General features: G+C 59.0%; 32 protein-coding genes. 22 read left to right on the forward strand and 10 right to left on the reverse strand.

Annotated features, from left to right (window positions below; genetic code table 11):
- Window positions 1–236: 236 nt before the first annotated feature.
- The gene (locus PH605_RS22890; RefSeq protein WP_223215599.1) at window positions 237–662 is read right to left on the reverse strand and encodes a hypothetical protein; all 426 of its coding nucleotides are present in this window, start codon (window positions 660–662) and stop codon (window positions 237–239) included.
- 139 nt (window positions 663–801) lie between these two features.
- Here PH605_RS22890 and PH605_RS22895 point away from each other — a divergent pair, with 139 nt between their 5' ends.
- From PH605_RS22895 to PH605_RS22920, 6 genes are all read left to right on the forward strand, one after another.
- Window positions 802–2,661 carry a PHA/PHB synthase family protein gene (locus tag PH605_RS22895; RefSeq protein WP_142846340.1) on the forward strand — a complete coding sequence of 620 codons (1,860 nt, stop codon included), beginning with the start codon at window positions 802–804 and terminating at the stop codon, window positions 2,659–2,661.
- Between the two features lie 32 nt (window positions 2,662–2,693).
- Entirely contained in the window at window positions 2,694–3,413 is a 720-nt protein-coding gene (sfsA, locus tag PH605_RS22900) for a DNA/RNA nuclease SfsA (protein WP_142846342.1), read from the forward strand.
- Window positions 3,414–3,444: 31 nt separating this feature from the next.
- On the forward strand, window positions 3,445–4,284 hold the full coding sequence (gene map / locus PH605_RS22905; protein ID WP_142846344.1) for a type I methionyl aminopeptidase: 840 nt from the start codon (window positions 3,445–3,447) through the stop codon (window positions 4,282–4,284).
- 14 nt (window positions 4,285–4,298) lie between these two features.
- Entirely contained in the window at window positions 4,299–5,132 is an 834-nt protein-coding gene (radC, locus tag PH605_RS22910; RefSeq protein WP_065654999.1) for a RadC family protein, read from the forward strand.
- 137 nt (window positions 5,133–5,269) lie between these two features.
- Complete coding sequence (locus tag PH605_RS22915) at window positions 5,270–5,692, forward strand: TadE/TadG family type IV pilus assembly protein (RefSeq protein ID WP_003524819.1); 423 nt, start codon at window positions 5,270–5,272, stop codon at window positions 5,690–5,692.
- Window position 5,693: 1 nt separating this feature from the next.
- Window positions 5,694–7,433, forward strand: a complete 1,740-nt coding sequence (locus PH605_RS22920) for a TadG family pilus assembly protein (RefSeq protein WP_142846346.1) — start codon at window positions 5,694–5,696, stop codon at window positions 7,431–7,433.
- A gap of 169 nt (window positions 7,434–7,602) precedes the next feature.
- Here PH605_RS22920 and PH605_RS22925 read toward each other — a convergent pair whose 3' ends face one another.
- From PH605_RS22925 to rpiA, 4 genes are all read right to left on the reverse strand, one after another.
- Window positions 7,603–8,979 (reverse strand): class II 3-deoxy-7-phosphoheptulonate synthase, encoded by a 1,377-nt coding sequence (locus tag PH605_RS22925; RefSeq protein ID WP_142846348.1) that lies wholly within the window; start codon window positions 8,977–8,979, stop codon window positions 7,603–7,605.
- Window positions 8,980–9,227: 248 nt separating this feature from the next.
- Entirely contained in the window at window positions 9,228–10,616 is a 1,389-nt protein-coding gene (gene gor, locus PH605_RS22930) for a glutathione-disulfide reductase (protein ID WP_125145661.1), read from the reverse strand.
- A 147-nt stretch (window positions 10,617–10,763) separates the two neighbouring features.
- The gene (locus tag PH605_RS22935; RefSeq protein ID WP_003524811.1) at window positions 10,764–11,333 is read right to left on the reverse strand and encodes a DUF2059 domain-containing protein; all 570 of its coding nucleotides are present in this window, start codon (window positions 11,331–11,333) and stop codon (window positions 10,764–10,766) included.
- Between the two features lie 16 nt (window positions 11,334–11,349).
- A complete protein-coding gene (gene rpiA, locus PH605_RS22940) occupies window positions 11,350–12,045 on the reverse strand; it encodes a ribose-5-phosphate isomerase RpiA (RefSeq protein ID WP_125145660.1) in 696 nt (231 codons plus the stop codon).
- A gap of 190 nt (window positions 12,046–12,235) precedes the next feature.
- On the opposite strand from rpiA, the gene PH605_RS22945 reads away from it, so the two are divergent.
- A complete protein-coding gene (locus PH605_RS22945) occupies window positions 12,236–12,937 on the forward strand; it encodes a phosphoglycolate phosphatase (protein WP_065654994.1) in 702 nt (233 codons plus the stop codon).
- Between the two features lie 312 nt (window positions 12,938–13,249).
- Here the strand turns inward: PH605_RS22945 and PH605_RS22950 are convergent, their stop codons facing one another.
- A complete protein-coding gene (locus PH605_RS22950) occupies window positions 13,250–15,109 on the reverse strand; it encodes a L,D-transpeptidase family protein (RefSeq protein WP_161988002.1) in 1,860 nt (619 codons plus the stop codon).
- 500 nt (window positions 15,110–15,609) lie between these two features.
- On the opposite strand from PH605_RS22950, the gene fumC reads away from it, so the two are divergent.
- The gene (gene fumC / locus PH605_RS22955; protein WP_142846352.1) at window positions 15,610–17,001 is read left to right on the forward strand and encodes a class II fumarate hydratase; all 1,392 of its coding nucleotides are present in this window, start codon (window positions 15,610–15,612) and stop codon (window positions 16,999–17,001) included.
- A gap of 313 nt (window positions 17,002–17,314) precedes the next feature.
- Here fumC and PH605_RS22960 read toward each other — a convergent pair whose 3' ends face one another.
- From PH605_RS22960 to PH605_RS22975, 4 genes are all read right to left on the reverse strand, one after another.
- Complete coding sequence (locus PH605_RS22960; protein ID WP_003524803.1) at window positions 17,315–18,943, reverse strand: CTP synthase; 1,629 nt, start codon at window positions 18,941–18,943, stop codon at window positions 17,315–17,317.
- A 161-nt stretch (window positions 18,944–19,104) separates the two neighbouring features.
- On the reverse strand, window positions 19,105–19,560 hold the full coding sequence (gene secG / locus PH605_RS22965; RefSeq protein ID WP_003524802.1) for a preprotein translocase subunit SecG: 456 nt from the start codon (window positions 19,558–19,560) through the stop codon (window positions 19,105–19,107).
- A 116-nt stretch (window positions 19,561–19,676) separates the two neighbouring features.
- Window positions 19,677–20,447 carry a triose-phosphate isomerase gene (gene tpiA / locus PH605_RS22970; protein WP_142846354.1) on the reverse strand — a complete coding sequence of 257 codons (771 nt, stop codon included), beginning with the start codon at window positions 20,445–20,447 and terminating at the stop codon, window positions 19,677–19,679.
- 212 nt (window positions 20,448–20,659) lie between these two features.
- A complete protein-coding gene (locus PH605_RS22975) occupies window positions 20,660–21,541 on the reverse strand; it encodes an alpha/beta fold hydrolase (RefSeq protein WP_065654990.1) in 882 nt (293 codons plus the stop codon).
- Window positions 21,542–21,767: 226 nt separating this feature from the next.
- On the opposite strand from PH605_RS22975, the gene parE reads away from it, so the two are divergent.
- The 14 genes from parE to PH605_RS23040 all read left to right on the forward strand — a co-directional run bounded on the left by parE (window position 21,768) and on the right by PH605_RS23040 (window position 45,979).
- Window positions 21,768–23,870, forward strand: coding sequence for a DNA topoisomerase IV subunit B (gene parE, locus PH605_RS22980; protein WP_142846356.1), 2,103 nt, complete (start codon window positions 21,768–21,770; stop codon window positions 23,868–23,870).
- A 958-nt stretch (window positions 23,871–24,828) separates the two neighbouring features.
- On the forward strand, window positions 24,829–26,820 hold the full coding sequence (locus PH605_RS22985) for a ShlB/FhaC/HecB family hemolysin secretion/activation protein (protein ID WP_237680959.1): 1,992 nt from the start codon (window positions 24,829–24,831) through the stop codon (window positions 26,818–26,820).
- A 102-nt stretch (window positions 26,821–26,922) separates the two neighbouring features.
- Window positions 26,923–27,486: an invasion associated locus B family protein gene (locus PH605_RS22990; RefSeq protein ID WP_237680960.1), complete on the forward strand. Its 564-nt coding sequence runs from the start codon at window positions 26,923–26,925 to the stop codon at window positions 27,484–27,486.
- A 38-nt stretch (window positions 27,487–27,524) separates the two neighbouring features.
- Window positions 27,525–28,439: a ChaN family lipoprotein gene (locus tag PH605_RS22995; protein ID WP_237680961.1), complete on the forward strand. Its 915-nt coding sequence runs from the start codon at window positions 27,525–27,527 to the stop codon at window positions 28,437–28,439.
- Window positions 28,440–28,444: 5 nt separating this feature from the next.
- On the forward strand, window positions 28,445–30,436 hold the full coding sequence (locus tag PH605_RS23000; RefSeq protein ID WP_237680962.1) for a filamentous hemagglutinin N-terminal domain-containing protein: 1,992 nt from the start codon (window positions 28,445–28,447) through the stop codon (window positions 30,434–30,436).
- Window positions 30,437–30,561: 125 nt separating this feature from the next.
- Window positions 30,562–31,401, forward strand: a complete 840-nt coding sequence (locus PH605_RS23005; RefSeq protein ID WP_237680963.1) for a tetratricopeptide repeat protein — start codon at window positions 30,562–30,564, stop codon at window positions 31,399–31,401.
- Window positions 31,402–31,429: 28 nt separating this feature from the next.
- Window positions 31,430–31,972 (forward strand): hypothetical protein, encoded by a 543-nt coding sequence (locus PH605_RS23010; RefSeq protein WP_142846358.1) that lies wholly within the window; start codon window positions 31,430–31,432, stop codon window positions 31,970–31,972.
- A 30-nt stretch (window positions 31,973–32,002) separates the two neighbouring features.
- Window positions 32,003–32,476, forward strand: a complete 474-nt coding sequence (locus tag PH605_RS23015; RefSeq protein WP_142846360.1) for a hypothetical protein — start codon at window positions 32,003–32,005, stop codon at window positions 32,474–32,476.
- A gap of 14 nt (window positions 32,477–32,490) precedes the next feature.
- Window positions 32,491–32,772 (forward strand): hypothetical protein, encoded by a 282-nt coding sequence (locus PH605_RS23020; protein WP_233283531.1) that lies wholly within the window; start codon window positions 32,491–32,493, stop codon window positions 32,770–32,772.
- A 61-nt stretch (window positions 32,773–32,833) separates the two neighbouring features.
- Entirely contained in the window at window positions 32,834–41,536 is an 8,703-nt protein-coding gene (locus tag PH605_RS23025) for a two-partner secretion domain-containing protein (RefSeq protein ID WP_237680964.1), read from the forward strand.
- A 385-nt stretch (window positions 41,537–41,921) separates the two neighbouring features.
- Window positions 41,922–44,828, forward strand: coding sequence for a hemagglutinin repeat-containing protein (locus PH605_RS23030; RefSeq protein ID WP_237680965.1), 2,907 nt, complete (start codon window positions 41,922–41,924; stop codon window positions 44,826–44,828).
- Window positions 44,825–45,079 (forward strand): hypothetical protein, encoded by a 255-nt coding sequence (locus PH605_RS23035; RefSeq protein WP_142846362.1) that lies wholly within the window; start codon window positions 44,825–44,827, stop codon window positions 45,077–45,079. Before PH605_RS23030 ends, PH605_RS23035 begins: the two co-directional genes overlap by 4 nt.
- Before the next feature lie 326 nt (window positions 45,080–45,405).
- Window positions 45,406–45,633: a barstar family protein gene (locus PH605_RS25420; protein ID WP_425292611.1), complete on the forward strand. Its 228-nt coding sequence runs from the start codon at window positions 45,406–45,408 to the stop codon at window positions 45,631–45,633.
- Window positions 45,634–45,703: 70 nt separating this feature from the next.
- A complete protein-coding gene (locus tag PH605_RS23040) occupies window positions 45,704–45,979 on the forward strand; it encodes a hypothetical protein (RefSeq protein ID WP_161988001.1) in 276 nt (91 codons plus the stop codon).
- Window positions 45,980–46,087: the final 108 nt, after the last annotated feature.

Consider the following 46,087-nt stretch of genomic DNA (forward strand, 5'->3'; position numbering starts at 1 on the left):
CAACCATGCGAAAGCTTCTGACAATGCTCAACGCCATCATCAGAGACAACAAACCATGGCAAAACGCTTGACATCAAAGACAGTCGCTCATCCCGCTGCCGCGGACTTCTCCCGGCGGGGAGAAGAAACAGGGCGCACCCACTCGCTCCATGGGGAATTCCCCGTTTGGGGTATGTTTCGTCAATCAAAGATAATCTGGTCCGTCGCTGAGACCGCGCAAACTGCGCGGCGTGATCTCACTGCGAGGCGGCTGGCGTCGCAACCGGCTTCTGGTTTTCGGCAAGCGCCCGCAGCTCCGCCACGCGGCGCTTGTATTCGGCTTCCGAAATCTGGCCGTTGCGCCGTGCCGCACCGAGGCGCGAGAGGCTCGATTCCATGGTGGAGGCTTCATCCTCGCCCATCTGGGTGCCAGCGGCCGTCAGCGGCTGCGAGAAGGTCGGATAGGTGCCGGTGTCGCGCTTCTGGCTCACCGCAGTGTCGCTGACCGGGCGCGGGCCGACGATTTCGGCCGTCGGGCGGCGCATATGGGCGGGCGCGACGATCGGCTCCGGAGCCTTGCAGGCGGCAAGTGTGGCGGCGAGCATTGCGCCGGAGAGCGAAAGCACAGCGATTCTTGCCGCATTTTCCGCATATGTTCCCCATGTGCCCATGTGCTTGCCCATCGTCATGTTCCGCCTGTAAGGATATCTGCAGATATCGAATTCGACCACGGTTCGGCCCTTTGCGGCCTCCCCTTGCTGGTGGAACTTGTATTCGTTTTCATGCAGAATGTGCAAACATAAATTTGGCGGAGGATGGTGCATGGCAGGTGTTGACGGCGGGGACACGAAAAAGGGTGGCAAAACGCCCGGCTTCGACGCCAGCTCCGCCGAGGCCTATCTGATCCGCGACCCGGAAACCTTCGCGATCAATATCGCCCGTGCGCTCGAAAATCTCGGCAAGGCCGCATCCGAATGGCTCGCCCCGCGCGAACGCGGTGAGGTTCCCCACACCAGCGCCGATCCGGTAACCGATCTCGTCAAGACGCTCTCCGATGTCGCCGAATACTGGATGGCCGAACCGAAGCGCTCTCTGGAAGCACAAACCCATCTGCTTTCCAGCTATTACGATCTCTGGGCGAAATCGGTGGCGCAGTTTTCCGGCGATGCCGATTCGGCCCCGCAAAAACCCGCCGAAAGCGGCCCTGCGGAACGCAGGAGCAGGCGTTTTGCCGATGCCGACTGGCAGGCTAATCCGTTCTTCGATTTTCTCCTGAAAGCCTACCAGACCACCGTCGGTTTCGCCGACCGGATGGTGACGGAGGCAGACGGGCTGGACGAACATACCCGCACCAAGGCGCTGTTTTACATGCGCCAGGTGACGGAGGCCCTTTCGCCGGCCAATTTCGTCTTCACCAATCCGCAGGTCTTCCGCGAAACGGTCGCCTCCAGCGGCGCCAATCTCGTCAAGGGCATGGCGCAACTGGCGGAGGATGTCGCGGCCGGAAACGGCCACCTGAAACTGCGCCAGACCGATTACAGCAAATTCGTCATCGGCCAGAATATCGCCGTCACGCCGGGCAAGGTGGTGGCGAAAAGCCCGCTCTGCGAAATCATCCATTATGCGCCGACGACGCAGAAGGTCTTCAAACGGCCTTTGCTGATCGTGCCGCCATGGATCAACAAATTCTACATCCTCGATCTCAACCCGCAGAAATCCTTCGTCGGCTGGTGCCTCGAGCAGGGCCACAGCGTCTTCATGGTCTCCTGGATTAACCCGGATGCCCGCCTCGCCGACAAGGGCTGGGATGATTACGTTCGCGAAGGCATCGATTTTGCGCTGGATACCATCGAGGAGCGGACCGGTGAGAAGGACATCAACGCCATCGGCTATTGCGTCGGCGGCACGCTTTTATCCTCGGCGCTGGCGCTGCATGCGCAGCAAGGCGATGAACGCATTCGCAGCGCCACGCTGCTGGCCGCCCAGACCGATTTCATCCATGCCGGCGATCTCAAGGTCTTCATCGACGAAGGCCAGCTGGCGGCGCTCGACAAGCACATGCAGGCGGTCGGTTATCTCGACGGCTCGATCATGGCCACCGTCTTCAACATGCTGCGCGCCTCCGATCTCATCTGGCCCTATGTGGTCGATAATTACCTGCGCGGCGCCGAGCCCCTGCCCTTCGACCTGCTCTACTGGAACTCCGATTCGACGCGGGTGACGGCCGCCAGCCACTCGTTTTATCTGCGCAATTGTTATCTCGAGAACAATCTCGCCCGCGGGCTGATGCGGGTCGCCGGCAAGCGGATCAATCTCGGCGACATCAAAATCCCGGTCTATGACCTCGCCACCCGAGACGACCATATCGCCCCGGCGAAATCGGTCTTCACGGGTGCTGCGCTGTTCGGCGGCCCGGTGGAATTCGTGCTCGGCGCTTCCGGCCACATAGCCGGCGTCATCAATCCGCCGCAGCTTGAAAAATACCAATATTGGACAGGCCCGTCACCGGCCGGAGACTTTGACGGCTGGCAGGCCGCCGCCACCCCGCACAAAGGCTCCTGGTGGGTGCACTGGCAGAACTGGATCGAAAGCCAGAGCGCTGAAAAGGTGACGGCGCGAAAACCGGAAGACGGCAAGCGCCCCGTGCTCGGCGATGCGCCGGGAACCTATGTCCTTTCCTGACCGCGCCCATCATTTCTCATCTTTCAGGCCACATGTTCTTCACGCCCCCGCTTACTCCCGCCACGCTGATCGCCCGCTACAAGCGTTTCCTGTTCGACGCCATTCTGGAGGACGGCACCGCGATCACCGGCTCCTGCCCCAATACCGGCTCCATGCGCGGGCTCACGGCTCCGGGCTCCCGCATATGGCTGTCGGAACATGACAGCCCGACCCGCAAGTACCGGCACATGCTGGAAATGGTCGAGGCCGATGGCACCACGGTCGGCATCAATACCGGCATGCCGAACCGGCTGGCGGAAGAAGCGATCCTGAACGGCCTCATCCCTGAACTTGGCGGCTATTCGACGATCCGGCGCGAACAGAAATACGGCCGCAATTCCCGCATCGATTTCCTGTTGTCCGAGCCCAGCCGGCCGGACGCCTATGTGGAAGTCAAGAACGTGCATTTCATGCGCGAGCAAGGCCTCGCCGAATTTCCCGATACCGCCACCAAACGCGGCGCGAAACATCTGGAGGAACTGGGTGACGCTGCGGAAGCCGGTTACCGTTCGGTGATGCTCTATCTCATCCAGCGCGACGATTGCGACCGGATGCGCATCTGCGACGATCTCGATCCCGTCTATGCGCTGGCGTTTCAGCGTGCGATGGCGCGCGGCGTGGAGGCCTATGCGGTGAAATGCACGGTCTCCCCGGCACAAATTTCGGTCAGCGGAACGGTTAAGATGGACGAATGGCGTCCGGCTGTTTTATGAACAGGGACGTAAAGAGACAGAAAGCACCAAGATGGTCACCTATATCGACGCAGCCTCCGCCCCCCTCAAGAATACCGGCGTCATCCGCCTCTATACCGCTGAGGACTTCGACGGGATGCGCAAGGCGTGCCAGCTGACGGCGCGTTGCCTCGATGAACTCGCCGCAATCGTCAAGCCGGGCGTGACGACTGACGCCATCGACCGTTTCGTCTTCGAATTCGGCGCCGACCACGGCGCGCTGCCGGCAACGCTGAATTATCGCGGCTATACCAAATCTGTCTGCACCTCGATCAACCACGTCGTCTGCCACGGCATTCCGGATGCAAAGCCACTGCGCGACGGCGATATCGTCAATATCGACGTGACCTATGTGCTTGACGGATGGCATGGCGATTCGAGCCGCATGTATCCGGTCGGCCAGATCAAGCGCGCCGCCGAGCGGCTGATGGAAGTGACCTATGAATGCCTGCTGCGCGGCATCGCGGCGGTGAAGCCCGGCGTGCGCACCGGCGCAATCGGCGCGGCGATCCAGGCCTATGCGGAAGCGGAGCGCTGCTCCGTGGTGCGCGATTTCTGCGGCCATGGCGTCGGACGCCTGTTCCACGACACGCCGAACATCCTGCATTACGGCCGCCCGGACGAAGGCCCGGAAATCCGCGAAGGCATGATCTTCACCATCGAGCCGATGATCAATCTCGGCAAACCGCATGTGAAGGTGCTTTCCGACGGCTGGACGGCGGTAACGCGCGACCGGTCGCTCTCCGCCCAATATGAACATGCCGTCGGCGTCACGGCCACGGGCTGCGAAATCTTCACACTGTCGCCCTGCGGCTTCGACCGTCCGGGCCTGCCGCCGCTTCCCCCCGCATAAGGCCAGACCCGCCTATGGCAAAACGCCCCGCCCCGCCTTCCGCCGATCTTTCCAAAACTCCCGGCTTTCAGGCGGGCGAAGGCGATCTGTTCAACGGAGCGGATGAGCGCGGCTTTTTCGCCGAATCGCGAAGCGGCGCGAAAAGGCCGGCAGCCATGGTCGAACAGGAAACGGATGCCGCCCATTATCACGGACATCGCGACCGGCTGCGGGCGCGTTATCGCGATGGCGGCGACGCGGCGCTCGCCGATTACGAATTGTTGGAGCTTCTTCTCTTCCGGCTGATCCCGAGGCGCGATACCAAACCCATCGCCAAGGCCCTGATCGCCCGTTTCGGAACGCTTGGCGGCGTGCTCGGCGCGCCCTTGCCGTTGTTGCAGGAGGTGAAGGGTGTGGGCGAAACCGTGGCGCTCGATCTGAAGCTCGTCGCCTCCGTTTCCCAGCGCATGCTGAAAAGCGAAATCCGCAACAAGCAGGTGCTCGGCTCATGGTCCTCTGTCATCGATTATTGCCACGCCGCCATGGCCCATGAAACGCGCGAACAGTTCCGCGTCCTGTTCCTCGACAAGCGCAACGTCCTGATCGCCGATGAGGTGCAGGGCCAGGGAACCGTGGATCACACGCCGGTCTACCCGCGCGAAGTGGTGCGCCGCGCCCTTGAACTTTCATCTACCGCCTTGATTTTAATACATAATCATCCAAGTGGAGACCCCACCCCTTCGCGCGCGGATATCGAGATGACCAAGACCATCATCGATACGGCAAAGCCGCTCGGCATCACCGTCCACGACCACATCATCATCGGAAAGGACGGCCACGCCAGTTTCAAAGGCCTTCGGTTGATTTGAAGTAGACGCGAAAGTTTAAGAAGAGCTGCAACCCATAGACGCGGCATCAACACAAAATTAACACCTATAAATTAGCATTTCCGAAAATAATAAATCAAGGCATCGAACCTTGATGCCTGAAGGAACGGGGGTGCTTTATGTTTAATGGAGTGCGTTTCTTTCGCGATAGATCTGGCTCGTCTGCTGTCGAGTTCGCCATCGTCGCACCGATATTCTTTCTCGTCCTGCTCACCATGATCGCCTACGGCATTTATCTGATGGCGGCCTATTCGGTGCAGCAGATCGCCGCCGACGCGGCGCGCACAGCGGTTGCCGGCCTCAATACGACCGAACGCCAGCAGCTTGCCCGGGATTTCGTCACCAAAAGCGACCTCAGCTACGCCTTCATGGACAAGAGCCGTTTCACCGTCGATGTCGCGACGGATCCCGCCAATGCCAACCAGTTCACGGTGAAGGTCGAATATGACGCCCGCGATCTGCCGATCTGGAGCCTCTACAGCTACACCCTGCCCGAGCCGGTCATCCGGCGTTTTTCCACCATCCGGATCGGAGGAGCATGACATGCGAGATTTTCATTCCCTGCTTCCCCGCTTCCTCAAGGATAAAACGGGCAACATCGCTATTTCGGCGGGGCTCACCGCACCGCTCTTCATCGGCATATTGGCGCTCGGCGTCGACTACGGTTATCTGACATTGCAAAAACGGCAATTGCAGCAGACCGCCGATCTCGCAGCCATATCGGCAGCAGCCAACGCCGCGGACGCCGAAAAGGCGGTTCAGCAATATTTCGCCCTCAATGGCATGGATCTCGGTGTCAGGACGGCGCAGGGACTTTTGACCGAAAAGGGCCTGCAACCCTTCGACCCGCTGAATGAATTCGCCAACAGCAAGGGTTATGCCGAGGTCATCAAAGGTCATTACGAGCCGGATGCGACAGTCCCGGTCGGCCAGCGTTTCGTCGATAACGCCCTGCCCACCAATGCGATAAAGGTGAACATCGTCGAACAGGGCCAGATATTCTTCGCTTCCGCCTTCACCAAGCCGCCAAAGGTCTCGGCGGTCGGAACGGCCTCGTCCCAAAGGATCGCGGCATTTTCGGTGGGATCGCGCCTCGCCAGCCTCGATGAGGGAATTCTCAACAGCCTGCTCGGCGGTCTGCTCGGCACCACGGTTTCATTGAAACTCATGGATTATCAGGCGCTTCTCGCCGCCGATGTCAATGCGCTCAAGATCGTCGAGGCGCTGGCCATCGATCTCAACCTCACCGCCGGCACCTATAAGGATGTTCTGAAGACGGAAATCAGCTACGGCAAATTCCTCGACGTACTGACGAAAACCGCAGGCTTGCAGCCGGCGGTCGTCAACATTTTGAATACGCTGCAAAAAACCGTCAACAAGAGCAACGTCAAGATCAAGCTTGAGGAAATCCTCAATCTCGGCCCATTCTCGGACAAGCTGATCGGTACGGGCGAAAACCTCAAGGTCACCGCCGGCGTCTTCGATCTCATCAATGCCGCCGCCGTGGCGGGCAATGGCGGTAACCAGCTGGGGCTTAACATCAACGCCAATCTTCTCGGCCTCGCCTCGGTCAAGGCAACGCTCGCCATCGGTGAACCGCCGGTCGAAACGCCGTCGCTCGCCGTTGGCGGCGCGGGCACCATCGTGCGTACTGCACAGACCCGGCTGGCGGTCAACGTCGTGGTGGACGGGCTTCAGGCCATTGCCGGCCTCAAGGTCAATCTCCCGCTTTATGTGGAAGTCGCCCATTCCGAAGCGCGGCTTGCCGATATTCGCTGCACGGGTGGCGGACAGGGCACCGTCGATGTCGAGGTCGTTCCCGGCATTGCCGAAATCGCCCTTGGCAATGTCGATACCACTGCCTTTGCCAATTTCGGCAGGGACCCGCGCGTCACCAAGGCCGCAATCGTGGATTCAGCACTGCTCGCCATCAATGGCAGCGCCCTCATCAACGCCACCAATATGACCAAGAGCAAGCTGACCTTCACGCAGTCCGATATTACCCAGGCCAAGATCAAGAGTGTCTCCACCAAGGACACAGTCACCACTCTTGTCAGTTCACTGCTGAAAAACCTCAACCTGGATATCAGGCTTCTCTTCCTCAACCTGGATTTGGGAGGTCTGGCGGGCATTCAGTCGGCGCTTGCCAACACGCTTGCGGCAGTCACCGCTCCGGTCGATCAGCTGCTCTACAACGTGCTTCTGGTTCTCGGCGTTAAGATCGGCGAAGCCGATGTGCGGGTCACGGATGTCCGCTGCCAGCAGCCGGCGCTGGTGCAATAGAGCATGTCTCCCAAAAGTGTGCAGCGGTTTCGGGACAAAGACATGCGTAAAAACAAAAATATGAAGCGCGTCGCATGAATCAGATTAAACGCGAGGCGCTTAGGTCAGCGCCGCGCACGAAAAAGCCGCCGGAGGGTCTCCCGGCGGCTTTTTTGTTTATGGTGTCAGATCAGGCGTTGGCGATTGCCAGACGCTTCTCATCGCGGCCGCTCTTCATGCGCTCGGACAGCAGGAAGGCCAGTTCCAGCGCCTGATCGGCATTGAGGCGCGGATCGCAATGGGTGTGGTAACGGTCGGACAGCGAATCCGCCGTCACGGCGCGCGCACCGCCCGTGCATTCCGTCACGTCCTTGCCGGTCATCTCGATATGGATGCCACCCGGATGCGTGCCTTCGGCGCGGTGGATCTGGAAGAAGCTTTCCACTTCCGACAGGATGCGCTCGAAAGGACGCGTCTTGTAGTGGTTGAGCGTGATCGTGTTGCCATGCATCGGATCGCAGGACCAGACGACCTTGCGGCCTTCCTTCTTGACGGCGCGAATGAGCTTCGGCAGACTGTCCGCCACCTTGTCGTGGCCGAAACGGCAAATCAGCGTCAGGCGGCCGGCCTCGTTTGCCGGGTTCAGCGCATCGATCAGCTCGATCAGATTGTCAGGCGTCAGCGACGGACCGCATTTCAGGCCGATCGGGTTCTTGATGCCACGGAAATATTCCACATGCGCATGGTCGAGCTGGCGCGTGCGGTCGCCGATCCACAGCATGTGGCCGGATGTGGCATACCAGTCACCGGAGGTGGAATCGACGCGGGTCAGCGCCTCTTCGTAACCGAGCAGCAGGGCTTCATGGCTGGTGAAGAAGTCGGTCTCACGCAGGCTCGGATTATTGTCCGCGCTGATGCCGATCGCCTTCATGAAGTCCATGGTTTCGGAAATCCGGTCGGCCAGCTTGCGGTAACGGTCCGCCTGCGGGCTGTCCTTGATGAAACCGAGCATCCACTGGTGAACGTTTTCGAGGTTGGCGTAACCGCCCATCGCGAAAGCGCGCAGCAGGTTCAGCGTCGCCGCCGACTGGCGGTAGGCGTCGAGCTGGCGCTCCGGGTTCGGAATGCGCGAGGCCTCGTTGAATTCGATGCCGTTGATGATGTCGCCGCGGTAAGACGGCAGCGTCACGCCATCCTGCGCTTCCACGTTGGAAGAGCGCGGCTTGGCGAACTGACCGGCAATGCGGCCGACCTTCACGACGGGCAGCTGCGCGCCATAGGTCAGCACGACGGCCATCTGCAGGAACGCGCGGAAGAAGTCGCGGATGTTGTCCGCGCCATGCTCGAGGAAGCTTTCGGCGCAATCCCCGCCCTGCAGCAGGAAGGCGTTGCCTTCAGCCACATTGGCGAGCTGCTTCTTCAGGCGGCGGGCTTCCCCGGCAAAGACCAGGGGCGGATAGGTCGCAAGCGTGGCTTCCGTTGCCGCAAGTGCTGCCGCATCCGGATATTCGGGAACCTGCTGGATCGGTTTCTGCCGCCAGCTGCCGGGGGTCCAATTCTGTGCCATGTTCTCACCCTTTTCTCGCCCACGCGACGTCGCGCGGCCGCCTCGAAAAATTGAGCGGCTTATAGCTCCAAGCATCGGCTTTGCATAGCCGATCCCCGAGCCATCCGGCTCATTCTGCCCGTTTTGAGCGCTCCAGACGCACAAAAGTCAATTCAAACGATTTAACAACCCCACCGCCAATCGAAAACTTCGCTTTCAAAGGGCGGCAGGCTGATGTGGGCGACGATTATACGACGCCCGTACCGGCGTTACACACGCTCGCCATTCACGACGCGATAGCTCGGCGAATACATCGTCACCAGTTCTTCGGCGGCTGTGGGATGAACCGCCATGGTGCGGTCGAAATCATCCTTGGTGCAGCCGGCTTTCAGCGTGATGCCGAGAAGCTGCGCCATCTCGCCCGCCTCATGGCCGAGAATATGCACGCCCACGACCTTGCGGTCGGCGGCATTGACGATCAGCTTCATGATCGTCTTTTCCTGACGGCCGGAAAGCGTCGCCTTCATCGGCCGGAACTGGGCGCGATAAACCTCCAGTTCCGGATATTTCTTGCCGGCTTCCTCTTCCGAAAGACCGACGGTGCCGATTTCAGGCTGCGAGAACACCGCCGTTGCGATCAGCTCGTGATCCGGCTTGGTCGGGTTGTTCTTGTATTCGGTTTCGATGAAGCACATGGCCTCATGGATTGCCACCGGCGTCAGTTGTACCCGGTCGGTGACGTCGCCCAGCGCGAAGATATTCGGCACATTCGTGCGCGAATAATCGTCGACGATGATCGCACCGCGCGCATCCACCTTCACACCGGCATTTTCCAGCCCCAGGCCCTTGGTATTCGGATCGCGACCAAGCGCCAGCATGACCAGGCCCACATGCAGCGAGGCACCCTGCTTGGTGCGTGCCACGAAACCGCCGGCGCCATCCTTGCTGACTTCCTCGATGATATCTTCCAGAAGGATGCGGATGCCCTTGGCCTCCATCGCTTCATGCAGGCCCCTGCGCATGTCCTGATCGAAGCGCGACAGGATTTCCTTGCCGCGATAGATCAGGGTCGTTTCGACGCCGAGCCCATGGAAGATATTGGCGAATTCGACCGCGATATAACCGCCGCCGGCGATCAGGATCGATTTCGGCAGCTCTTCCAGGTCGAAAGCCTCGTTGGACGAGATCGTCAGCTCATGGCCGGGCAGCGCCTTGTGCTCGTTCGGCGTGCCGCCGACGGCAATCACGATGCGCTCGGCGGTGAAGGTCTCGCCGGTTTTCGTCAGCTTCACGGTATGGGCGTCGACCAGTTCCGCCCGGCTATCGAAAATATCGGCCTTGGCGTTTTCCAGACCCTTGCGGTAGAGCCCTTCGAGACGGGTGATTTCCTTGTCCTTGGCCGCGATGAGCTTCTTCCAGTCGAAGCTGCGCTCGCCGACGCTCCAGCCGAATCCTTCCGAATCCTCGAAATGCTCAGGGAATTGCGAGGCGTAGACGAACAGCTTCTTCGGCACGCAGCCGCGGATGACGCAGGTTCCGCCATAGCGGTATTCCTCGGCGATTGCGACGCGCTTGCCGAGCGAGGCCGCCACGCGGCCGCTGCGCACGCCGCCGGAACCGCCACCGATGACGAAAAGATCGTAGTCATAAGCTGTCATAGTCAAAACCCCTGATCAAAACCGCCGTCCTCAGCCTCGAGACGGGCGGCGGCGCATTCACGGCACATATAGGTGCTGCGACGCACAAATGAAAAGCCCGGTCTTGCGGCCGGGCTTTGAATATTTCTGAATTGTCCGTTCACCCAATCAGGGCTTGGGAGCAGCCGGAGCGCCACCGGTGGCGTTCTGATCGGCCGGAAGCGGCTTCAGATCGGCGCCGGCAACCTTCTGCAGTTCCGACATGCTGGAAGCGTTGAGGTCGCGGTTGATGCCGGCGGCCCAGATATCGGCGGCCTTCATCAGTTCGCGCGTGGCGATCGGGCCGTCCTTCAGAAGCTTCTTGCCGGCTTCGCTGCTGTAGAAGGTGGAAATGGCGTTCAGCTCTTCAACGGTGAAGGCGCGCGCATAGGTGAGCGCTGCTTCGCGCTCCAGATCGGCGCGGCGCGGCGCAAGCTCGAGAGCCTTCGCATCGACAGTCTCGGTGATCGCGTCCTGAACGTTCGGCGAAGCCTGAATGAGTTCGGCCTTCAGACGCTCCGCCAGACCCGGCAGAATGTCGTCGAAACGGTCGGTAACGCCAAGGGAGGTGATCGCCTGCCGTGCGGCAGCGATATGCGCTTCCGAAATTTCCTGAGCGCGTGCGGCAGTACCGAACACGATGCCGGAAATGAGGATCGAAGCAGCGGCAGCTTTGCCCAGTCCCGCTAGTTTGACCATGAAAATCTCGCTCCTGTTATACTGCCTGCATCACGCGGGCGCCTTCAGGACCCGCGATAATGGCAAGCGATGCCAAATTTATGAAAAGTCCGTGCTCGACGACACCGGGAATCGTGTTCAGCTCGCGTGCTAGCGCTTCTGCATCAGGAATACGGCCAAAAGATGCGTCGAGGATAAGGTGTCCGCCATCCGTCATGAAGGCGCCGTCGCCCGACGAACGCATCGCCAGCGTGCCGGAAAGCCCGGAACGCGACGCCAGTTTTTCGATGGCGATACGCGTCGCCACCTGGCCGAACGGGTTGATTTCGATGGGCAGCGGAAAGGCGCCCAGCGTCTCCACCACCTTGCTCTGGTCGGCGATCACGATCATGCGGGCGGATGCCGCCGCAACGATCTTTTCGCGCAGCAGCGCGCCGCCGCCGCCCTTGACGAGACGCAGCGCATGATCGACCTCATCCGCACCGTCGATGGTAAGATCCAGTTCCGGCAATTCATCCAGCGATTTCAGCGGCACGCCAAGCTCGACGCACAGGCGCGCGGTGCGCTCGGATGTCGGCACCCCCTCGACCTTCAGACCGGCGGCAACCTTTTCGGCCAGAAGCCTGACGAATTCCTCGGCCGTCGAACCCGTGCCGATACCGAGCCTCATCCCATCCTGTACGTGGGACAATGCGGCCTCGGCGGCCTTGATCTTCATCTGGCGGGCATCCATGTGCCTGAAACTCCGGTAACTTTGTCGTCGCCGTGCTGTTTACACGGGTCGAAAGCCAAACGAAAGCCTTTTTCAAGCCAACGAACAGAACGTTGTGACGCGGTTGCAAAGACAGGCCTGTTTGCCTAGGCTTGTCGGGAATGAAAGCACCGATACATCAGTTACACGCATTCCCGAGAGGCCAGTTCCCGTGACATCCCGCCCGCTCTCCCCGCTCGCCATTTTCGATCTCGACGGTACGCTGGTCGATACCGCCGCCGATCTGGTCTCGAGCCTCAACCACACCATTGCCGCAGCCGGGCTTGCTCCCGTCACCTATGACGACCTGACCCACCTCGTCGGCCAGGGCGCGCGGGTGATGATCAAGCGCGCCTTCGCGCTTCGCGAGAGGGAACTGCCGGAAGCCGAAATTGAGCCGCTCTATGAGCGCTTCATCACCCATTACCGCGCCGAAATGCCGGGTGAAAGCCGCCCCTATCCCGGCATCGTCAACACGCTGGATGCGCTCTCGGAAGCCGGCATCACGCTTGCCGTCTGCACCAACAAGACCGAAATCCTCGCTGTGCCGCTGCTCGAAAAACTGGGGCTGACGCGATATTTCGCCGCCATCACCTGCGGCGATACGTTCGAATTCCGCAAGCCGGATGCCCGCCATATTCTCGGCACCATCGAAAAGGCCGGCGGCGACGTCCAGCGCTCCATCATGGTCGGCGACAGCATCAACGACATTCTCGCGGCAAAGAACGCCGCCGTGCCGTCGATTGGCGTCACTTTCGGTTATTCGGATGTGCCAATGGTTGAACTCGAACCGGATGTCGTGATCGACGATTTCACTGCGCTGACGCCGGCGCTCTTCGAAGAGCTGGTTGCGAAGGGTGCAGCGGCGGCCTGAGAGGCTGGACCAGACAAGTAAAGCGCCAGGGAACGGCGATTCCGACGTCAATGAGAGCTGAACAACCTCTCTTCCGTCATGCCGGACTAGATCCGGCATCCAGCCACGACGCGTCTGCGTCGTGAGAAGACTCTTTCGCGATCAAGGACTTGATCGCGCTGGACCCCGGATCAAGTCCGGGGTGACGGAGTACGGTGTTGCCGTTGACGCCAAATGTAGCAGGCGGACTCCAGCACCAAACAAATTGGGCAGGCCTTTCCTTCAAACAAAAAAGCGCCGTCTCCGGCGCTTTTTCTCTTGATGCAATCCTGATCAGATCGAAGCGGCACGCGCCTTCGTCGTCACGGCGAACGCCTTCTGCACATAGCTGTCGCGGTCATACACATCGTCGAAGAACTGCACCTTGCCGTCCTTGTCCGGCCAGGCGGTGAAATAGGCCACGTAGACCGGAACCTTCTCCGGCACCTGCACGGCGCGGTTCTTGCCGGATGCGATCTGCTCGCCGACCTTGTCGACGCTGGTGCCGAGAACCGCGGCGGCCATGCGGCGCGGATCGACCAGACGGATACAGCCGTGGCTCAGCGCCCGCATGTCGCGGTTGAAAAAGCTCTTGGCAGGCGTGTCATGCATGTAGATGGCATGCGCATTGGGGAACAGGATTTTCAGGTCGCCCAGCGCATTGTCGCTGCTCGGCGGCTGGCGCACGGAAACGGCATTGGTAGAGCCATACCAGTTGACGCTGGTGGAGGAAACGGCACGACCGCCCACCTGCACTTCGTAGCCCAGCCGGTCGAGATAGGACGGATCGCGGCGCAGCTTCGGCAGCATTTCGTTGACGATGATCGACTGCGGCACGCCCCAATAGGGGTTGAACTCCACGGTCTGAATTTCGTCCTGGAAGAAATAGGTCTGGTTGGCCTTGGAGCCGACGACCACCTTCATGCCGAACTGTTCCACGCCATCATTGTGATAATAGGCCATGAAAGCGGGCTGGTTGATGAAGACATAACGCTGGCCGAGATCGGCCGGCAGCCAGCGCACCTGCTCCATCGCCACCTGCACCTTGGCGATCTTCGCGTCATTGCTTTCGCCGACCATGGCGCGCACGGTGGCGCGGCCGATGACGCCGTCGGGCTTCAGACCGTTCTCGCTCTGGAACGCCTTCACCAGATCGACGAGATCGGGCGTATAATCCGGCGTCTGCTGATAACCAGAAATGATCGCCGCATGCTCCGCCTTGAAGGCGGGCGATGCGCGATGTTCGATAGCCTTGACGACATTGGCCATATCAGCGCTGCTGTTGCCGGGCTTCAGCACCAGATCGGCGGGAACGCGGACGACATGCGCCGCATCGCCCTCACCGCGCAGGCGGGCAAGCTCCGCCTTCAGCGCCAGATATTCGGCGCTCGACGGTTCACGGCTGCGCAGATAGGCGGCGACATCGGGGCTCAGGCCCGCAAGCTTCAGCACCGGTGCGAGGTTCACCGTCTTGCGCTTGAAATCGTGATAGCCGGAGAGCCGGTTCGGATCGACACGGCCACGGGCCGTATCCTGCACATAGGCGAGAACCTTGGCGGAAAGGGCCAGTTCGAACTGCATCTGTGCCCGCTGATAGGCGTCGGACACGGGCGCCGAGGCCGTCTCCACCGGCGTATCGGTCGCAGCCGCACCGGAAGTGTTGCTGATGCTGGCCGTCACATCCTTTGCCGGTGGCGAAATGCTGTAATCGGCTGGATCGAGGCCGCTTTCTCCGACCGTCTCGAGAAAGGCGATGACAGCACTGGCGCGCGCGGTCAGCTCGCCTTCCGAAACCCAGAGCGTCTTGCCGCCTGCGCCGTAATAGGTTTCCAGCGCCTTGGCGATCTCGGGGGTGGCGCTGAATTTCAGATTGGCAAGGCCTTCACCGAAATTCGCCGTGTTCACCGCACGGGCCGTATCCGCCTTGTAGTCGTAATAACGCGGGCCGGAAACACGCGGCAGCGGCTCGGGATCGGAAGCATCGGCACTTTGGCCGGCACTCGATCCGGAGGGCGAGGTGACGATGCCGGCCGGCGGCAACTCACCGCGATCGCGCGCGATCTTGCCAGGGCCGCCGCGCAGGAGGTCCATCAGCGTTACCGCACCGGCGCTGCCGGGAAGAGCGGTGGAAACGGAAAGACCGAGAGCCAGCACCAGTGCTGCCGATGTTTTTCCAGATGTGACTTGCAATTTGATCCTCGTAGCACCCAGCACCGCCAGCGAAAGCGGGCATCAGTTTCATGCCTGTCTAGCCGATCGACGGCCCGTTGAAAAGAAAACGTGAAAAGGCCCACAACCGTGCCGAAATGAACCTTATGATACAGCCAAAGCCGTAAAAACGTAATTTCCAGAATTGGCGAGAATGGTTAAATTTCCATTTATTTCATTCACTTTGCCCTGCCCCGCCACACCTTCCGGGCGCCCCGGAAAGCCCGGTTTTCCGGCCATTTCGCGTCGTAGTAAAAATGACACGCTGGCGCCTTTTTCACCCTGCACCGCGCCTTAAGGCGAAATCGCTTTTGCGCGGCGGGAAATATCTGCCTCCGCTGCATTGCAGCGCTTTCATTGCCGGCGCGATGATTCTATATATCGGCCGCGCAAGGCGGGCGAAGGCGCCGTTTTGGCGGAGGAAAACGAGTAAAAAGGCAAGATTGATGACAGCCACACGGACGGAAACCGATACATTTGGACCCATTGAAGTTCAGGCCGATCGCTATTGGGGCGCGCAGGCGCAGCGCTCGCTCGGCAACTTCAAGATCGGCTGGGAAAAGCAGCCCGCCTCTGTCGTTCGTGCGCTGGGCATCGTCAAGCAGGCAGCCGCCCGCGCCAACATGGCGCTGGCAGGCCTCGACCCCAAGGTCGGCGAGGCCATCATCGCCGCCGCGCAGGAAGTCATCGACGGCAAGCTGACCGAGCATTTCCCGCTCGTCGTCTGGCAGACCGGCTCCGGCACCCAGTCCAACATGAACGCCAATGAGGTGATTTCCAACCGCGCAATCGAGATGCTCGGCGGCGAAATGGGCACCAAGAAGCCCGTCCACCCCAATGACCACGTCAATATGAGCCAGTCCTCGAACGACACCTACCCGACGGCGATGCACATCGCCTGCGTGGAAGAGATCGTTCATCACCTGCTGCCGAGCCTCAAGCACCTGCACAAGGCGCTGGAAGCCAAGGTCAAGCAGTTCGAAAAGATCATCAAAATCGGCCGCACCCACACGCAGGATGCAACGCCGCTGACGCTCGGCCAGGAATTCTCCGGTTATGCCGCGCAGGTCGCCTCCGCCATCGCCAATATCGAAACCACCCTGCCCGCGCTCTCCAAGCTCGCCCAGGGCGGCACGGCCGTCGGCACGGGCCTCAACGCTCCCATCGGCTTTGCCGAAAAGGTCGCCGAGGAAATCTCCAAGATCACCGGCCTGCCCTTCGTGACCGCGCCGAACAAGTTCGAGGCGCTCGCCTCGCACGATTCCATGGTCTTCTCCCATGGCGCGATCAATGCGGCTGCCGCTGCACTCTTCAAGATCGCCAACGACATCCGCTTCCTCGGCTCCGGCCCGCGCGCCGGTCTCGGCGAATTGTCGCTGCCGGAAAACGAACCCGGCTCGTCGATCATGCCGGGCAAGGTCAACCCCACCCAGTCGGAAGCGCTGACGCAGGTGTGCGCCCACATCTTCGGCAACAATGCAGCGCTTTCCTTCGCCGGTTCGCAGGGCCACTTCGAGCTCAACGTCTATAACCCGATGATGGCCTACAACTTCCTGCAGTCAGTCCAGCTTCTGGGTGACGCCGCCGTTTCCTTCACCGACAATTGCGTCGTCGGCATCGAAGCCCGAGAAGACAATATCAAAAAGGGCGTCGAGAACTCGCTGATGCTGGTGACAGCGCTGAACAGCAAGCTCGGCTACGACATCTGCGCCAAGATCGCCAAGACCGCGCACAAGAACGGCACGACGCTGCGCGACGAGGCCGTCGGCGGCGGATACCTCACCAACGAGGAGTTCAACCAGTATGTGCGCCCGGAGAACATGATCGGGCCGAAGTAAGCCTGTTGAATTTTGGTGGAATGCGGAACGGGCCTTCGGGCCCGTTTTTTTTGTTTGAAGTTAGCGGGTCGGACTTAAATGATCGACGCCCCATCTCGAAATGCCATGTTTGTCGCGGCTATCGCATCCACACTCCGTCACCCCGGACTAGATCCGGGGTCCAGCGCGATCAAGTCCTTGATCGCTTTAGACTCGTTCACGGCGCAGACGCGCCGTGGCTGGATGCCGGATCTAGTCCGGCATGACGGAAGAAAGCCATTCGCATAAACAAAAAAGGGCCGCTGTCGCGACCCTCTTCATCTCATTCAAACCGTCAAACCAGCCGGCTCTGCTCCACCGCTGCTTCCACGAAGCTCGCAAACAGCGGATGCGGGTCGAGCGGGCGGCTCTTCAGTTCCGGGTGGTATTGCACGCCGATGAACCACGGGTGATCGGGATATTCCACCGTTTCCGGCAGGACACCATCCGGAGACATGCCCGAGAAGACTAGGCCGCATTCTTCCAGCCGGTCCTTGTAATCCACATTCACCTCATAGCGGTGGCGGTGGCGCTCGGAAATATCCGTGGTGCCGTAGATTTCGGCGATCTTGGTGTCTTTCTTCAGCGCCGCCTTGTAGGCGCCGAGACGCATGGTGCCGCCGAGATCGCCCTTGGAGGAGCGCTTCTCCAGCTCGTTGCCCTTCACCCATTCGGTCATCAGGCCGACGACCGGCTCGGACGTCGGGCCGAATTCGGTGGAGGAGGCATTTTCGATGCCGGCAAGGTGACGGGCCGCTTCCACGACCGCCATCTGCATGCCGAAGCAGATGCCGAAATAGGGCACGTTGCGCTCACGCGCGAACTGCGCCGCCATGATCTTGCCTTCAGAACCGCGCTCGCCGAAACCGCCCGGCACCAGAATGCCGTTGACCTTTTCAAGGTATGGCGTCGGATCTTCCTTTTCGAAGACTTCCGACTCGATCCACTCGAGCTTGACCTTGACGCGGTTGGCAAAGCCGCCGTGATGCAGCGCCTCGATCAGCGACTTATACGCGTCCTTGAGGCCGGTATATTTGCCGACGATCGCAATCGTGACCTCGCCTTCCGGCGTGCGAATGCGGTTGCAGACCTCTTCCCAGGGCTCCAGACGCGGCTTGGGCGCCGGCTCGATGCCGAAGGCGGCCAGCACTTCCGAATCGAGGCCTTCCTTGTGGTAGGCAATCGGAACGTCATAGATGTTCGCCACATCCAGCGCCTGGATCACGGCGGAAGGACGCACGTTGCAGAATAGCGAAAGCTTGCGGCGTTCCGCTTCCGGGATTTCCCGGTCGGCGCGCACCAGCAGGATGTCGGGGTGAATGCCGAGCGCCTGCAGCTCCTTGACGGAATGCTGGGTCGGCTTGGTCTTCAGCTCGCCCGCTGCCGGAATGTACGGCATCAGCGTCAGATGAAGATAGATCGCCGTGCCGCGCGGCAGGTCGTTGCCGAGCTGACGGATCGCTTCCATGAACGGCATCGCCTCGATGTCACCCACCGTGCCGCCGATTTCGCAGATGACGAAGTCGTAATCGTCATTGCCTTCGATCACGAAATCCTTGATCTCGTTGGTGACATGCGGAATGACCTGAACGGTTGCGCCGAGATAGTCGCCGCGCCGTTCCTTGTCGATGATGTTCTTGTAGATGCGACCGGTGGTGATGTTGTCGGTCTTGGTGGCCGAACGCCCCGTGAAGCGCTCGTAATGGCCAAGGTCGAGGTCCGTCTCGGCACCGTCATCCGTCACGAACACTTCGCCGTGCTGTGTCGGGCTCATGGTGCCGGGATCGACGTTCAGATAGGGGTCGAGTTTACGAAGCCGCACCCGATAACCACGGGATTGCAACAAAGCTCCGAGTGCTGCCGCGGCGATGCCCTTGCCTAGAGAGGAGACCACGCCGCCTGTGATGAATACATATCGCGCCATGGGATTCACCGGATACCTTTTTACCTCTGATTCCGCCAGCCCAAATTTCATGCTTTCGAAAATTCGCTGTTGACGAATTTGCGATGGGTCACAGGCCGGAATGCGAACAAAAGAAAACCGGCAGGCTTTTGGCCTGCCGGAGCGTTAAATCAAAACCGGGCTTATTGACCGGTCGGAACTGCGTTCGGATCGGCGGGCTGAGCCGGGGCCGGAGCGGCCGTGCCGGAAGCGGCCGGAGCCGGGGTCGTCTGAGCCGGCGCGGCTGCACCATTGGTCGGAACGCCATTTTCAGCCGGAGCGGGCGTCGACGGCGTCGTCGCCGGGCCGAGCGTATCGAGAATGCCGTTACCCTGGCCCTGCGTGGCCGGAATACGGTTCAGAATATCGGTCGGGCGCGATTCATAGCGCGTCAGGAGACCGAGGCCGAGCGAGGTCGCGAAGAACAACGCGGCAAGGATCGCCGTGGTGCGCGTCAGCGCATTGGCCGTTCCGCGCGCGGACATGAAGCCCGAACCGCCGCCGATACCGAGGCCGCCGCCTTCGGAACGCTGGATCAGGACCACGCCGACAAGCGCCAGCACGATCATGAGGTGAATAACAATCAAAACGGTCTGCATGACAATCCATTCCATGCCCCGCGCGGAGCACTACAAAGAAGGTTTCGCGGCTCTTTACATGAGGCGAAGGCTTATTCCAAGCCCCTTTCCCGCCATCTGTAACAGGAAAACCTGTCTCAGGCCGTCAGTTGCTCGTATGCCGCATAGATGGACAGGAAGTCTGAAGCTTTCAAGCTCGCGCCGCCGATCAGCGCGCCATCCACGTTCTCGACGCCCATCAGTTCCAGCGCATTGGCGGGCTTCACCGAGCCGCCATAGAGGATGCGCATTGTCTTGCCGGCGTCGCCGAAGCGCTTGACGAGTTCGTCGCGCATGAAGGCATGGGCCTCGCGCACATCGTCCACGGTGGGTGTCAGACCCGTGCCGATCGCCCAGACGGGCTCATAGGCGATGACGGTATTTTCGGCCGTCGCCTCATCCGGCAGGGAGCCGGCGAGCTGGCGCTTGAGGATGTCGAGCGTCTGGCCCGCCTTGCGCTCATCCGCGGTCTCGCCAATGCAGACGATGGCGATGAGATCGGCCTGATGGGCGGCCACGGCCTTGGCGCGCACCAGATGATCCGTCTCTGCATGGTCGGTACGGCGCTCGGAATGGCCGACGATGACATGGATGCCGAAGCAGTCGGCGATCATCTCGGCGGAAATATCGCCGGTGTGCGCGCCGGAGGCGTTCTGGTGGCAATCCTGCGCGCCGATCATCAGCGGGCTGTCATCGCACAGCGCCGTTGCCACGTAGAGCAATGTCGAGGGCGGGCAGATCAGCGCATCCACCTTTTCAGACAGTGGGCCCTTGACGCCCTCTGCCATGGCCTTGATCTGATCGAGCGAGGCACGGGTGCCGTTCATCTTCCAGTTTCCGGCAACAAGCGGTCGAACATTCGGCGTCATGCGTATCCCATTCCCTTTGTCTTGAGGCCGCCTGTGGCGGCGCCCCTTCCCTCAGTCGTATCACGGCCCATAATCGCGACAGAAACACTGCCGGAAATCCCAGGATATTCCTTTAAACGGCCCGGGCAATAAATGGTACAAAAAAGCGGCCCGAAGGTTCAAAACGACGGGCAATTTCTAAAAATTTGCCGTTGCTGACCCAAATCGGAGCCTCAGCGGCTCAAAATCCAGTTCAAAACCGCCCGCCAGTCGGTCATGCGCACCGGTGTGCCGTGGCTGCCACTCTCATACCGCGTGAACCGCGCCGGCTCGCCGGCCTTCAGCAAGGAACGGAAGATCGTCGCCTGCTGATCGGCCGAATAGACCTTGTCGGCGCTGCCATGGGTGAACCAGACCGGCTTCTTCGCCCTGGCAAAGGCGCTTTTCGGAAAATCCGGATCGACCGCACCGCCGAGGATCGCCATGCCCTTGAGATTGGCGACGGCAGCCTTGTCACGGCTGATACCGTAGCAGATGAAACTGCCCATGGAGGCACAGGCCAAAATGACAGGCTTGCCGCCCGATTTTTTGGCCGCATCGGCAATCAGCGCCGCAACATCGGCAACGCCGTTTTCATCGAAGGAGCGCACGCTCGGCACATAATAGGTGCCGCCATTGGCCACAGCGAGGTTTTTCAGCCGGTTGAAATTGCCGCCGAACGTATAGTCGTTCATGCCGAGCCGCCGGTCGCCGCCGCGCCCATGAATGAAGATGACCGTGAAGGCCTGCCCGCTTGCCGGCCCGACGCGGCCGACCTCAAGCGCCCTGCCCTCGACGGACATTGTTTCCAGCGCCTGCGCCTTCTTCGGCGTCATATCGACATATTGCCGTTTCACCCGCCGCTCCGGCACCTCGTCGCGGCCATTGATATCGCGCATCTCCTGATAGTCGATGACTTCTGAAGCGCCGCCATCGGCGGTGGAAAGCACCGTCTGGGCGGAAAACAGCTCATCCTTGAACGGCCGCAGCGGGCCCTCGGCGGCAGAGGCTGCGACGGGCATGGCCGCCACAGTCAGGCTGAAAAGAGTACAAAACGTGAAATGAGCTGTGGACATGCCTTGGCTAACCGTTCATTCGTGGCTGCGAGACTTGCCATCGCAAGGCCGGCAGCGCAATCCTCCTGTTGCGAAACCCTGACACAATCGTGGCATAGGATGCGCAGCGCTCGCCCAGGCGAACCCCGGTTCAATCGGACGGGAACCGCGTTTGGCGTTATGATTGACGCTATTGGCATAATGATTCGCATGGCGAAATTCTGACACACGCTTTTGAACTTTGGACATGATGGACGACAGCAACGATCTCTTCTCCGGTCTTCCGGCAGCACGAAACAGCGATACGGAAACGAACGAGGACGCCGCAAAGACGCCGGTGACCGCGGCCGCCAACGCGAATGTGCAGCCGAAACCCGCAGCCGTTGCGGCCGTCACGCCGCCCGCCCCCGCATCACCATCCGGTGACGACTACGGCGCGTCCTCGATCCGCGTGCTCGAAGGGCTGGAGCCGGTGCGCATGCGTCCCGGCATGTATATTGGCGGCACCGATGAGAAGGCGCTGCACCATCTCTTTGCCGAAGTCATCGACAACTCCATGGACGAGGCCGTCGCCGGCCACGCCAATTTCATCGAGGTTCACCTCGACGCCGAAGGTTTCCTGACGGTCACCGACAATGGCCGCGGCATTCCGGTGGAAAACCACCCGCAGGTGCCAGGCAAATCGACGCTCGAAGTCATCATGACCAAGCTGCATGCCGGCGGCAAGTTCGATGGCAAGGCCTATGAGACATCGGGCGGCCTGCACGGCGTCGGTGTTTCCGTGGTCAATGCGCTGTCCGATCTTCTCGAAGTGGAAGTGGCCCGTAACCGCAAGCTTTACCGCCAGCGTTTCTCGCGCGGCCTGCCGATCGGTCCGCTGGAAGAGCTGGGCGACGTGCACAATCGCCGCGGTACCCGCGTGCGTTTCCATCCTGATCCGCAGATCTTCGGCGACCACGCGAAATTCGAACCGGCCCGCATCTTCCGCATGGCCCGGTCCAAGGCCTATCTCTTCGGCGGCGTTGAAATCCGCTGGAGCTGTGATCCCGGCATGGTGCCGGCCGGCGGTGAAATCCCCGAAAAGGCCGTGTTCCATTTCCCAGGCGGCCTGAAGGATTATCTTGCCGCCACGCTCGGCAAGGAATTCACCGTCACCCGCGAGATTTTCTCCGGCCGCACGGAAAAGACCGGCGGCCACGGCGCGCTGGAATGGGCCGTCACCTGGTATGGCGGCGATACGCAGATTCATTCCTATTGCAACACCATTCCGACGCCCGAAGGCGGCACGCATGAGGCCGGCCTGCGCATCGCGCTCACCAAGGGCCTGAAGAATTATGCGGACCTGACGCAGAACAAGCGCGCCAAGGACATCACCACCGATGACGTGATGATCTCCGCCGCCGGCATGCTCTCCGTCTTCATCCGCGAGCCGGAATTCGTCGGCCAGACCAAGGACAAGCTCGCAACCGTCGAGGCCCAGCGCATCGTCGAAAACGCGCTGCGCGATCCCTTCGACCATTATCTCGCCGGCAATCCGGGCGAAGCGGCGAAGCTGCTCGACTGGGTGATCGAGCGCGCCGAAGAGCGCCTGCGCCGCCGCAAGGAAAAGGAAGTCAACCGCAAGACCGCCGTGCGCAAGCTGCGCCTGCCCGGCAAGCTGGCGGATTGCGCCCAGAACACCGCAGAAGGGGCTGAGCTTTTCATCGTCGAGGGCGACTCGGCCGGCGGCTCGGCCAAGCAGGCGCGCAACCGCGCCAACCAGGCCATCCTGCCGCTGCGCGGCAAAATCCTGAACGTCGGCAGCGCCAGCCGCGAAAAACTCTCCGCCAACCAGCAGATCGCCGATCTCATCCAGGCGCTCGGCTGCGGCACGCGCACCAAGTACCGCGAAGAGGACCTGCGTTATGAGCGCATCATCATCATGACCGATGCCGACGTCGACGGTGCCCATATCGCCTCGCTGCTCATCACCTTCTTCTATCAGGAAATGCCGGAACTCATTCGCGGCAATCACCTCTATCTGGCAGTGCCGCCACTCTACGTCATTCGCCAGGGCGCCAAGAGCGCCTATGCCCGCGACGACGCCCACCGCGCCGAGCTGATGGAAACCGTCTTCAAGGGCAAGAAGGTCGAAATCGGCCGCTTCAAAGGCCTCGGCGAGATGATGGCCCAGCAGCTGAAGGAAACCACCATGGATCCCGAAAAGCGCACCCTGCTGCGCGTCGAGATCGACGACGTGGATTTCGAAGGCACCCGCGAGGCCGTCGACAACCTGATGGGCACCAAGGCCGATGCCCGCTTCCGTTTCATTCAGGAACGGGCGGCATTCGCTGATAATCTGGATATCTGATGGGAAACCGATCTAAGTATTGACCAAAAGGCGTTAGATCTGGCCATTTTGGAAGCTAAAACTGGCCAAACCACATTCTGCTGTTTCCGGGTGCTGAAAGGTGCCCGGAGAATGCCTTAAGGAACAAAACAGGAGTAAACTGGGCAGGCCCGGTGTTGGGGTTATGGCAGATGCAGTGATTGCAAGCTGGGACGGGCACGACTATCTGGCTCGGTTCTTCTGGATATATGATTCAGGCCTTCGCAATCCTGAGACCCCGCATGTCGTCGAGGTCTCGTACAAGACCGATGGCCCAAAGAGCTTCGATGATGTCGTCGTGCGGTATACCCCGGGCCAAACTGAACGCCTTTCGTTTAGGGTGGAGACGGCCCACCACTTCTGATTAAGCGAGTTACCTGTTTGTCAGGGGAAACTACCCGATCTCCGGCTGGAAAGGTGGATTTCTAGCCCCGAGCGCTTGGCTCTTTCCGGCTTCAGCGAAAATAGGGTCAGGCCTGCGAGCCCGCCGGCCCTTCCCGATCGCCCCCATGGAAAATACACGCAAAGGTCGTTCATCTTCGCCCTTACTGGCCGGAAAAATCAAAAATCTGCCCCGGATTCGCTGCGTCTGGTGCCCATGACGACATTCGGGGCAGATCAAAAACAATCACATATGACTTTTTGCATTTTACCCGCGACCAATCCAACTGCGGGCAAACGGCTGCGTTCTTGATCTCGGATAGCGCAATAAAACAATCAATATTAAACACTTAATTATAATTCTGACATGAAGTATCGCCCCTTGAATCCACTCCGGCCAGCACCGTGCGAGCTTCGATCTCAACGAAATCCAACGCATAACTGATGCAAATTGGTAACTCAATTCTCATTCTTTTTGTAAGCGCGCCAGAGTTGTCTTGCAAATTACCCTCTATTGATTAATGCGTCGCATTGGGCAACATGGGGTTGAAGTTTATTGATGACCAGATATCTGGCCAGAGCGCGATTTGTCGTTCCGGCAGCTACCAAATCATCTACAGCAAGTAGTTTCGACAGGAAGGTGATCGGCGGTATCGCGCCGACCTCACCCGCGTTGCGAAACTCGGTCGTCGTTCTCTGCGCAGCTCTTTGCCTTGCTCCAAAAACGGCATTGTCACGGGATGATCTCAAAGGGCGGCCGCCGGCAGAGGCAAACGCAGGTGAGGTAGATCCACTTGTCGCCGCATCGCAGGAGCCTGCCCTGACGATCCAGACATTTGCGGGTCCCGCATCTGATAATACGACGTCCGGTGCTTCACCATGTTTTCCGGTAGACACGATCCGCATCGAAGGCGGCCACGAACTCATTGGCAGCGAAGCTGTGGAGGACGTGACAAGACCCTTCGCATCGTCCTGCCAGAGCAATGAAAGCGTCGGCGGATTGCTCAAGGCGGTAAACGGTCTTTTTGCCGACAAGGGTTTTGCCACGACGCAGGCCTGGTTGCCGGAGCAAGACATTGCCGCCAGCAGAACGCTGGTCCTGCGCGTTGTGCCCGGGCGGATCGATGCGGTCGTCTACAAGGAGGAGCAGCAGCCTTATAAGGCGTTCTTTCCCCGCATGGCCGAACTAAGTGGCAACGTTGCACGGTCCTCGTCCATTTCCGAGTTCGTGCAGCAGGCAGATGCCTGGTGGGAGGGCCTTGATGACGATCTCGAACGCCTGACCTTGCTGCCGCCATCCGCCCGGATCGCGATGACTGGCACAATTGCCAAAGACGATGTCCTGCATGTCGATCGCCTGCAGGACACACTCGATAGCCTCAACAGGGTTCCTTCGAACAAGGCAAAGGCGGAGCTTGTTCCGGGCAAGAGGCCGGCGACCTCCGACGTGCAGATCACGAACCGCGTCAATGATGCCTTCAGGCTCTACGGCGGCTACGACACGGAATCCATCGAAGGCGTTGACAAGTTGCGCTTCGGGATCACGGCGGAAAAAGACAATCTCATCGGCATCAACGACATGTGGGGGCTGACGCTTAAAAGCGGCGTCGAGACCAACGAACTGAGTGGCGATTTTGCGGTTCCCGTCGGACGCGCCACAATGAGGCTGAAGGGCGACTGGTCCGAAAACATGATCGACCTCGGCCCGCTTTCCGAACTGTTCATGACGACCTGGAACGTCAGCGCAGGTGCCGACTGGATCGTTCATTCATCGCGCACGGAGCGGCTGGTTGCCGATTTCACGGTCGCGCATCGTGAACAGAACCGCTATATCAACGGCGTTGGGCTGATGGACCAGCGCGTTTCTCCGCTTCAGGCAGGCCTGACTTACAGCCGCTTTTTCGAACGCGCCAACGTGTCGGCCCGGATCGGTGCCAGCCAGGGGCTGTCTATCTTCAATGCGCGCGAAGATGCCGACGATATCGACGCCTCCATACCTCACAGCCAGTTCACAAAGCTGGATGCATCTCTTTCGGGGTCTTATGTCTTTCCCGGGCGCGCCTCCGTTTCGTCCAGCCTGTCCACACAATGGGCGGCAACCGCGCTTTATTCCGACGACCAGATGACGATCGGCTCGCGCAGTTCGGTGCGCGGATTTTCCAATGGAAGCTTCAAGGCTGACCGGGGCGCGGTGTGGCGCAACGAGGTCGCATTCGCGATGCCGGTCGATTTGCTGTTGGGGAAAGCCGGATCAGGCCCGCAGCCGGACAGCCAGAGCCCAGCGCAAATACCCGCCCCATCGTCGGAATGGGCGCGAACGACCCTCTCCCGTCTCAACCCTTATCTCTTTCTCGACGCAGGACTCGGCCGCGACGTTGCCAATGAAGTCACCGGATACCGGGTCGGCAGTGGTGTGGGCCTGCGATATGGCGGCCCAAGGCTTTCTTTCGATGTCGGCTACGCCTGGCGGGTTGCCGAAGACAGCCGAAGCCGGCGCGTGAGCGAGGAAAAGGGTGAGTTGTTCATGACACTGCGTTTGAAGGTTTTTTGAGCCATGCCGTTTTTGTTCGATCCTCCCTCAAGAGATGCTGGCAACAATCACCTCACGTTCGGGCTGTGCCGCTGGCTGGTCTCGTCGGTCTCCGGAATGGGCATGGCGGCGCTTGTTGCCGTTGGATTGCTGCTGATCGCGCCTGCGCCGAAAGCAATTGCGGAGGACGGCAAGACTCTCGCTGTCCGGGAAGAGACTTCCGGGGTTGCGTCAGAAGCAGTCGTAGATCCCAGGCGTTATGGCGATTGGGAGCTGGTCTGCAAGCCACAGGCGAATGCCGCGCCCCCTAAAGCGGAAAGCGGGGCATGCCGTCTCCAGCAGGCGCAGGCCGTCAACGGCGGAAAGGATGTCGTCTTTCTGTTCAACATTGCGAGGCAGGGAAAACAGCGCGTCGCGATCATTTCGACGCCGCTGAATGTCTATCTACCGGCAGGTCTGGAGCTGAAAATCGATGGCGGGCAGACACAGCGCGTTATCTTCGAGACCTGCAATATCTCCGGGTGCCACGCCGGCTTTGCTCTCAGCGGCGCGCTGCTCGGCGCTTTGCGCAAGGGAAACGTTCTGACGGTCGCTCTCAAGGACACCAAGGCAACCACCATCCCGCTCAAGGTTTCACTCAACGGGATCAGCGCCGGTATCGACGCGCTGGATGCGGCAACACCATGAGACCAGGCAGGAAGATATGCGCAGGGATAGCTCGCAATGTGCTGCTTGCCGGACTGATGGCGGCAGGCTGGCTATCAATGGCCGGACAAGGATTGGCGGCACCCGGCGAGTTCAAGGACTGCACGGGCAGGATAGAAGAAGTGTCCAGCAGCAGCCCGATCTCTTTTGCCGATCTGGCCGGTCGCGTCGGCAAGGTGGATTACCTGCTTTTTGGCGAACGGCATGGCGTCAGGGAGCAGGCAGTTGCGTCGTCCTGTGTGCTGTCGGCTATGGCGAAGGATGATCGTCCCGTAACCGCCGTGATGGAAATGCTCTCGCGCGATGACGATGCGGCAATTGCCCTCTATCGCAAAAACCATCCGGAAACACCGGCCGGGCTGGGCGCAGAACTTAAATGGTGGACGCGAGGCTGGCCAGCCTTCGACAACTGGTTGCCGCTCGTTGAGCGCGCATTCAGCCTTCGCGTTCCCTTACGTGGCGGCGATCTGGCGGAGAAAGACGGACGCACGGGCGAACTGACACCAAACGAGAAAAAGGCGATCCGCAAACGGCTCGGTGCAGCCGAAACCGCAGTCCGCAAAAGCTGGACGAAAGCAATGATGGCAGCGCATTGCGGACTGATCTCGGATCGGCAGGCCGCGCTGAACGCCGACCATCAGATCCGGCGCGATCTTTCCATGGCCGATGCCGCAGAGCAGGCCCGGATGTTGAAGCATGGTGTTCTGCTACAAGTCGGCCGCGGTCACGGTCGCAAGGACCGCTCTCTTTATCAGGCCCTTGCCCGGGCAGACGCGTCGGTTCTGACCGTTGGCGCTTTCGCCGAAGGTGAAAAGATCACCGACGAAGAGCGCCTCCTCTACGATTACCTCTGGATCGTCGGCAAGGCTGAACTGGCCGACCCGTGCAAACTGACAGGGCTGACGAGCAAGACAGGGGAGTCCATCTCCAGATGAGAAGCATGTTCCAGTTGGTAAACATGAAGCATTCCGTGGCAGCTAGCCTGTCCTTGCTGCTGTGCGGCGTTGCGTTGCCCGCCTTCGCGCAGGTCATTCCCGACGGTGCCAGCAATACTAGGACGAGCGCCGATGTCGTGACCGGTGCAACGACGGTTCATATAGCCGACCCGGTCGGCAGCCCCGGATCCACCATCAGCCACAATACTTATACGGAGTTTTCTGTCAGCCCTCTCGGGGTCAATCTCGACAACAGTACGGTCCATGCACGCACGATCCTGAACGAGGTGACGTCTTCCCGCATCTCCAATCTTAATGGCCCGCTGAGGGTGGTAGGCGACCCCGCGCATGTCATCATTGCCAATCCCAACGGCATTTCCGTGAACGGCGCATCCTTCCACAACACCGGCGGCGTCGTACTTTCCACCGGTGAGGCGTCGATCAGGAGCTTCGAAGTAACACCAACGTCATATCAGGATAATGTCCTGCTCAAGACAAAAGGCGGGACAATCAATGTCGGTCCCGGCGGCTTGTCCGGTGCCATGAGCACTCTGCACATGCTGGCCGGGCGTATTCGCATAGACGGGCCTGTCGAAAACAGCGCCGGTCAACTCCGTTCTACTATAGAATTAACCGCCGGCGGCAGCTCCGTCGAATACGATTCAGCGATTCTTCCGAACTCCGATCTCCAGAGCTGGGGGCGGATGGAGGCAGAAGGAAGCGACGACAATTCTGTCGCCATTGAAATAACCTCCCGCGGAACGCTGAAGGCCAATACGGTCCGCATCCGCGCCACCAACAATGGCGCAGGTGTCAGCCACGCGGGCAACGGGCTCGCGATGCTGGGCGATTTCGTGATCGATGCATCCGGCAAAGTCACTACGAGCGGGTCGATTGAAGCGAAGGACAATGTCCATGTTAAGGCGGGCTCGATAGAGGCTCGCTCACTGGCCGGTCAGCCTCAAAGCAGAATCGAAGCCATCAACGGCGCGTTGACGCTTCTGGCCGGAACGGGTGACATCACAAATACCGGTGTTCTGATGAGCGGGAAAAGCCAGGCATTCGTCAAAGCCGCTGGCGATGTAAAACTGTTGACCGAAAATACCGATCAACTGGCAATCGTCTTTGGTTCAGAGGGAAGGCTTGATGTGCAGGCCGAAGGCTCCGTTATCAACAATACGGGCAGACTCCTCTCCAACAGCGAGACGACAATCGATGCAGGCAAGGACGTCCTTAATATTGCGGACATCCTGAACGGGGAAGGTGTCTGGCACCACCAGAAAGACGACGGCAAACGCCTCTGGTACACGCTCTGGCGATCGCGGGAAACGACCGAAACTATCAGCATAAACTACGGCCAGCCGCGTCTACCCGGCCGACAGGCATATATAATCGGCAGTAGCGTCTCGGTGAAGGCTGGCGATAACATCGTTAACCGCGGCAGTTCGATCAATGCTGATTCCGGGTCGGTGTATATTGAAGGCAGTAGCATCCTCAATGAAGGCGGTCTGTCCGGCTCCCTGCAATTCGTCAAGCGCTGCAGGCTGACCTGCATCGGTTATGGCTCCTCCACGACAAATGTTTCGGGTGGCGCCATCAATGCCAACGGCAATATTGAATTGCGCGCCTCATCCTCAATCCTGAACAGATATGGCCAGATCGTCAGCTACGGCAGCATCACCGCGACTGCTCCCTCCGTGGTGCTGGAGGGCGGCTCGATCCCGACCGTCGTTCAGCGTCCAACCGGCCTCTATAATTTCTGGGGCGGATCGACCGCGTGGATCGGGACCGGCGATCAGGGCGGCGTTTTTGAAGCGCCCCAGGGCAGCATCACGATCAATGCCTTCCGCCCGGTTCAGGTGACTGCGGGCGCGCTGCGGGCACGAGATGGTGTCTTCGCCCCGTCAGGCATCGAAACCTTCAAGGAAACGGCAGGCGAAGAATACCCGTTCGGCCTCGACACCATCGGGCTCTTCCCGGGGATGGTCGGTAGATGATGGCGGCCCGACTTAACCAGAAATCACCGTTCTTGTTGGCCGTGAGGCCCAAACTCACGGCGCCGAAAAAAGACGAAATTGCTCTCGGGGCTAACCCGGAAAATCCTGATCACGGAGTTCAATCCATGCGCAACACATCATTCCGCCGACCCGCCCTCACCTCTTTGGCGCTTATCGCCCTTATGGGAGCGCTGGGTTTGGCGCAACCCGCAGCGGCTGGCCCGCTTGAAGATGGCAAGGCGCTTCTGGAAAAGAAGGATTTTTCCAATGCGGCAAAGGCTTTTGCCGACGGTTTTGACAAGGGCGATGGAGAAGCCGGCTTTCATCTGGCGCGCATGGTCGAGCTTGGTGTGGGGTTTACGCCCGACGCGGTGAAAGCACGGGCCCTCTATATTGCTGCGGCGGAAAAGGGTTCGGCTGCGGCGATGAACCGGTTGGGGCTCATGCATCTTCGCGGCGAAAATGTCCGCCAGGATTTTGCTGCCGCGGCTGAACTGATCTGCAAGGCTGCCGATCTCGGTAATCTGGAAGCGCAGTTCAATTGCGCAGGTCTTGCTCTCGATGGTCTCGGTCGCGCCAAGGATGCCGCAAGTGCCTTCGGTTATTACGAGAAGGCCTCGCAAAATGGGCATACGGGCGCGCGCAACATGGAGGCGGCACTTCTTCGCACCGGTACCGGAACCGAACAGGATCTCGCCAGGGCGGTGAAGCTGTTCGAACAGGGCGCGTCGCTCGGAAACCCGGTCTCGCTCTACGGCTTCGCCGAGATGTTGGAAAAGGGTGAAGGTGTGGCTGCCGATCCGATCCGCGCCCACCTCTATTACAACCTCGCCAATGAACGCGGACATCCCGGCGCGCGTGCGGCTCTTGAGCGGCTGACGGCGAGCATGACACCGACAGAGATCGAGGATGCGCAGGCGCGTGCCCGCAACTGGAAACCGGCTCAGGCTGCGGAAGCAAATTGATCAATCACATTGAATTTCGAGAGGGACCATGAAGATTACGACGATTTTTATCGCGGCGGGGGCTGCACTTTTGTTGGCGGGTTGCCAAACGGCGAAGCCGCTTTCTCCGGAGCAACAGGCGAAACAGGACGAATATAATCGCGAGAATGATCGAGTCGCCAAGGCGGATTGCGAACTGGTGGATCTGCTCAATCAGCGCAGGACCAAGGTGGACGAGAAGCCACTACATGCACCCGACTGCGCCTATATGCGCAGAAACAATACTCTTGTGGGTTTCGACGGCCGCCCGACGCCTTTACCGAATTTTGCCTTCAACGGGATCCCCGTGCCGATTGGCGGCGTCGTTGCACTCGCCCAGGCGGCGGAAAAGGCGACCAACGAGGAACGCGCAAAGAAAGCGCAAATACCAGCCCATCTGAAATCCGAGGATGGAGCAATCGTTTATCGGAAGATGATCCTTCGCGGGTTCAAGGAGGCCGAGGTTGCCGCAGTCGCGGACAACGCAGCTTTCTCTCACGCGGCCCTAGCGACCGGTCGCGGTCGGCAATATCTGGCATCGGGCGCGAGGTAAGCCATGCGCGTTACATTTGTCGGCAAGGCTTTGATCGCATTCGGCCTGATTGGACTTGTCGGATGTCAGGGGGCTGCTCCGTCTGCTGAACAGGCAGCCAGGCGGGAAAAAATCGAACAAGCGAATCTGCGCAATGCACAGGCGTTTTGCACGATGATCGATGAGGCAAATCGATTGACAATCGCCCGCCGGCAGATGCCGCCTGAAAACGACGATTGCGCCTATTTCAGGCGCAACGGCACCCTTGTCGGCTACAGTCCGGCGGTCAGAAACCAATATACGGGCTTTTTTGACAATCTGCGGGATGTCGCGGCCTACGGTCGCGCGCAGAAGGCAGCGTTGCCGGTCTCGGTAAAAAACGACCCGGATGCTTCGGATATCTATCGCAAATTGCTGATCCGCGGTTTCGACGAGGAGATTGCCGGTGAAGTGTCGCGTTCGCGCGCGTTCCTTGAGGCAGCTATCGCCTTCCGGCACGCACGGCAGTCGCAAGGAATAAAATAATGGCTTGTTGGAAGATGACGCGTTTCCTTCCCGTTTTCCTCTCGCTGGCCCTGGCTGCCGGCTGCCGGCCCACCGATCCGCAGCCGGTCGCGACACTGAACGGCGAAAAGATCATGTCGGCGACGTGCACCAATTCGATCGTCACCCCGACGGAGCAATCCTGCAAAAAGGCTGTCCTCGAAAAATGCCGACCGGGGGCGACCATCGCGGACATGAGCGAAACATCTCGCCCGGTTTACCGCCATCCGGGATGGACCACGCAGTATATCTGGACCGTCCTCATAAAGAACTGCTGACGATCTGGTTTGTACCTACGCGAATACGAATTCAATTGCCCTTGCTGTTGGGAGTATCCGAATGAAAACGATGATGGTCAAAGTGCTGATCCGCAAGTCCAAGCCGGGCAAGCTGGTCAAGAAAGCGACCGCATTGGTGACGTCGGTCAGCCTCGTGCTGACGACCATCGCCAGTTCATTTGCACCCGCCAGCGCGCAGGTCATCACAGATCCGACCGCGCCAATTGAGTTTCGTCCAAATGTGACGTCTTCGGACAACGGAACGCCGACGCTGAACATCGTCAAGCCGTCGAGCGGCGGCGTCAGCCATAACAAGTTGCGCGAGTACAATATCGATACGCGCGGACTGATCCTGAACAATTCCGGGCTTGGCGGAACTTCCATCATCGGCGGCAAGGTTGAATCCAATCCCAATCTCGTCGGTGGCGGCTCCGCCAAGATCATCGTCAATGAAGTAACCGGCAGCAGACGTTCCAACCTCAATGGCGTGACAGAGGTCTTTGGTTCAAAGGCCGACGTGATCGTGGCCAATCCCAATGGCATCGATTGCATGGGGTGCGGATTTATCAACACCGGTCGCGCAACGCTGACCACCGGAACCCCGCTTATCGACTACAATGCGGGCACTGTGGGGCTGGAAACCAGATCCGGCGACATCACCATTTCCGGCACCGGTGTTTCGGCCGCGGGCGGCCAGTCGCCGGACGAGATCCGGCTTGATGCAAAGTCAATCCGGATCGATGGCCTGATCGATGCGCGGGGTCGTATCGACCTCAAGGCCGGCTCCAATCGCACGGATGGTTCAACGGGCAAAACGACGGCCATCGCCGGCGATGCAGCGGGCCAGGGAATCGTTTCGAGCGCGGCAGGCGTTGTACGCGCGGCATCGATTGCGGCCCTTTCCAGCGATCTGAACACAGGTATTTCGCTGGCTGGCAACATACAGGCCCTTGGTATGCTCGATGCCAATGGCGCACTCCTGCCAGGCGCACTTTCGCTCGTCTCCGCTGGTGATATCCGGATGGTTTCGGGTGGCATAGCCGGCAACGCCGACCTTCGTGCAGCAGGCGCGCTTCAGATTGCGCGCGATCTCGCGGCCCAGGGAGAAATATCCATCACTGCCCGCGATGTTTCCCTGCTCGATACGGCGACCGTAGAAGGCGGGCGCGGCCTTTCCATCGTTGCGAGTGCCGACATCGTTTCCGCTGCCGTCCTCAAATCCGGCGGTGCGATGACGGTGGATGCGGGCAGCAACGCCTCTCTGTCCGGCATTATCGCCAGCGTCGGCAATATGAACCTGCGTGCGACAGACAAACTTGCCACCGACACGGCGACCCTTGTCGCGCCGAACATCGACATCAGGGCGAAGGACGTGGCGCTGACCTCGACCTGGTTCGAGCCGGAAAACCAGGGTTCGATCACGGCAACCAATGTCGAGATCGGTGACGGCACCCAGTTCAAAAAGACTTCTCCCGTCTTCATCAATGCGGCTGAACAGCTAACCATCGGCACCCGGATCGATACCGCGGGCTATCCTGCGCTTGCGATGGCATTCCGGGATCTGGCTATTTCGAACACCGGTGTGTTCACGACGGGCGACCACCTGTTCGATGTCCGCAACTTCAGGAATGCCGGCGTACTCCTTTCAAGCGGCCAACTCGCGATCAACGCTCAGCAGGCGATCGTTGATGCAACGGGTGTCATCAAGGCCGGGACGCTCAGGATAACGACCGCAGGCAATCTCACCAATCTGGGAAGCCTCCTCTCCGAAACGACGCTTACGCTTCTTTCTGACGGAAGTGTAACAAACGATGGAAAGATAACCGCAGCAGGTGAACTTGAACTCGATGCCGTAAATTATATCGCCAACTCGCAGGGGGCTCAATTGGCTGCCCGGAAGGCAGTGCTGATCCTCGGAAGCGAACTCCGCAACAACGGAGCGATTAGCGCACTCGAGACCGTCGATATCAGCGCGGGTGGCGCGATCACGAACACCGGTACGATCAGCTCAAATGCAGACCTCACTCTCGTGGCGGCTGATATCCTCAACTCTGGCGCAACAGCATTGATCGGAACACATGGAAATCTTTCGATCACGTCCGGTCACCTCGCCAACCTGTTCGGCACTCTCCAGGCCAATGGAAGCTTCGAAATCGCCGCATCCGGCTCTCTCACTAATGCCGGTCTGCTGCTCGGACGGTCTGACCTTGGAGTTACAGCCTCAGCACTGACCAATCTCGAAACCGGCAAGATCCATGCAGGACGGATAGACATCAAGCTGGATGCTGGAGACCTGACCAATCTTGGTCAGATGGTCAGTGGAGAAACGCTCGGCATTGTCACTGCGGGAAGTGTCCTCAACGACGGTGTCGTCCAGGCGAGGTCATCCACGCTGCGCCTGGAAGCCGTTTCCTACGTTTCGAATTCTCCTGCCGCAGAGCTGGTTGCCGCAAACGCAAATATCATCCTTTCTGGATCCTTACGCAATGCGGGTCTGATCGCCACGCCTGGGACGCTGACTCTGCAAGCGGCGCAGGGTGCGCGAAATGAGGCAAGCGGCGAAATCGTCGCTAAGGTTATCGAGACGAAGGTCGTTGGCGATCTCGTCAATCTCGGCAAACTCGTTTCCGAGACGACGCTGAGTGCCACCGTTTCCGGCCTTCTTGCCAATAGCGGTTCTATCCATGCCGTCGGCGATCTGGAACTGACTGTCGCTGATCTGATCAACAGTGGTTCCGGGTCAAGTATCGCCAGCAAGGGTGACATAACCATTCTAGCCTCGCGCGGCATCACCAACAATGCAGGTTCAATCGCTTCCAATCGCGCGCTAACGCTTTCGGCAGACACGACTTTGTCAAATTCCGGTCTTCTGCAAGGTCGCGAGGGGCTTTCAGCTTCTGCGGAGAAGCTCGATAACCAGCAAGCAGGGCGCATATATTCCGGTTCGACACGCCAGACAGAAAATGGCACCGTACCGGTTGGCGAACTGACCGTAAACCTTTCCGGAAGTCTCTCCAATCTCGGTCAGATCGTTTCGGCCAACGGTGCCCTGCTTTCAGCGGCGGCAAGTCTTGGCAACAACGGATCAATTGAGGCTGGTGGAAATCTGCGTCTTCAGACTTACAGCTATATTCCCGGTTCTTCGTCTGCCCGTCTGGTGGCCCGCAATCTCGATCTCATCCTTGGTTCGTCCTTCACGAATGCCGGGTTGCTTACCGTTGCCGGCAAGCTTGGTCTCGATGTCAAAGGCAATCTTGTCAACGGTGCCACAGGTAAAATCGATGCCGGAGCGATAGAGACCAGTGTCAGTGGAAACCTGCACAATCTCGGTTCGATCCTGACACCCGGAACACTGAACGTTGTGGTTGGCGGCCTAATGACAAACGAAGCGCTGATCCATGCCGGGACAGGATTGAAAGCCCAGGCCGCATCGCTCGCCAATGTCGGGACCAACGCCGCACTCAAGTCCAGTGCCAATATGATCCTCGATATAAGTGGCAATCTCGACAACAACCTCGGCCGCATATTCGCCGGCGGCAATCTTGCTATCGAGGTCCTGGCAACGCTGACCAACGCGTCGGCCCGCATCGAAAGCGGCGCTGACATGCAGATCAAAGCCGCAGCACTGATCAACACCGCGCTGGACGGAACCGACAGCCTACAAGACTATCGCCGGCTGGGCGAGCTCAGCATTCTCTATGCGACCGAGCGCAGCAGCAGTAGGGCTAGATATTATGGCACGATGAGTGCTGCACGCGACGAATTCTCTGGAATCGTTCGGGTTCGATTGCCCGGAACGATCCGCGCCGGCGCCAATATGGCGATCTCAGGCGACGCCCTTGAAAACCGCGAAGGCCGTATCCTCGCGAAAAAGGACCTCTCCATCGACATGAACCGTATCTTCAACGATATGGTCACCAGCACCGTCGATCACTATCGCGTGGAATGGCGCGGAAACCGGGAATCCATGAAGGGGTCCGGCAAGTTCCATGCCCCTGTAGGCGCCGACCCGCAATGGCGCGTTTTGCCCTTCAGCGCCGGAGCCTTCAAGGATTCCGGGCTCGCTGAGCGCGCCTTGGGCGGCGACAGGATGATCGTCATCTCGAAGGGTAAATCGCCCATCACCGTCACCTATTCCGGTAAACAGCAATACCGGGACAATGTATTCAACGATGGCATGGTTCAGATGGTCGAATATGCCGACGCGGCAAGTCTGCTTGATCTGGCCGCACTCGGTATCGATCCCAATAACATCCCCGACGTGATTATGATCGGCAACCGGATGGCCGACATAGGGGATACTCCTTATGGCAATCACACAAAGACATATATCGGAACCGCCTCCGTTGGCGTTGGCTCGATGATAAAGTCGGGCGGCTCTCTTATGATTGACGGTGGTGCTGCGATCACCAATCGCGGCACGCTTTCGGGAAGCCTCGTGTCCATTGAGGCGGGAGAATTGCAAAACGGCCTTGGCACGCCCGGCGGCATCAATGGTTCCGGCTTCGGCAATTATAGCGGCACGATGCCTGTTGGCATCAGTGGCAATGTCGGCTCGGCTATTGGCGCGGCCGCAGGCCAATTGGGCGTCGTCAATTTCGTGCTAGACGACGTCTCGGTTCCCCCTCTCGACCTCGGGGCTTTCGAGGCGCGCAATCTGCACAGCGTCAACGCCTCCGATTTCGGCAACCTCGTGCGCGTTACCGGCTCGACAGAAGCTGCGCGCCTGCTCGGCTCGGCGCGCATAGATGGCGCGGCGCTCACCTTCTATGCGGATCCGGTCGCAGAGGCCAAGGCTCTCGCCGAGGCCGCCCGCCAGCAGGCTGGCACGCATCTGGTCGTCGATCCGTCTCTCTCAGTGGAAGAGCAACGGGAGCAGCTTTACCGCAATGCGGCCGAATTCGCAGCGAGCACCGGCGCGCGATACGGCGTGGCCTTGACCGAGGCGCAGCGCGCGGCTCTCGAAAAGCCGATCGTATGGCATGAAACCCGCATCATCGACGGCAAGCCCGTGCTTGTTCCTCGGCTCTACCTGCCCTCGCAGGATGAACTGTTGCGCGGCGGACGAGGCGCCGGCCTGATCGCTGCCGACGATCTCCTGATCGACATTGACGGCAAGCTCAACAATAGCGGCGCGATTGTGGCCTCCGGGCTCGCCTCGATTTCCGCCTCCTCCATCCTTAACCAGCGTCTGATCGACCTCGATGAGCGTGACCGCGCTCTTGCCGGTGGGCGTGGCGACAGCGGCCTCATCTCTGCCGGCACGCTGTTCATGGCGACCGATGGCGATCTTTTGAATCGGGGCGGCACGCTCGCCTCGGCGGGCGATATCGATCTGAGGATCGGCGGCTCGCTGATCAACGAAACAGAGCGTTACACCCGTACCGTCGATTCACAGGACGGTTGCGTCGGCAAGGCCTGCGGCACCCTGCGTACCGATTATAATGTCGCTTCCATCACGGCCGGACGGGATCTGACCGTCATCGCCGACCGGGATATCGTCAATAGCGGCGGTACACTCGGCTCCGTCACCGACATGCTGCTTGCAGCCGGTCGCGATGTAACCTTCGAGACGCTGAAGGACAGTTTCGTCGCCGAAGATTATAAGAAGCGCGGCTTCCTGTCGGGCATCACGGTACTGCGCAACGAGATCACCACCGCCGAGGCCAGCGCCCAGTCGCTGGTTGGCGATGTCTCGATCCTTGCCGGTTACAGCGTATGCGACGGTGGCAGCCTGTGCGCGAAGGGAACCGCTCCCGGCGATGTTCTTCTGAACGGCGCGTTGGTCAGCGCCTTCGACAAGCTCTCGATCGACGCCACCGGCAAAATCGACATGGGTGTCGTTAGTGAGGAAGTCCATAACCGCTACAAGGAATGGGGTTTCAAGGGTCTGGGCTGGGGCTCGGTCAAACAGGCGTGGAACGATGTCGATACGACCGTCACCCGCCTTTCGGGCAATGACGTCTCGCTCAATGCCAAGGGTCCGATCACCGGTACGGGCGTGAAGATCGCCGCCGTCAACGACCTTCTGATGAAGACCGATGACACGATCCGGCTGGAAGCGGCGCAGGATGCGCTTTATTTCACGGAGAAGGGTTTTTACGTCGGGCTGAGCTTCCCGGGATCCGCCGGCATAGACGCCGCATTGAAGGGCGGCTCCAGTGGCCAGATCCTGTCGGGTCTTGCCGGCATCAATCCCGTCACCGCCAAACTCGCAACGCTTGCCAATGCCGACAATGGACTTGCGGCGGGGCTGGCTGCCGTCAATCTGGCGACTACCGGGGCCTCGATCTTTGGCGGAGCAGCGAAAGCTGGTGGCGGCGGCGATACCCAAATCTCGACCGACGCCTTCAAAAATGCACTAAACGACCGCCTCAATCCACTATCGCAGTTCACGGACGAAAACGGCAATTTCTCGGCCAAGAACTTTGGCATCAACCTGTCCGTCTGGAAGAGCGAACAGCGCTGGAGTGAGAGCCAGATTTCCGAACTGACGGCTGGCGGCGATATCGTCATGAAGGCCGGGCTGGACGTCATTCTGGACCAGGGCACGAAGATGGTCTCCGGCGGCGATGTCTCCATCGATGCCGGCCGCGATATCCTCATGGCGGCGCTTGTCGATTACGCAAAAGACAAATCGTCCTCCTTCGGCCTGCAGCTCTCCCTGTCCTCGATCGGCTTCGATATCGGCAAGTCGAAGGGCTATGACGAGACGCTGACGAATGCCTCCATCACCGCCGCCGGCAATGTCTCGCTGACATCGGGCCGCGATACGGCGCTTCTGGGCGGCAACATCATCGGCAGGACGGTCGATCTTGATGTCGGGCGCGATCTCACCATCCTCTCGCCGCAGGCGCAGGGCTGGCGCGACGGCTTTTCCTTCGGCCTGACGGTTGGCGTCAACCCCGCCGATTGGAGCGTTCGCGGCTCGAAGGAGGACGGTTTCAAGGCATGGTCCTCCGGCTCGGGGATTGTCGCTGCGCAGGGCATCGATATCAAGGTTGCCGAAGACACCACGCTGGTCGGTGCGCTGCTTCAGGCAACCGATGGCGATATCAGCCTCGATACCGGCACACTGACCGTGGCTGACCTGAAGGATACCGACCAGTACAAGAACGTTGGCGGGTCTATCGGCATGAGCGGCGGTGGGCTAAACTCCGTCGGTTTCTCTTATGAGAAGAAGGACAAGCAGGGCGAGACCCGCACGACGCTCGATGCCTCCGGTGAATTGAACGTCACCATCCGCGATGCGGACAAGGACGGCATTGCTGGAACGGAGGCCGACAAGGCGGCAGCCGAGCAGCTACTCGCCTCTATCAACAAGGATGCCTCGAAGTATCAGGAAATCAACAAGGACAGCTATACCAAGCTGTCGGGTGAACTCGATGCCCAGAATCTGATCGAGTTCGGCGATAACATCAAGGCGATCCAGAACTATCAGCGAGCCCAAAATGCGCTGGCTCCGGGAGAGATCGCGGCTCAGGGTGGCCGGGCTGTCGATGTCTGGCGCAAAATGATCATCAATGGTGCGTCACCGGAAGAAGCAACAGCGCTTGGTAAGAGCGATCTTTTTGCGTCAACGGTCTCGATGCTAGAAAGCCATGATTCTGCCCTGCGGCACTACGGCTCGGAGGCTGCGATTCCCGTTTCCGTTCGTCAGGCAATAGCGCTTGGTCAGCTTGTTCTCTTCGGCCAAGCTGCCGGTGATGCAGGAGTGCGGATTTCTGTTTCATGCGGCACATTCGGGACATGCAGCGTCGAGTTAGCAGAATTCGAGGCGTCGCTTGCTAACAACGTCGAGGCGGTCAATGAGCAACTTGCGCTGGTGCGGAAAGGGTTTGTTTCGGCAATCATCGACAGCAGCAGCCCTCTGGCGGCGGCCTATGTCGCGTTTCAGGCGCTCCTTCAATGTGTCGAGGGCGACCCCACTGGCGGAGCAGAGGATTTGCTTGCAGCCTATAGAGGTAACCAGACGCTTGTCCACTCCATGCTGCGGCAAGCGGAAGGTCAGGCAAGCGCATCGAGTGTCATTTCCGCCCTTCTTGATTTCGAGCAGGATCGTAACGGGACTGTATTCGCTGAAAGCTTTACAGGCGCCACACGCGCAATGACCACGGCAGAGCTCGTAGTTGTCGGTACTATTATTACCACAGTAGCTGTCGGCGGGATTACTATTGCTGTCGCGCCTGAGCTTGTTGCGATCGTAAAATTGTGCGGTATTAGCCCAGCATGTTATGCTGCTGCAGGAGTCCCTGTTCAAACCATCGGTATAACGGCTGGGGAAATCGCGGCGGGAGATGCCCTCGGCGGCGGGACGCTGGTAGTAGGTGCCGGTGCGATCGCAAAAGCGGACGATATTGCTGACGCGTTGCGGCTCCGGCAAAGTGCGGAAAACATCGCGACAGGAAGACGTCTGAATAGCCAACTGATCGGGCTGGAGGTTGCAAGCGGCCATGCGTTTGAGAAGCACTTGCTGGGCGGAGAGTTTGCTGATTTGGGTATAACCACACGAAGACAATTTCAGGATTTCGTTGAAGGAATCGTATCCAATCCAGCAGTTGATCGTCGATACACTAAAGATGGAACAGTTTTTTATCTGGATCACAAAACTAGAACGGTTGTCATAAGTGGACAGAGAGGGGAAGCAACCGCATTTAGACCCGAATTCGATGTAGGGTGGGATACCTACATCAATTCCTCAAGTGTTCCGAAAAATAAATTGCCGCTGGAGCATGATTCAGTACCGAACGGGAGAACTTACTGAAATGACAAAGTTATTCGAGTTAGGTCTCACTGAAGAGGAGATACTATATATCGTGGCTGCGAGCTTTACTGTTATTCAGCATGTCCCAAAGAAATCTTTACCAACTTACACTGGGTTTACAGACGATGAAATCCGTCGATTTATAATAAAAGTCGAAGATTTTATTCATTCAAACGGTATAGAAAGATAAAACTTGTCGTAGATTCTTGATACATGTTTGACAAAAATATTTTGAGCAAGGAACCTTGCGAAGATATAAGCCGAGCGCTCAAAGGTCCAGTCGCTGGTTGGCGATGTCTCGATCCTTGCGGGCTACGGCGTATGCGACGGCGGCAGCCTGTGCGCGAAGGGAACCGCTCCCGGCGATGTTCTTCTGAACGGCGCGTTGGTCAGCGCCTTCGACAAGCTCTCGATCGACGCCACCGGCAAAATCGACATGGGTGTCGTCAGTGAGGAGGTTCATAACCGCTACAAGGAATGGGGTTTCAAGGGTCTGGGCTGGGGCTCGGTCAAACAGGCGTGGAACGATGTCGATACGACCGTCACCCGCCTTTCGGGCAATGACGTCTCGCTCAATGCCAAGGGTCCGATCACCGGTACGGGCGTGAAGATCGCCGCCGTCAACGACCTTCTGATGAAGACCGATGACACGATCCGGCTGGAAGCGGCGCAGGATGCGCTTTATTTCACGGAGAAGGGTTTTTACGTCGGGCTGAGCTTCCCGGGATCCGCCGGCATAGACGCCGCATTGAAGGGCGGCTCCAGTGGCCAGATCCTGTCGGGTCTTGCCGGCATCAATCCCGTCACCGCCAAACTCGCAACGCTTGCCAATGCCGACAATGGACTTGCGGCGGGGCTGGCTGCCGTCAATCTGGCGACTACCGGGGCCTCGATCTTTGGCGGAGCAGCGAAAGCTGGTGGCGGCGGCGATACCCAAATCTCGACCGACGCCTTCAAAAATGCACTAAACGACCGCCTCAATCCACTATCGCAGTTCACGGACGAAAACGGCAATTTCTCGGCCAAGAACTTTGGCATCAACCTGTCCGTCTGGAAGAGCGAACAGCGCTGGAGTGAGAGCCAGATTTCCGAACTGACGGCTGGCGGCGATATCGTCATGAAGGCCGGGCTGGACGTCATTCTGGACCAGGGCACGAAGATGGTCTCCGGCGGCGATGTCTCCATCGATGCCGGCCGCGATATCCTCATGGCGGCGCTTGTCGATTACGCAAAAGACAAATCGTCCTCCTTCGGCCTGCAGCTCTCCCTGTCCTCGATCGGCTTCGATATCGGCAAGTCGAAGGGCTATGACGAGACGCTGACGAATGCCTCCATCACCGCCGCCGGCAATGTCTCGCTGACATCGGGCCGCGATACGGCGCTTCTGGGCGGCAACATCATCGGCAGGACGGTCGATCTTGATGTCGGGCGCGATCTCACCATCCTCTCGCCGCAGGCGCAGGGCTGGCGCGACGGCTTTTCCTTCGGCCTGACGGTTGGCGTCAACCCCGCCGATTGGAGCGTTCGCGGCTCGAAGGAGGACGGTTTCAAGGCATGGTCCTCCGGCTCGGGGATTGTCGCTGCGCAGGGCATCGATATCAAGGTTGCCGAAGACACCACGCTGGTCGGTGCGCTGCTTCAGGCAACCGATGGCGATATCAGCCTCGATACCGGCACACTGACCGTGGCTGACCTGAAGGATACCGACCAGTACAAGAACGTTGGCGGGTCTATCGGCATGAGCGGCGGTGGGCTAAACTCCGTCGGCTTCTCCTATGAGAAGAAGGACAAGCAGGGCGAGACCCGCACGACGCTCGATGCCTCCGGTGAATTGAACGTCACCATCCGCGATGCGGACAAGGACGGCATTGCTGGAACGGAGGCCGACAAGGCGGCAGCCGAGCAGCTACTCGCCTCTATCAACAAGGATGCCTCGAAGTATCAGGAAATCAACAAGGACAGCTATACCAAGCTGTCGGGTGAACTCGATGCCCAGAATCTGATCGAGTTCGGCGATAACATCAAGGCGATCCGGAACTATCAGCGGGCTATGAACGCCGCCATTCCGGAAGCCATCGCTGCGGAAGGGCCGGAAAACGTCGACTACTATAGGCGTCTGCTGGCCAACGGTCTAACGCCGACTGAAGCGGCACGCGCTATCGAAGCCCCAGAGATCCAGCAATTCGTCTCAAGCCAGCGTGTCTGGAACGACGCGGTTGGTTTCTATGGTTCGGCGAGCAAGGTCCCGGCTGAAATCAAGGCCGCAATTGCAAACGGTATAAAGCTTGATTTTTCTACAGGCGAACCGCTGATAAGACGGGAAGGCTGCGAAACCAATGGCTTCGGTTGCGAAGTAAAATTCCAGACGCAGAATGCTGAGGGCATGCGTCAGGCCGAGATTGCAGTTTCCAACGCGAAGTCCGAACTCGAAACGTTGGTGCCTCAATTACAAGGGCTGCTCGACAAGGCGCTTTCCGGCGACCTTACGATCAATCCTGCTGCACTGTCGCTCGAGATCGAGAAGACCAAGGCGAAGATCTCTGCCGCCATGTTCATCTATGAGCTCTGCTATGACACGGTCGGTGAAACCTCACTCGTCAAGGTCCTGAACGACGTGGTGAATTCAACACCATCCAACGCGGGTGGCATCTACGGGGAACTTGGTGCAGCAGATGTTACAGGTTTCCTCGAGACAAGCTTCAGCGACGTCCGCCGGAAAGTCTTCTACAGCGACAAGCCGGGAGCAATCGAAACTGCAGATGAGGTTTTTCTTCTGACACCAAGCCCCGCATTCGTCGCGTCGGGCGCCAAACTCACCGGGAAGGTCATCGCAAGTGGAGCTTTGCGACTCTACGAAACAACTGCTGGCAAGTGGTTGTCGAAAGAGGCGATCGAGTATTCGATCAGCAAGGATGTAATAGCAAAATATAATCCCTTAAACAAAGGGCCGCTTCCAAATGACATCGCGCAGACGTTTAGAAGCGGAACCTATGACGAAGTGGTGACGACCAAGCCCACGACCCTCTATCGCGTGATCAGTGACGATGGAAACCCCGCTGGCGGTTACTGGACTACGGCAAAGCCTAGGGGGCCTTTGCAATCTGTTATCGATAGTGCACTCGATCAAAATTGGGGTAATAAAGCGACGCGAATAGTCGAAATGGAGGTGCCTCCAGGCACGAAATTGTTTGAGGGCGTTGCGGCCCAACAGAGGGCGCTCGTCGGCGGCGGTAATCAAATCTATTTCGATCGATCGATCAACCCATTGAATCCCAACTGGATAAAACAATGAAAAACTGTGACTGGGAAGAAATTTCCTCCTTCAGAAGCTTAAGCGAATATCAGCGATTTTTAGCTTGGCTCGAAGAGCAAGTAAAAAGAGGAGAGTGCGAAGAAATCGTAGAAGATAAGACTATTTTCTTTGAACCGGCCGAGCGTAAGTTTCGCTGTAGAGAGAGTGGTGAAATATGGCGCTTGTTGTGTCCTGATCCGGGCTATTTCTCAGGTTCATGGCGTCCTGAAGTGATTGGCACTGAGAGGTGACACCAACTCAGTTCCCCGGCAATTTTACATTCCAGCGTGAATCACCCTACCCCATCCCCTTTGGCTTAGAAATATCCATCACCTCACGTCCCCAGACCACGCCGCGATTTGCGATGGCTCGTGCAATATCCTCCACTTCCCGCTTCCGGGCTTGGATAATTGTCGTCGCCCGCGATAGCTCGACCTGCGGATATCGGTTACCAAGGTGGTTATCGTGGAAAGGCGCGATTGGTGTATTCCAACGATGGAATGATATATTATTCACCTGATCACTATAAGAAACTCGAAATGATTGAAAACAGAGCAGGAGGAATAAACTGAAAGAGATAAAGCTAGACCTTCTGAACATTGAAACGGAAGATCAGTTCCATGATTTTGTTCAAAATAAATTAGAATTTCCTTATTATTATGGGAGAAATGCAGATGCGTTTTGGGATTGCATAACCGATATTTTCGATGAAATATCATTTCATATATTAAACTACGACAAGCAAAGTTCTTTTGTTAAAAGGCAAATAGATGTATATATCTATATGATGTTTCTATATCAATAGAAGAGAAAAGGACGATTTTCTATTCACGTTTACTTCGATTAAGTGTAGAATATTTGAAGGGCTTTTAAGTTTGGCGCTCGACGTTTCAAACCCCTCGGTTGTCGCCGGAAAGAGGAATTGTCCGAGAGAAGCCACGAGTGGTCCGCTTGCACGTGCTTTGTTTCGATTATCATCGAAAGAGTATCAAGGGAATTTTGCTCTTTGTGGTGACAAGGATAACTACATTATTGTTGACGAGTTGGTTGATGATGCCCTTTATTGGGCAAGAAAAAAACTCATATCTGTTGATCGCGGAACAGAACTCTATTTAAAAATTGAGCGACTGTTTACTCTTTTGAAGGAGTGATCTGAACCCTTCAAACTGGACCGTTTTTGGTTAGAGTTTTCCGGTGCATTTTCCTGGCTGGGAAAGGAACGGAAGACGATGAAAGCATCACAGTTTTCGGACGCACAG

Source organism: Agrobacterium sp. CFBP 3001, from assembly GCF_027871605.1.
GTDB lineage: Bacteria > Pseudomonadota > Alphaproteobacteria > Rhizobiales > Rhizobiaceae > Agrobacterium > Agrobacterium leguminum.

Bases quoted from the DNA above. Each gene is read 5' to 3' on its own strand.
- PH605_RS22890 (WP_223215599.1), bottom strand. From the start codon at position 662: ATGGGCAAGCACATGGGCACATGGGGAACATATGCGGAAAATGCGGCA.
- PH605_RS22895 (WP_142846340.1), top strand. From the start codon at position 802: ATGGCAGGTGTTGACGGCGGGGACACGAAAAAGGGTGGCAAAACGCCC.
- sfsA (WP_142846342.1), top strand. From the start codon at position 2,694: ATGTTCTTCACGCCCCCGCTTACTCCCGCCACGCTGATCGCCCGCTAC.
- map (WP_142846344.1), top strand. From the start codon at position 3,445: ATGGTCACCTATATCGACGCAGCCTCCGCCCCCCTCAAGAATACCGGC.
- radC (WP_065654999.1), top strand. From the start codon at position 4,299: ATGGCAAAACGCCCCGCCCCGCCTTCCGCCGATCTTTCCAAAACTCCC.
- PH605_RS22915 (WP_003524819.1), top strand. From the start codon at position 5,270: ATGTTTAATGGAGTGCGTTTCTTTCGCGATAGATCTGGCTCGTCTGCT.
- PH605_RS22920 (WP_142846346.1), top strand. From the start codon at position 5,694: ATGCGAGATTTTCATTCCCTGCTTCCCCGCTTCCTCAAGGATAAAACG.
- PH605_RS22925 (WP_142846348.1), bottom strand. From the start codon at position 8,979: ATGGCACAGAATTGGACCCCCGGCAGCTGGCGGCAGAAACCGATCCAG.
- gor (WP_125145661.1), bottom strand. From the start codon at position 10,616: ATGACAGCTTATGACTACGATCTTTTCGTCATCGGTGGCGGTTCCGGC.
- PH605_RS22935 (WP_003524811.1), bottom strand. From the start codon at position 11,333: ATGGTCAAACTAGCGGGACTGGGCAAAGCTGCCGCTGCTTCGATCCTC.
- rpiA (WP_125145660.1), bottom strand. From the start codon at position 12,045: ATGGATGCCCGCCAGATGAAGATCAAGGCCGCCGAGGCCGCATTGTCC.
- fumC (WP_142846352.1), top strand. From the start codon at position 15,610: ATGACAGCCACACGGACGGAAACCGATACATTTGGACCCATTGAAGTT.
- PH605_RS22960 (WP_003524803.1), bottom strand. From the start codon at position 18,943: ATGGCGCGATATGTATTCATCACAGGCGGCGTGGTCTCCTCTCTAGGC.
- secG (WP_003524802.1), bottom strand. From the start codon at position 19,560: ATGCAGACCGTTTTGATTGTTATTCACCTCATGATCGTGCTGGCGCTT.
- tpiA (WP_142846354.1), bottom strand. From the start codon at position 20,447: ATGACGCCGAATGTTCGACCGCTTGTTGCCGGAAACTGGAAGATGAAC.
- PH605_RS22975 (WP_065654990.1), bottom strand. From the start codon at position 21,541: ATGTCCACAGCTCATTTCACGTTTTGTACTCTTTTCAGCCTGACTGTG.
- parE (WP_142846356.1), top strand. From the start codon at position 21,768: ATGATGGACGACAGCAACGATCTCTTCTCCGGTCTTCCGGCAGCACGA.
- PH605_RS22985 (WP_237680959.1), top strand. From the start codon at position 24,829: ATGACCAGATATCTGGCCAGAGCGCGATTTGTCGTTCCGGCAGCTACC.
- PH605_RS22990 (WP_237680960.1), top strand. From the start codon at position 26,923: ATGGCGGCGCTTGTTGCCGTTGGATTGCTGCTGATCGCGCCTGCGCCG.
- PH605_RS23000 (WP_237680962.1), top strand. From the start codon at position 28,445: ATGTTCCAGTTGGTAAACATGAAGCATTCCGTGGCAGCTAGCCTGTCC.
- PH605_RS23005 (WP_237680963.1), top strand. From the start codon at position 30,562: ATGCGCAACACATCATTCCGCCGACCCGCCCTCACCTCTTTGGCGCTT.
- PH605_RS23010 (WP_142846358.1), top strand. From the start codon at position 31,430: ATGAAGATTACGACGATTTTTATCGCGGCGGGGGCTGCACTTTTGTTG.
- PH605_RS23020 (WP_233283531.1), top strand. From the start codon at position 32,491: ATGACGCGTTTCCTTCCCGTTTTCCTCTCGCTGGCCCTGGCTGCCGGC.
- PH605_RS23025 (WP_237680964.1), top strand. From the start codon at position 32,834: ATGAAAACGATGATGGTCAAAGTGCTGATCCGCAAGTCCAAGCCGGGC.
- PH605_RS23035 (WP_142846362.1), top strand. From the start codon at position 44,825: ATGAAAAACTGTGACTGGGAAGAAATTTCCTCCTTCAGAAGCTTAAGC.